The organism is Jiangella asiatica, assembly GCF_004349065.1.
GTDB lineage: Bacteria > Actinomycetota > Actinomycetes > Jiangellales > Jiangellaceae > Jiangella > Jiangella asiatica.
Genome location: NZ_SMKZ01000034.1, coordinates 1 through 55,801, shown reverse-complemented (window position 1 = coordinate 55,801; position 55,801 = coordinate 1). Strand labels below are relative to the sequence as shown.

The 55,801-nt window shown below is 68.2% G+C and carries 60 protein-coding genes and 2 pseudogenes (1 of these 62 cut by a window edge); 39 read left to right on the top strand and 23 right to left on the bottom strand.

Features of this window, described 5'->3' with window-relative positions; all coding sequences use genetic code 11:
- The 14 genes from E1269_RS21305 to E1269_RS21240 form a co-directional block, all read left to right on the top strand.
- On the top strand, positions 1–2,397 hold the 3' portion of the coding sequence (locus tag E1269_RS21305; RefSeq protein WP_131898267.1) for a phage tail tape measure protein. 888 nt of this gene lie to the left of the window's left edge; 2,397 of the gene's 3,285 nt are visible here — the last part of the coding sequence; its start codon lies beyond the left edge, outside the window; the stop codon is at positions 2,395–2,397.
- Positions 2,397–3,188 carry a hypothetical protein gene (locus E1269_RS21300; RefSeq protein ID WP_131898265.1) on the top strand — a complete coding sequence of 264 codons (792 nt, stop codon included), beginning with the start codon at positions 2,397–2,399 and terminating at the stop codon, positions 3,186–3,188. Before E1269_RS21305 ends, E1269_RS21300 begins: the two co-directional genes overlap by 1 nt.
- Positions 3,189–3,304: 116 nt before the next feature.
- Positions 3,305–5,449 (top strand): hypothetical protein, encoded by a 2,145-nt coding sequence (locus E1269_RS21295; RefSeq protein ID WP_131898263.1) that lies wholly within the window; start codon positions 3,305–3,307, stop codon positions 5,447–5,449.
- 1 nt (position 5,450) lies between these two features.
- Positions 5,451–6,011, top strand: a complete 561-nt coding sequence (locus tag E1269_RS21290) for a hypothetical protein (protein ID WP_131898261.1) — start codon at positions 5,451–5,453, stop codon at positions 6,009–6,011.
- Positions 6,011–6,634 carry a hypothetical protein gene (locus E1269_RS21285; protein ID WP_131898259.1) on the top strand — a complete coding sequence of 208 codons (624 nt, stop codon included), beginning with the start codon at positions 6,011–6,013 and terminating at the stop codon, positions 6,632–6,634. The genes E1269_RS21290 and E1269_RS21285 overlap by 1 nt, the downstream gene beginning before the upstream one ends.
- Positions 6,635–6,649: 15 nt before the next feature.
- Positions 6,650–7,594, top strand: a complete 945-nt coding sequence (locus E1269_RS21280) for a peptidoglycan recognition protein family protein (protein ID WP_131898257.1) — start codon at positions 6,650–6,652, stop codon at positions 7,592–7,594.
- Complete coding sequence (locus E1269_RS21275) at positions 7,591–7,791, top strand: hypothetical protein (RefSeq protein ID WP_131898255.1); 201 nt, start codon at positions 7,591–7,593, stop codon at positions 7,789–7,791. Before E1269_RS21280 ends, E1269_RS21275 begins: the two co-directional genes overlap by 4 nt.
- 14 nt (positions 7,792–7,805) lie before the next feature.
- The gene (locus E1269_RS21270) at positions 7,806–8,123 is read left to right on the top strand and encodes a hypothetical protein (protein ID WP_131898253.1); all 318 of its coding nucleotides are present in this window, start codon (positions 7,806–7,808) and stop codon (positions 8,121–8,123) included.
- A 9-nt stretch (positions 8,124–8,132) separates the two neighbouring features.
- Positions 8,133–8,495, top strand: coding sequence for a hypothetical protein (locus E1269_RS21265; RefSeq protein WP_131898251.1), 363 nt, complete (start codon positions 8,133–8,135; stop codon positions 8,493–8,495).
- The gene (locus E1269_RS32430; RefSeq protein ID WP_162606552.1) at positions 8,393–9,424 is read left to right on the top strand and encodes a hypothetical protein; all 1,032 of its coding nucleotides are present in this window, start codon (positions 8,393–8,395) and stop codon (positions 9,422–9,424) included. The genes E1269_RS21265 and E1269_RS32430 overlap by 103 nt, the downstream gene beginning before the upstream one ends.
- Before the next feature lie 13 nt (positions 9,425–9,437).
- Positions 9,438–9,671 carry a hypothetical protein gene (locus E1269_RS21255; RefSeq protein WP_131898247.1) on the top strand — a complete coding sequence of 78 codons (234 nt, stop codon included), beginning with the start codon at positions 9,438–9,440 and terminating at the stop codon, positions 9,669–9,671.
- Positions 9,655–10,818, top strand: a complete 1,164-nt coding sequence (locus E1269_RS21250; RefSeq protein WP_131898245.1) for a hypothetical protein — start codon at positions 9,655–9,657, stop codon at positions 10,816–10,818. Before E1269_RS21255 ends, E1269_RS21250 begins: the two co-directional genes overlap by 17 nt.
- Positions 10,819–10,820: 2 nt before the next feature.
- Positions 10,821–11,162, top strand: coding sequence for a hypothetical protein (locus E1269_RS21245; protein WP_131898243.1), 342 nt, complete (start codon positions 10,821–10,823; stop codon positions 11,160–11,162).
- Positions 11,162–11,395, top strand: coding sequence for a hypothetical protein (locus tag E1269_RS21240; protein WP_131898241.1), 234 nt, complete (start codon positions 11,162–11,164; stop codon positions 11,393–11,395). The genes E1269_RS21245 and E1269_RS21240 overlap by 1 nt, the downstream gene beginning before the upstream one ends.
- A 65-nt stretch (positions 11,396–11,460) precedes the next feature.
- Here E1269_RS21240 and E1269_RS34565 read toward each other — a convergent pair whose 3' ends face one another.
- The 8 genes from E1269_RS34565 to E1269_RS21205 form a co-directional block, all read right to left on the bottom strand.
- A complete protein-coding gene (locus E1269_RS34565) occupies positions 11,461–12,159 on the bottom strand; it encodes an LPXTG cell wall anchor domain-containing protein (protein ID WP_203433949.1) in 699 nt (232 codons plus the stop codon).
- Positions 12,160–12,242: 83 nt separating this feature from the next.
- Positions 12,243–12,365: a hypothetical protein gene (locus E1269_RS33880; RefSeq protein WP_275264616.1), complete on the bottom strand. Its 123-nt coding sequence runs from the start codon at positions 12,363–12,365 to the stop codon at positions 12,243–12,245.
- A gap of 249 nt (positions 12,366–12,614) precedes the next feature.
- Positions 12,615–12,878 (bottom strand): hypothetical protein, encoded by a 264-nt coding sequence (locus E1269_RS21230; RefSeq protein ID WP_131898239.1) that lies wholly within the window; start codon positions 12,876–12,878, stop codon positions 12,615–12,617.
- Between the two features lies 1 nt (position 12,879).
- Positions 12,880–13,062, bottom strand: coding sequence for a hypothetical protein (locus tag E1269_RS21225; protein WP_131898237.1), 183 nt, complete (start codon positions 13,060–13,062; stop codon positions 12,880–12,882).
- 219 nt (positions 13,063–13,281) lie between these two features.
- Entirely contained in the window at positions 13,282–13,836 is a 555-nt protein-coding gene (locus tag E1269_RS21220) for a hypothetical protein (RefSeq protein WP_131898235.1), read from the bottom strand.
- Entirely contained in the window at positions 13,836–14,267 is a 432-nt protein-coding gene (locus E1269_RS21215) for a hypothetical protein (protein WP_131898233.1), read from the bottom strand. The genes E1269_RS21220 and E1269_RS21215 overlap by 1 nt, the downstream gene beginning before the upstream one ends.
- Positions 14,268–15,017: 750 nt before the next feature.
- A complete protein-coding gene (locus tag E1269_RS21210; RefSeq protein WP_131898231.1) occupies positions 15,018–15,395 on the bottom strand; it encodes a hypothetical protein in 378 nt (125 codons plus the stop codon).
- Between the two features lie 22 nt (positions 15,396–15,417).
- Positions 15,418–15,723 carry a hypothetical protein gene (locus E1269_RS21205; protein WP_131898229.1) on the bottom strand — a complete coding sequence of 102 codons (306 nt, stop codon included), beginning with the start codon at positions 15,721–15,723 and terminating at the stop codon, positions 15,418–15,420.
- Between the two features lie 247 nt (positions 15,724–15,970).
- Between E1269_RS21205 and E1269_RS21200 the strand changes: the two genes are divergently transcribed.
- Positions 15,971–16,411, top strand: a complete 441-nt coding sequence (locus tag E1269_RS21200; RefSeq protein WP_131898227.1) for a VOC family protein — start codon at positions 15,971–15,973, stop codon at positions 16,409–16,411.
- 87 nt (positions 16,412–16,498) lie between these two features.
- On the opposite strand, the gene E1269_RS21195 is transcribed toward E1269_RS21200, so the two are convergent.
- Positions 16,499–17,353, bottom strand: coding sequence for an alpha/beta hydrolase (locus E1269_RS21195; RefSeq protein ID WP_203433948.1), 855 nt, complete (start codon positions 17,351–17,353; stop codon positions 16,499–16,501).
- A 205-nt stretch (positions 17,354–17,558) separates the two neighbouring features.
- Between E1269_RS21195 and E1269_RS21190 the strand changes: the two genes are divergently transcribed.
- Together E1269_RS21190 and E1269_RS21185 are read left to right on the top strand one after the other, a co-directional pair.
- The gene (locus tag E1269_RS21190) at positions 17,559–18,044 is read left to right on the top strand and encodes a nucleotidyltransferase domain-containing protein (RefSeq protein WP_131898225.1); all 486 of its coding nucleotides are present in this window, start codon (positions 17,559–17,561) and stop codon (positions 18,042–18,044) included.
- Between the two features lie 107 nt (positions 18,045–18,151).
- Positions 18,152–18,403 (top strand): annotated as a pseudogene (locus E1269_RS21185) (HepT-like ribonuclease domain-containing protein); the annotation flags it as partial.
- A gap of 570 nt (positions 18,404–18,973) precedes the next feature.
- Here the strand turns inward: E1269_RS21185 and E1269_RS21175 are convergent.
- From E1269_RS21175 to E1269_RS21155, 5 genes are all read right to left on the bottom strand, one after another.
- Positions 18,974–19,309 (bottom strand): hypothetical protein, encoded by a 336-nt coding sequence (locus E1269_RS21175; RefSeq protein WP_131898221.1) that lies wholly within the window; start codon positions 19,307–19,309, stop codon positions 18,974–18,976.
- 8 nt (positions 19,310–19,317) lie between these two features.
- Positions 19,318–19,554: an addiction module protein gene (locus E1269_RS21170; protein WP_131898219.1), complete on the bottom strand. Its 237-nt coding sequence runs from the start codon at positions 19,552–19,554 to the stop codon at positions 19,318–19,320.
- Between the two features lie 245 nt (positions 19,555–19,799).
- On the bottom strand, positions 19,800–20,165 hold the full coding sequence (locus tag E1269_RS21165; protein WP_131898217.1) for a hypothetical protein: 366 nt from the start codon (positions 20,163–20,165) through the stop codon (positions 19,800–19,802).
- Between the two features lie 221 nt (positions 20,166–20,386).
- Complete coding sequence (locus E1269_RS21160) at positions 20,387–20,830, bottom strand: hypothetical protein (RefSeq protein ID WP_131898215.1); 444 nt, start codon at positions 20,828–20,830, stop codon at positions 20,387–20,389.
- A gap of 82 nt (positions 20,831–20,912) precedes the next feature.
- Positions 20,913–22,097: a serine hydrolase domain-containing protein gene (locus E1269_RS21155; protein WP_131898213.1), complete on the bottom strand. Its 1,185-nt coding sequence runs from the start codon at positions 22,095–22,097 to the stop codon at positions 20,913–20,915.
- A 159-nt stretch (positions 22,098–22,256) separates the two neighbouring features.
- Here E1269_RS21155 and E1269_RS33020 point away from each other — a divergent pair, with 159 nt between their 5' ends.
- The gene (locus tag E1269_RS33020) at positions 22,257–22,559 is read left to right on the top strand and encodes a hypothetical protein (protein WP_203433947.1); all 303 of its coding nucleotides are present in this window, start codon (positions 22,257–22,259) and stop codon (positions 22,557–22,559) included.
- A 197-nt stretch (positions 22,560–22,756) separates the two neighbouring features.
- A complete protein-coding gene (locus tag E1269_RS21145) occupies positions 22,757–23,557 on the top strand; it encodes an alpha/beta fold hydrolase (protein WP_131898211.1) in 801 nt (266 codons plus the stop codon).
- A gap of 467 nt (positions 23,558–24,024) precedes the next feature.
- Here E1269_RS21145 and E1269_RS21135 read toward each other — a convergent pair whose 3' ends face one another.
- Positions 24,025–24,555 carry a GNAT family N-acetyltransferase gene (locus E1269_RS21135; RefSeq protein WP_131898209.1) on the bottom strand — a complete coding sequence of 177 codons (531 nt, stop codon included), beginning with the start codon at positions 24,553–24,555 and terminating at the stop codon, positions 24,025–24,027.
- 149 nt (positions 24,556–24,704) lie between these two features.
- Here E1269_RS21135 and E1269_RS21130 point away from each other — a divergent pair, with 149 nt between their 5' ends.
- Positions 24,705–25,142 (top strand): AAA family ATPase, encoded by a 438-nt coding sequence (locus tag E1269_RS21130; RefSeq protein ID WP_162606550.1) that lies wholly within the window; start codon positions 24,705–24,707, stop codon positions 25,140–25,142.
- Positions 25,143–25,148: 6 nt separating this feature from the next.
- On the opposite strand, the gene E1269_RS21125 is transcribed toward E1269_RS21130, so the two are convergent.
- A complete protein-coding gene (locus E1269_RS21125) occupies positions 25,149–25,388 on the bottom strand; it encodes a hypothetical protein (RefSeq protein ID WP_131898207.1) in 240 nt (79 codons plus the stop codon).
- A 44-nt stretch (positions 25,389–25,432) separates the two neighbouring features.
- Between E1269_RS21125 and E1269_RS21120 the strand changes: the two genes are divergently transcribed.
- Complete coding sequence (locus E1269_RS21120) at positions 25,433–26,080, top strand: hypothetical protein (protein ID WP_131898205.1); 648 nt, start codon at positions 25,433–25,435, stop codon at positions 26,078–26,080.
- Positions 26,081–26,149: 69 nt separating this feature from the next.
- Here the strand turns inward: E1269_RS21120 and E1269_RS33015 are convergent, their stop codons facing one another.
- A complete protein-coding gene (locus E1269_RS33015) occupies positions 26,150–26,755 on the bottom strand; it encodes a hypothetical protein (protein ID WP_203433946.1) in 606 nt (201 codons plus the stop codon).
- A gap of 444 nt (positions 26,756–27,199) precedes the next feature.
- Between E1269_RS33015 and E1269_RS21110 the strand changes: the two genes are divergently transcribed.
- Positions 27,200–27,688 carry a GNAT family N-acetyltransferase gene (locus E1269_RS21110; RefSeq protein ID WP_203433945.1) on the top strand — a complete coding sequence of 163 codons (489 nt, stop codon included), beginning with the start codon at positions 27,200–27,202 and terminating at the stop codon, positions 27,686–27,688.
- 156 nt (positions 27,689–27,844) lie between these two features.
- Here the strand turns inward: E1269_RS21110 and E1269_RS21105 are convergent, their stop codons facing one another.
- The 3 genes from E1269_RS21105 to E1269_RS21095 all read right to left on the bottom strand — a co-directional run bounded on the left by E1269_RS21105 (position 27,845) and on the right by E1269_RS21095 (position 28,933).
- A complete protein-coding gene (locus E1269_RS21105) occupies positions 27,845–28,219 on the bottom strand; it encodes a nuclear transport factor 2 family protein (RefSeq protein ID WP_131898204.1) in 375 nt (124 codons plus the stop codon).
- Between the two features lie 164 nt (positions 28,220–28,383).
- On the bottom strand, positions 28,384–28,719 hold the full coding sequence (locus tag E1269_RS21100; RefSeq protein WP_131898202.1) for a DUF3140 domain-containing protein: 336 nt from the start codon (positions 28,717–28,719) through the stop codon (positions 28,384–28,386).
- Positions 28,720–28,723: 4 nt separating this feature from the next.
- Positions 28,724–28,933: a hypervirulence associated TUDOR domain-containing protein gene (locus tag E1269_RS21095; RefSeq protein ID WP_131898200.1), complete on the bottom strand. Its 210-nt coding sequence runs from the start codon at positions 28,931–28,933 to the stop codon at positions 28,724–28,726.
- Between the two features lie 622 nt (positions 28,934–29,555).
- Here E1269_RS21095 and E1269_RS21090 point away from each other — a divergent pair.
- From E1269_RS21090 to E1269_RS21080, 3 genes are all read left to right on the top strand, one after another.
- A complete protein-coding gene (locus E1269_RS21090) occupies positions 29,556–30,632 on the top strand; it encodes an NAD-dependent epimerase/dehydratase family protein (protein WP_131898198.1) in 1,077 nt (358 codons plus the stop codon).
- Positions 30,633–31,400: 768 nt separating this feature from the next.
- The gene (locus tag E1269_RS21085; RefSeq protein WP_131898196.1) at positions 31,401–32,966 is read left to right on the top strand and encodes a LuxR family transcriptional regulator; all 1,566 of its coding nucleotides are present in this window, start codon (positions 31,401–31,403) and stop codon (positions 32,964–32,966) included.
- A gap of 147 nt (positions 32,967–33,113) precedes the next feature.
- On the top strand, positions 33,114–33,704 hold the full coding sequence (locus E1269_RS21080; protein WP_131898194.1) for a GNAT family N-acetyltransferase: 591 nt from the start codon (positions 33,114–33,116) through the stop codon (positions 33,702–33,704).
- Positions 33,705–33,789: 85 nt separating this feature from the next.
- Here the strand turns inward: E1269_RS21080 and E1269_RS21075 are convergent, their stop codons facing one another.
- A complete protein-coding gene (locus tag E1269_RS21075; protein WP_162606549.1) occupies positions 33,790–34,893 on the bottom strand; it encodes a LacI family DNA-binding transcriptional regulator in 1,104 nt (367 codons plus the stop codon).
- A gap of 425 nt (positions 34,894–35,318) precedes the next feature.
- Between E1269_RS21075 and E1269_RS21070 the strand changes: the two genes are divergently transcribed.
- From E1269_RS21070 to E1269_RS21030, 9 genes are all read left to right on the top strand, one after another.
- The gene (locus E1269_RS21070; RefSeq protein ID WP_131898190.1) at positions 35,319–37,010 is read left to right on the top strand and encodes a hypothetical protein; all 1,692 of its coding nucleotides are present in this window, start codon (positions 35,319–35,321) and stop codon (positions 37,008–37,010) included.
- Positions 37,011–37,022: 12 nt separating this feature from the next.
- A complete protein-coding gene (locus E1269_RS21065) occupies positions 37,023–37,985 on the top strand; it encodes a hypothetical protein (RefSeq protein ID WP_131898188.1) in 963 nt (320 codons plus the stop codon).
- A gap of 48 nt (positions 37,986–38,033) precedes the next feature.
- On the top strand, positions 38,034–38,957 hold the full coding sequence (locus E1269_RS21060) for a hypothetical protein (protein ID WP_131898186.1): 924 nt from the start codon (positions 38,034–38,036) through the stop codon (positions 38,955–38,957).
- Between the two features lie 17 nt (positions 38,958–38,974).
- Positions 38,975–40,138 (top strand): family 16 glycosylhydrolase, encoded by a 1,164-nt coding sequence (locus tag E1269_RS21055; protein ID WP_131898184.1) that lies wholly within the window; start codon positions 38,975–38,977, stop codon positions 40,136–40,138.
- 35 nt (positions 40,139–40,173) lie between these two features.
- The gene (locus E1269_RS21050) at positions 40,174–40,803 is read left to right on the top strand and encodes a YesL family protein (protein WP_162606548.1); all 630 of its coding nucleotides are present in this window, start codon (positions 40,174–40,176) and stop codon (positions 40,801–40,803) included.
- Positions 40,804–40,808: 5 nt separating this feature from the next.
- A complete protein-coding gene (locus E1269_RS21045; RefSeq protein WP_203433944.1) occupies positions 40,809–41,783 on the top strand; it encodes an ABC transporter permease in 975 nt (324 codons plus the stop codon).
- On the top strand, positions 41,777–42,637 hold the full coding sequence (locus tag E1269_RS21040) for a carbohydrate ABC transporter permease (RefSeq protein WP_131898180.1): 861 nt from the start codon (positions 41,777–41,779) through the stop codon (positions 42,635–42,637). Before E1269_RS21045 ends, E1269_RS21040 begins: the two co-directional genes overlap by 7 nt.
- 41 nt (positions 42,638–42,678) lie before the next feature.
- Positions 42,679–44,184, top strand: coding sequence for an extracellular solute-binding protein (locus tag E1269_RS21035; protein ID WP_131898178.1), 1,506 nt, complete (start codon positions 42,679–42,681; stop codon positions 44,182–44,184).
- Positions 44,185–44,262: 78 nt separating this feature from the next.
- A complete protein-coding gene (locus E1269_RS21030) occupies positions 44,263–46,710 on the top strand; it encodes a polysaccharide lyase 8 family protein (RefSeq protein WP_131898176.1) in 2,448 nt (815 codons plus the stop codon).
- A gap of 131 nt (positions 46,711–46,841) precedes the next feature.
- Here E1269_RS21030 and E1269_RS21025 read toward each other — a convergent pair whose 3' ends face one another.
- Positions 46,842–47,633, bottom strand: a complete 792-nt coding sequence (locus tag E1269_RS21025; RefSeq protein WP_131898303.1) for a FadR/GntR family transcriptional regulator — start codon at positions 47,631–47,633, stop codon at positions 46,842–46,844.
- Between the two features lie 319 nt (positions 47,634–47,952).
- On the opposite strand from E1269_RS21025, the gene E1269_RS21020 reads away from it, so the two are divergent.
- The 5 genes from E1269_RS21020 to E1269_RS21000 all read left to right on the top strand — a co-directional run bounded on the left by E1269_RS21020 (position 47,953) and on the right by E1269_RS21000 (position 55,322).
- On the top strand, positions 47,953–49,278 hold the full coding sequence (locus tag E1269_RS21020) for an ABC transporter substrate-binding protein (protein WP_131898174.1): 1,326 nt from the start codon (positions 47,953–47,955) through the stop codon (positions 49,276–49,278).
- Positions 49,275–50,255, top strand: coding sequence for a carbohydrate ABC transporter permease (locus E1269_RS21015; RefSeq protein WP_131898172.1), 981 nt, complete (start codon positions 49,275–49,277; stop codon positions 50,253–50,255). The genes E1269_RS21020 and E1269_RS21015 overlap by 4 nt, the downstream gene beginning before the upstream one ends.
- Positions 50,255–51,181 (top strand): carbohydrate ABC transporter permease, encoded by a 927-nt coding sequence (locus E1269_RS21010; protein ID WP_131898170.1) that lies wholly within the window; start codon positions 50,255–50,257, stop codon positions 51,179–51,181. The genes E1269_RS21015 and E1269_RS21010 overlap by 1 nt, the downstream gene beginning before the upstream one ends.
- 94 nt (positions 51,182–51,275) lie before the next feature.
- Positions 51,276–52,808, top strand: coding sequence for a sulfatase family protein (locus tag E1269_RS21005; RefSeq protein ID WP_275264615.1), 1,533 nt, complete (start codon positions 51,276–51,278; stop codon positions 52,806–52,808).
- Between the two features lie 30 nt (positions 52,809–52,838).
- The gene (locus tag E1269_RS21000; RefSeq protein ID WP_131898166.1) at positions 52,839–55,322 is read left to right on the top strand and encodes a right-handed parallel beta-helix repeat-containing protein; all 2,484 of its coding nucleotides are present in this window, start codon (positions 52,839–52,841) and stop codon (positions 55,320–55,322) included.
- 261 nt (positions 55,323–55,583) lie between these two features.
- Here E1269_RS21000 and E1269_RS33010 read toward each other — a convergent pair.
- A pseudogene (locus E1269_RS33010) lies at positions 55,584–55,801 on the bottom strand (hypothetical protein); the annotation flags it as partial.

The window sequence follows — 55,801 nt, the reverse complement described above, 5'->3', positions numbered from 1 at the left end:
AGCGACGCCGTCCGCGCGGCGTCGATCCTGTACGAGCAGGGCGAGCCCGGCATCCGGAACTGGATCGCCGCCGTCGACGACCAGGGCTACGCCGCCGAGACCGCGGCCACCCGCATGGACAACCTCAAGGGCGACCTCGAGGAATTCGGGGGCGCCCTGGAGACCGCGCTCATCGGCGCGGGCTCCGGCGCTGACGGTCCGCTACGTGACCTCGTGCAGGGCGCCACGGACGCGGTGAACGCCTTCAATGACCTGCCTCCTGGTGTGCAGTCGGCGACGCTCGCCATCGTCGGCGGTGGCGGCCTGGTCGCTCTCGGCGTGGCCGGGCTCGGCAAGCTGGCCGTCGGCGTCGCCAACACCCGCGAGGCGATCAACGACCTCGGCCTCACGTCCGGGCGAGCGGGCCGGACGCTCCGGTTCGCCGGCGCGGTGGGCGCCATCGGCGCCGTCGGCTTCGCGGTGTGGGAGCTCAACAAGGCGCTCAACCAGACCGAGATCTCCTCGCAGGCTGCGTACGAGGGCGTGCTGGCGCTGAGCCGTGGCGAGAGCAGCGCCGCACTCAACGAGCTGATCGACTCGCAGGTGCGGCTGCGGGAGGCCGCCGAGCCGATCGCTGACACCAGCCTGTGGGGCCGCATCAAGAACGGTGTCAGCAACCTCGCCGGCGGTGACCAGATCGCGAACCTCTACGAGCTGGGCGGCGCCAGCGAGGAGTTCTCCTCAGGTCTGCAACTGATCGACGCCGAGCTGGCGAAACTCGCCTCCGGTGGCGACATCGAGGGCGCTACGGCGGCGTTCGATGAGCTGGCTGACCGGCTGGGGTACCAGGGCGACGAGGTCGACCGGCTGCGGGAGAAGCTGCCTGCCTACCAGGAGGCGCTGCGCGGCACCGCTGAGGACCAGGCGCTAGCCGCACATGAGGCGACGGCGGCCGGCGGCGCCGTGGCCGGGATGGGTGAGGAGTTCGCCGGCGGCACGGCCGAGATCGACGCGCAGACCGAGGCGCTGTCGGCGTGGCTCGACCAAATCAAGATCGCTACCGACCCGGTGTTCGCGCTCAACGACGCCGTCGTCGGCGTCACCGACGCGCAGACCGCCTACAACGAGGCGGTCGCAGAGTTCGGGCCCACCAGCGCCGAGGCGCAGCAGGCCGGGCTGGATCTTGCAGGCGCCGTCGCAAATCTTGAGTCAGCAGCGCTGAGTGGCGACCTGTCCTTCGACGCCTTCGCCAGCAAACTCGACCAGTGGGTCGCGCAGGGAGCGATCACCGCCGACCAGGCCGACACCATCCGGGACCGCGTCGCCGCACTGACTGGTGTCGCCGAGGACTACGAGGACACCTACACGGCGCAGATCGACGAGGACGGCGCGGCCACCGCGCAGGCGAACGCAAACCGCGCACTCGGCGTCGTGGATGCGTTCGGGCGCCGGAACGTGATCGCGCACCTCCGCGCCCAGGCGAACACCAGTAGGGCCGAGGGCGAGCTGAACAGCCTGACCCGTGCCCGCACGGTGAACATCTACCCGAAGGTGGTTGGGGGGCCGCTGCCGAAGGCGCGCGGCGGCCCGGTCCAGATGGGACAGCTGTACACCGTCGGCGAAGAGGGCCCGGAGCTGTTCGTCCCCGAGGGCGACGGAGAGATCATCCCGGCCGGCCGCACGCGGTCCATTCTCTCATCGCTCAACCAGCGGTCCGGGTTGGAGTCGATGGGCGCCCTGACGGCGCTGGGTGTGGCGGAGTACCGACTGGGTGATGGCCTGTGGCGTGCCATCGATTCAGCGACCGACATGGTCGAGGAGGGTGGCGTCGAAGTCGAGGACTCCCTGATCGAGCTCGACTCGGCGATCACCCGAGCAGCACAGGCGTACGACCGGGTCGCTCGCAGTGTCGTCCCGGCGCCCATTGGCATCAAGCCACCGGACCGGCCGAGTGGCAAGGAGCCGCTGAGCCTCACGCCGCTGCAGACGGCCGCGAAGGAGCTCTTGGATCGCATCAGGTCTGGCGGGAAGTTCTACGAGGACTTCTCCTTCGAGGGGATGTCGGACCTGCTGCGGAAGTACAACGACCAGCTCGCGGCAATGTACACCGGCCCGAACGCCGGCAGCGCGATCGAGGCATGGCTGATCCAGTTTCTCGGCGGCAAGAAGGCTAAGGGCGGCGGCTCGCTTTGGATGGGTGAAGGCCGCGCACCCGAGATGCCGAAGTGGTTCACCACACTCCCGCTGCACAGCCAGTCCGATGCTCGCTCCGTTGTTGACGCTGATGCCATCGCGGCAGCCGTGGCTGCCGCGATGCCGACGCTTGACGGGGCGACGCTGCAGCTGCAGATCGGATCAGAGTCGGTACTCGCCCGGGTCGTCGACAAGGGCGCGCGAGTCAACGCGAGGAGGGCCTGATGTCCTCCACGTGGATCGGCCGTCTCGGCGCGCTGCAGGAGATTCGCTGTCCGGCGCCGGTTGAGGCGCCGGTGGAGCGGCCCTCGACGCCACGGCTGAATCTGGCCGGCATGCGTTCGATCCAGCGCGCACCCAGGTCGGCCCGACGGTGGACGCTGTCGCTCGCGTGGGCGACACCGGCAGAGGTGGCCGCGCTGGTGGAGTTGGAGTCCGGTTCGCTGGCGAACCCGTCCGTGCCGACCTACTGGTACGACCCGTACGCCGCGGCAACGAACATGCTTCGGCCCAGCGTGGCCGCGCCCGGCCTGTGGGGTGACGAGCCGTACGAGGCTGTCGGTGGGGGGACGCTGACGTACTCGGTGCTGGGGGGTGCCCTGCCGTTGATCGACGTTCCGCTTGGCGAGGCGGTCGCCCCGGTGGTGCCGGTGCTGGAGGGGCGCACGTACACGGCGTCGACCTTCGCGTCGGCGTCGTCGCACGTAGGTCTGCGCTGGGTGGACGCCGACGGCGTCACGCTGTCGACGACTGCGGGCAGCACGGGCACTGGGCGCCTGTCGGCGACCGGTGCCGCACCTGCTGGCGCCGGGGGCGTGCGCGTGGTCCTCGACCCGGATGTGGCGGGGAACTTCAACCGGGTGCAGCTCACCGAGACGGCCACGGTCATTGACTGGCTGCCCGGGGAAGGAATCCCGCGGGTGTCGGTGAGTGGCATGCAGCGCACGCATCAGGCGGTGTGGGACGACGGAACCGTCCGATCGGATTACACCGCAGAGTTGCTCGAGGTCGGCTGATGCAGCCGACGCCGGCGAACTGGCCGACCGACCTGACCGTCTCTGAGCCTGTCGCTGTTGTTGATGTCGGCGACGTTGCCGGCGCGCGGACGGACGTTGAGCCTGACTCGTGGAGTGTGCGCCGGGAGATCGCGACCTACCTGCCGGCTCAGGTGCGGGGCATCTCCGGGCAGTCGGTGGCGGACGCTCAGGCGGAGATCCCGGCCGCCGACATTGAGACGCAGGTCGCCCGGAACCCGTTCTCCAAGACAGCTTCGCGAGTGGTCGAGTCGGGCTGCTCCATCCGGGCCGGCTTCATCGGCACCGATGGCCGCCCGTCCCTGGTGCCGGTGTTCACGGGCCGGGTCATGGACGCTGGCGGCTCGGCGCTGACCGACGTCATGTCGGTGGACTGCGACGACGACGCCGCCCTACTGCGGCGAGATGTCATCGTCGCGCCGCTGGCGTCGCAGATGCGTTACGTCCCCGACTCTGGCGCTTCGGTGCTGCTGTTCCCGGGGGTGTCTGGGAGCTACGTGATGGACTCTGTGTTGCGGCAGTTGGGGTACTACACGATGCCGGCGGCCGAGCCCTCCACCGCGGTCTCATGCCCGCTCCAGGGAACGGTGTGGCCCGAACAGCTCCCGGCCGGGACGTCGGTGTCCGCGACCGCCTTCTACGGGGAGCTCATCCAGGCGCGCAACGGGGTCACCGAGGACAATCCGACCTTCGTCAGCCAGGCATGGGACACCGGTGAGCGGTTCCTCGCTCTGACCGGAGACTTTGTCTTCCGGGTGCGCCCGGCGCGACTGGTAGAGACCGACTGGGTCCGCATCCATGGATGGGCAAACGGCGAATCGGGGCAGACGGAGATCCTTCTGCAATCGGCCGGACTCGCCTGGACCAGGGTTCGGATCAGGCCCGGTGAGATCGAGGTCGCCATCAACACGTTGGGAACTCCGACCCACACATTCACTGGCTGGCCCGGTGGTCGATTCTCAATCGATGTCGAGCACGACGGCGCCACCAACAACGTAATCCTGTTCTATGAGGGCGGCTCTCAGTCGACGAGTCTCGTAGGAGCTCACAGCAACGGCGTTTCTTACGTTCAGGTGACCAGCGAAGAGGGGATGGCACTGGCCGGCGTGGCGGTCCGGTCCAACCCATCCGGCGCGCATGCCATGATCGGCTTCGTCCCGTCAGCCAGTCTCGACCCGACCATCGGACGGATCGACGCCACGCCCGGGCTGTTCCGCGACAACGGGTGGGACGCCCTTCGAGAGGTCGCCGAGGCCGAGTTGGGCGCCGTCTGGCTGGACGAGCAGGGGACTCCAACCTTTCGGAACCGCCAGTCGCTGCGCGGCATCGGCGAGCCGGTCCACGAGATCACGTCGCGAACGTCGCTGATGGACGTGTCGTGGCGCGAGGCCGTCGAGCAGGTCCGCTCCAGCGTCCAGGTACCCGTACTGCCGGTCACGTCATACCTGTCCGACGACTACGCACACACCGTGTGGAGCGCCCAGGAGACCGGCACGGTGATCTCCGTGGGGGCCAACGCCACCAAGCGCCTGTCGGTGAATCTGAACGGCATCGCCATCGGGATCGACACGACGGCGACGGCCGGCACCGGCTCTACCGGCACGCGGTTCCGCGCCAACACGGCCGCTGACGGCTCAGGTTCGGACGTGTCGACGTCGGTGCAGGTTGAGGTCGACCCCAGCGGGCCGCGGGTCGCGCGAGTCATTGTCACCAACAACCACTCCGGCCGTGTGTGGCTCGTCGCTGGCAACGGTAGCGACGCGCCAGACCTGTTCATCCGGGCGCGGCAGCGGATCATCCAGGCCAGCCAGGCGTCGGAGTACGCCGAGGTCGACAACGAGGGTGTGCGTGCAGAAGAGCTGACCCTGGACGAGTCGCCCTACGTCCAGGACAACTCATCAGCTCTCGACCTGGCGAGTTTCCTCGCCGCCGAGCTGTCCGCGCCGCGGGCGATCCTGCAGAGAGTCCCGGTCCTGTGGGAACCGCGGCGCCAACTCGGCGACATCGTTGAGATCTCCGACCCTGACGTCACCGGGCTCGAGCCGCTGCGGGGTGTCGTTGTCGCCATCGAGCACGGCGGCACCGCGGGCAACATCGACCAGTACATCGACGTCCGACCCCTACTGCCGACCATCGCCGAGTTCAACCAGGCGTGGGACGGCCAGACCATCGCCGACCTTAATGCGCTCTGGGACGGCCAGACCATCGCCGATTTCAACGCCGACCCCCTGAGAGTGAGCTGACGTGGCCGTCAACGACCAAGGCATCTGGACGCCCGACGACACCGAGCTCTTCGGGCCGCCCGGCTCCGGGCTCGACACGTGGCTAAAGCGGATGGGTGACTCGATCACGCGGCCCGAGGGAACCATCACCCAGCCGTGGCGCGTGCACTACAAGACAACGTCTCAGACCATCCCAGACAACACGTTCACGGACATCTCGGGTGCCGGGTGGACAGGTGGGACGGGCGACCCTGGTAGCACGGTCTCCGGGATCACGCACTCCAGCGCCGGCTACACCGTGAGCCAGGACGGCTGGTATCGAGTCGAGCTGGATGTCGCCTTCCTCAACAACTCCATAGGCGGCCGGCAAGCGCAGATCCGCATCAACGGGAATATTGAGCGGACGATCACCGTGGCCGCCGTCAGCGGGTCTGCGACCACTGCGTTGTGCGACACCGAACTCTCGTTGTCTGCCGGCGACGTGGTGTCGTTCTGGACACGGCAGACGTCCGGCGGAGATCTCGGCATGCCCGAAGGCAGCGACGCCGGGCGCAAGTTCATCCGCCGAGTTGCGCTGCTCTGATGGCCAACGAAATCGGGCCGTTCAAGGACGCCACCCATCCCGACATCGAATGGGACATCCGGGCCTGCGTCGTCCGCTTCGAGCCCGGCGTGGTCAACCCTGACGGGTCGTTCCAGTCCGGTGGCCCGTACATCCACGCCAATGAGACCCACGTCGCCGTCGGCGCGCTGGGCGTGCACATTGACTCGTCCGGCCGGCTCGAGGTCATCAACGACGGGGGCGCCCCCATCGGCTCCATCACCTGCACACCCGACGAGTCCCTGGTAGCGCGGGGCATCGACCTCGGGCCGTCCGGCGGCGCACCCGGCACCCGGTTCATCGCCCGCCAGGACGGTGTCGGCCGGCTCTACCTGAACCTGCAGGCCGACTGGGACGCCATCGCCGGGGAGACCTGCAACGTGTGGCTGGCGTGGCTGACGCCACGGGTGCGCAGCACCGGCCGCCCGTCGCCTACCGACCGCATTGCCGAGCTGGAGGAGAAAGTCGCCGACCTCCAGCGCCGCACGCCGGGCAGCGTGGCCCGGTTCAACCAGCACCTGGACGGACAGTCGATCGCCCAACTCAACACCAGCCACGACGGGCAGAACATCGCCCAGTTCAACGAGGCGTACGCCCAAATCTGACCGGGGAGGTCCCGCATGGCCTGGTATCCCGACGCCATCCGCAAGGAGATTCCACCCGGCGGCAACGACCCCCGCATCATCCCCGTGGGCATGGTGTTTCACGTCCGCGCCGGCCTGGGCGACTCGCTGTTCCCGTACTTCAACGGCCCGTCCGGCGGCATCGAGTCGCACCTGTACGTCCGCTTCGACGGCACCGTCGAGCAGTACCGCGACAGCACCCGCGAGGCCGACGCCAACTACAAAGGCAACTCGTGGGTGTCTGGCGGAAAGCGGTACGGGCTGCTGTCCGTCGAGACCGAGGGCCTCGAGTACGGCGAGTGGACGCCGGAGATGATCGTCTCGCTCAAGCGGCTGTACCGGTGGGGCATGGACGTGCACGACTTCCCGGCCCGCGTCTGCCCCGCCTGGAACGCCAGTGGTCTCGGCTATCACGTGCTGTTCGGCGCACCCGGGCCGTGGACCCCGGTCGCCAAGTCCTGCCCCGGCCCCGACCGGGTCGAGCAGTTCAACGAGATCTTCCGGCCGTGGCTCGCGGCCGGCGCACCCCTCGGAGAGGACGACGACATGCCCACTGCGAAGGAGATCGCCGACGCGGTCTGGAGCCACCCGGACTCGATCGAGCAGCCCCACCGTGCGACATGGGAGTCGCCGCTCAACCGGAAGGATGGTCAGCCGTCGTACCTGACGGAGCTGCAGCGGGCCACGCGGCTGTCCGCGACCGTTGGCGGCGAGACCATCGAGGACGGCCGGCGGCTCACGCTCGGCATCGCGATCCAGCGCATGTACAACTGGATCAAGGCGATGTCCGGGGGCGACCAGCTGGACGAGCAGCGTATCGCCGAACTCACCGCCGACATCACCGCCGACCTGATCCTCGCTCGCCTTCCTGAGTGCGGCGACGTCGATAAGGCGACGGTGAAGCAGGCGGTGAAGGAAGCCCTTCGCGAGGGTGTGGCGTGAACGGGGAGGACATCCCCACGTCGGACCACGACCGACTGGTCGAGATCCACACGATGCTGCGGGAGCACCTGGCGCCGAAGGTGCTCGACCACGAGTCCCGCATCCGCCGCCTGGAGCGGGCCATATGGATCGCGGCCGGCGTGGCGGCGGCGGTAGGCAGCGCCGTCGGCAACGCGTTCGCCGGCGGAATCCCCTGAGATCGGAGATCATCATGACCATCGTCCTGCCCAAGTGGCTGTACATCGCCCTGTTCGTCGCCGTCATCCTGGCCTCGTACTTCGTCGGCGTGGTGCCGGCCGAGGGCGGCTTCGACGACCTGACGACTGTCCAGTGGCTCGGCGCGGTCATCGCGCTCGGCGTCGGCCTCGGCGTCAGCGCAGCCACCCGTCCCGCAGACCCGAGTGTCCTGGCGCGCGTGGACGGTGCCGGCAACTTCCGCGCCGGCGAGGCGGCGGCCGCCCCCACTGGTGCCGTCGTCGCCAATGAGGTCACCGTCGAGCGCCTCGTCGAGCCGAAGACGTACGAGTAGGAGAAGGCCATGGCCGCAACCGAAGCCACCCTCAACATCGCCGCGGACGCTGTCGGCGCCGCGGTGGCGCAGCTGTCGCTGCACTCCGCTGACCCGGGCGCGACGGGCGCGAACGAGTTGCCGCTGACGGGCGCGTACACCCGCGAGGTGCCGGACTACTCCGGCGCCGCGGCTGGCGGCGTGGACGACCTGGCCGCGCCGGTCACGTTCGGTGGCCCGGCCGTGGCGACCAACGCCGGGTTCCTCGGGTTCTGGGCGGCCGGCAGCGTGTGGCTGGGCGGCGTCGCGTTGACCGCGGCGAAGCCTGGCTTCATCGACCCGGACACGCTCGAGGTGACGTCGGCGCCGGTGCAGGCGGCAGTCCCTTCCTGATCGGCCCCGGCGAGACGTTCCAGTCCGCCGGGGCACCGTTCCTGGTCATCGTCGAGCCGGGGCCTGCGGTCGAGTCTGGCGGCGACGAATCGCCGGAGCCGTGGCCGACGCTCGACCAAGTCGGCCCTGCTGATGATCCCGCGGAGTACCCGCAGGTCGGCTCGATCACCACGGACCATGACGGCCAAGTCATCGAGAACGTACGGTGCAGCGGACTCATCCGAATTCAGCACAGCGGAGTGATCGTCCGGGATATCCGCATGGACTTTGGCCCGACGACCGAGGGCGCGTACTGGATCAGGACCGAGTTCGGAGGCAACGTCGGCGACATCCTCATCGAGCGGGTCGAGATCGACGCGCCACCGCTGGTGAACGGGATTCGCACTATCGCGATGAACTTCCCCGGCGTGAACTCCGGCGCCATCACGATCAAGGACTGCTACGTGCATGGCGTCGGCTCGGGGCCTCGGTTCTACAACAACAACCACATCCAGGACTCCATCGTCGAGGCCACGTTCTACGCCGGCTCGGATTCACACCGGTCCGGCATCGGCAACAACGGCGGCGCACACTGTTCGGTGAAGCGGTGCCGTATCGAATGCCGCGGCACCCAGTCGTCGGCCGCTATCAGCCTCTACGGCGACAACGCGCTCGCTGACGACCACCTGTTCGAGGACAACCTGTTCGTCACGTCCGATGGGTACATCGCCTACGGGGGATCGGTCTCCTCGAAGGACTTCCCGCAGGGCCAGAACGTGCGCTACCTGCGCAACCACTTCATGTTCCGGCAGCCCTACAGCGGGCCGCTCTACGGCGCCATCACGGCGTTTACGAACGGCACTAACGGGTGTGTGAAGTCGGGCAACGTCTGGGAGACCGGGGCCCAGATGAACGACGGCACCACCGTAAATGCCGGCGATCCGGTATAGGGGGTTGGACTCGATGAGCGCATTCGAGAAGGCCGTCGAAAAGTACGGGCAGACTCTGTCGACAGACGAAGCCATCGACCTTGCCGGTTCGTACGGACGCGAGTTGGATGACCTGATCGAAGAAGGCCTCCCGGTTGACCCGCAACCCCTGTGGGACGACCAGGGCAACGGCAGCATCAACCACGTCATCCTGACGCGGGATCTCTTCGAGGCGCTGGACGAGGCGAGCCGTGGCAGCGTTCACTGAGTCGTTCAATAAGGCCGACGGCGTCGGGCTCGGCCCGGACCTAACGTGGACCGACCCCGACACCCAGTGGCAGACCGCGTCGAACCGCGGCGTCATCGCCGGTACCACCGCGGCGGAGATCACCGCTCGCGCCGAGGCGGACACTGGCTCCGCCGACATGTACGTCCAGCTGGTCATCCCCGACTTCGGCGGCGCGTCCTACGCCGACATCGGCCTGTGCGTCCGCATGAGCGCCGACCGGCAGACGTTCTACTGCTTCAAGCGAATCACCCAAGCAGGCACTGTCGATGCTACGTGGGAGATCCGCAAGTACGTCGGTGGCGAGCTGACGTATCTTGCCGACCCGGGCGTGTCAGTACCGTTCGTGTTCCCCGAGACGTCTCGCATAGAGGTCGAGGGCGACGAGATCCGCGTCTACATCAACGACGTTCTGATCGACTCGGTCACCGACTCCGACATCACGGCTGGCTCGTTCGGCGGCCTGAACGGATTCCGCAACAGCGTCAGCTCTGATCGCCGCGTGATCTTCGACGACTTCGAGGTTGGCGACCTCGGTGGCGGCGGAGACCAGACCACTGGCGACCCGCTCCCCGTAGACGTCGACTTCGGTGCACCCACCGCGCGGGCCGCGCGCTCGACGACAGCCGAGCCGCTGACCGTCGCCGTCGAGTTCGCGCCACCCGGCGCCGCTGCGGCCTACGCCGCCCAGGCCGCCCCGCTCGGGGTCGACGTCGACTACGGACCGCCCGCGGTCAGCGGTGGCAGCCAGACAGAAGCGGACCCGCTCGCCGTGGTCGTCGCATTCGGTGCGCCGGCTGCGGCTGCGGCGTACAGAACCACCGCCGAGCCCCTGGCGGTCGACCTCGAGTTCGGGCCACCGGTCGTAGTCGACGAGGACACCGGCGGCGTCCACGTCGGCGCCGTCACCGGACCGGAACGAGATGCCGAGCCGACACCCGACGGTCCCGCGCTCGCCCGCGACGTCACCGGAGCAGCCCTGCGCCGAGCGGTGACCGGAGCGAACGCGCGCACCGAGGACATCGCCGGGCCCGAACGGGTCACGGACCCGACGCCCGACGGGCCAGCGGTGCGCCGCAAGGTCGATGGGCCCGAGCTCGCACGCACGGTTACTGGAGGGGAGTTCTGACCATGGCCACTCTGCAGGTGGAGTCCACCGAGTACCTGTTCCTCGGCGTGACCGGTGATGCGCCCAGCGTGGGCGCCGAGGTCGCGTTCATGCCTGCCGGCGACAGGCCGCTGGCCGAGGACTGGGACACGGCACTCGTCATTCCCGACGACACCGACCCGCTCTGGCCCGATGCCGTCGCGTCCGGCGTGACCGGCGACTATTTCGTGGCCCGGCTCGTCGGGCCGTTCAATGCCAACCCGGTCACCCTCACGGGCGGCGACTATCAGGTGTGGCTGCGGCTCACCGACACCGACGAGCAGCCCGTGCGCATCGCGCCGCAGGCGCTGGAGGTGTCCGGGTGATGGCCACCAAGGTCGTCGTGCCGTACGAGCACCGCTCCGAAGACCTGCAGACCATCTACCTGGCCATCGCGTCCGGGTCGCGGCCGACGCCGGACAGCTGGAAGCCAGCGCTGCGCGACACCATCGCCGGCAAGCGCGTCGTGTGGGCCCGGTTCCCCGCAGCCGGCCGCCGCGTCTCCGTGTGGCTGCGGGACCGCGACGGAGAGCGGGCAGTTACCAGCACCACCGTGTAGCACGACCCTCGGACAGAACGAAACGGCCCGGCCTCCCTTGTGGAGGCCGGGCCGTTTTTGCGTGCCTACAGTGCGGCGCGTCGGTATAGCGCGTAGCCGCCGGCGAGCAGTGCCACGCCGGCCAGCGCGAGCGCCGTCGTGCCAGCGCCGGTGTCGGGCAGCTCGTCGTCGCCCTCATTGCCGCCGGCATTGCCGTCGTCGTCGCCCGGCTCATCCGTCGGCTCGGTCGTGGGCTCCGTGGTCGGCTCCTGCGTGGGGTCGGCCGTCGGTTCCGTGGTCGGTTCCGTGGTCGGCTCTTCGGTCGGTTCCGTGGTCGGCTCTTCGGTCGGTTCGTCCGTGGGCTCATCCGTCGGCTCGTCAGTCGGCGGCTCTGTGGTCGGCTCCTCTGTGGGTTCAGGCTCCGGCTCGCCACACTGGACGGCGAACGACACCTTGTCGGTGCTCTTGCCGTGCACGGACTCCGTCCAGTAGGTCACCTCGTGCGCGCCCGAATCTGCGCCGCCGAAGAACTCCGGCGTCAGCTCGATCAGCGCGGGCAGCGGCGAGCCGTACTCTTCCCCACCATCGACGGTGAAGAACAGTTGCCAGTCCGCCGCGGTCTCGTGCTCCAGCCACGCCATCAGCGTGACCGCGCACTCCTGCGCGTCGTGCGGGTCGTGGTTGTAGCCCGGCGTCGGGGTGTCACCACCAGTCGCCAGCGCCGGCGCGGAGCCGCCCAGCAGCAGCGCGAACGCTGCCACCAGCACGGCGAATGTCTTTTTCATGTGCCCCTCCGAAATGTACGGTATGTACGGGCCGCAGCGTAGCGGCTCACGGTTGATCTGTCTTGCACCCCACGCCACGACTCTCAGTAGCGGCCGACCAGCCAGAGCGCGAGCGGCAGGGCGACGAACGCGACGAGCAGCCACACCGCGATCCTGATGCGGCGGACGATGCGCTCGAATCCAGGAGGATCGGTAGGGTCGGGCATGGGTCCACACCTGCTCTCATCAGGTAGTGGGTCAAGGGGTCGTCCGGAGTTCCCGCTCCGGGCGGCCCCGCTTACGTGTCTAGGCCTTCAATGGCCTGCTCCCAGGTGTAGACCCGCGACCAGCCGCGGTGATCTGGCATCCAGAGCGACCCGTCGGGACGCTCCCACAGGTCGCCTGGCTCGAACTGCGAGCGGTCTGGCTCGCTCTCGCCTCTGTGCTTGATGCGGTCGCGGTAGTCGCCCACCTCGTCACTCTCCCTCGCTCGCGAATGTCGCCACCCAGCCCGGGTGCTCCCGCCGCTCGAACTGGTGGCCGCAGGGGAGCAGCGTCCATCGGTCATGGTCTGTGACCCGCTCCATCATCCGGTCCGGGTAGGGCCCGGACACCTCGGTCACAGGCGTCACGATCTCGACGCCACGCGGAGTCGCCACCGCATACGCTGCGGTCATCGTGAACCGCTCGACCTCGGCACCGCACAGCGGGCACGGGAGCAGGCGGGAAGGGGTAGGCATGTCAGCCATCCTCTCGCGAGCGGGCCCGCGCCACCATGTTCCGCAGCGGCTCCAGCGTCGACAGGTCCAGCCCGACGCGCATCCACGCTACGATCTTCCGCTCGTATGCGGTCTGCGGCGCCAGCAGCGACCACAGCTCAGCGTGGACCGCGTCCACGCGTTCGACGTAGTCAGGCGGTGCCATGATCACTCCTCCTTCGGGTCGGTCACCACGCCGGGGTCGGCGGTGGAGGGAAGGTCGTCAGAGTCCCAGTCGGGGTCATCATCCTCGACGACATCGGGCGGTAGCGGCTCGGTCATCGCATGTCCTCCAGACGGACCGGCTCGTCGCCGGCAACGATGACCGCCACCACGAGCAGCACGAGGATGATCAGGGCGACCGCCCAGCTGAGCTGCCGGTCGCTCACAGTTCCCCCATCCACATGTCCCACCCCACCCACAGGTTCACGTTCTTGCCATACATCTCCAGCGAGTACGCCGGGATCTTCACGCCGTCGCGATAGCAACGGATGCGGGTCGTTGTGCCGCCGCCAGACGGTCCGCACTGGATGTCCCGAGCCGCGAGCGACTCGTCCTCCTCGACCGTCACCGACACGACCGCGCCGGGTCCGCCAGTGTTGTTGAGGATCAGGTCGCCGCGGCTGGAGCCCGACGACCAGTCCACCGACAGGGACGTCACGCCGACGCAGGCGTGAGTCTCGTTCGCATGGATGCGCGGAACGACCGAGGCGCCCGACCTCGAGAGCGTGTCGAAGCGGATGACGCAGCCACGGCTCGCGATCGGGTTATCTACGTCGGCCTCGCGCAGGTAGCCGCCGCCGGCCGTGGCCGTCGCCACGCCACCGACGAACGCCACGGCAAGAGCCAGCAGCGGGATCAGGAAGCGTAGTCCGCGGGGCCGGCGAGCGCTGCGGCGCGCGTGGCGCGGCCGGCTGCGAGGTGCACGGTGGGCGGCCATCACTCGGCGCTCCTGCACTCAGCTGCCCGAGTGTCGTACTCGGCACGCGCGTCGCGCACCACCGGCGTCTGCTCATCCAGCCAGGCAGTCAACTCGTCGAGGCCACTGATGTCGAAGGAGGCTGCAGCCTCGAAGCCCTCACCCATCCGCCCGATCGCGGTCTGCGCGTGAGAGATCACGGCCTCGGCGGCATCGAGCGCGTTCAGGCAGGCGTCCGGCGTGACGGCCACTTCCTCGGTGACCGTCTCGGTCACCGTCTCAGTGACGACCTGCGGCTCCGGCATCGCGGTCGTCCCGGTCTCGCCGGACGCAGAGCCGATGCCGACGCCAGCGAACAGCGCCAGGACGATGGCAGCGATCCACGGCCAGCGGCGGCGCTTCGTGGCCGGCGGCTGCGGGACGGGCGGAATGGTGGGTGTCTGGTTGGACATCGGAGGCTCCCTGGCTCTGCCTGGCCGTTACCTTGGTAACGACCGATTGGAAAAGTGCTGGCAGAACGCGGATACCTCCGCGTTACCTCCGGGCCTCCCCCTGTGCCATACTGGCTGGTGAGAAGCCGTTTGGCCTCAGACAGTGTGGGGGTTCAAGTCCCCCCTCGGACACTCACCACAACCCCACGCTCCGGGGTGGAGTGTGGTCTCGGCTCGGAATCGGCAACGACGGCATCGGCGTCGTCAGTCGTGCTCGGCTGGTTGTCCTGCGCCTCATAGAGCTAGGTCGATCGTCGTCTCGAAACGCGTTCGCGTGCAGGCCAGACGGAGGTGTCCCGCGAAGGGTCGCGATCACCTCATCCGCGTAACCGGCGGCGGTGTCCAGCTCACCGTCGGCCACTTCGAGTCTCGCGAGGTTAATCAAGGACTGTATACCTCGGTGCCTCGCCCAGACTCACGCCTCACCTGCAAAGCCGCCTCGAAGCTCCGTCGAGCACCCGACAGATCGTTGACCTTCTGCGTGCGAGCCCGATGTCGTCGAGTATCCGGCAGCGGACCGTCCGGGCGTAACCGTCGTCTGCGAGCAGCAGGGTGAGCGCGTGTTCAAGCCGTCCGATGGCGTCGTTGTGGCGACCCTGGGCGCTAAGCACCCTGGCTTGAGCGGAGAAGGCGTCCGCGGCGAGCGTTGAGTAGAGACTGCCCCCTTCGACGAAGTACCTAATCGCCTTTGCGTGGAGACGTACGCGCCGTTCAGGTCGCCGTCCCGGCGGAGGAGCCTCGCGTATGCCAAGAGCTCGATCGGGCCGCCCAGAGCCGCAGCCTCCTCCAGCGCCGCGCGCCCAGCGTCGGGCTGCCCGAGGTCGACGAGCTTCTCGCCCCGTAGTCGTTGGTTCGCGGCCCGCAGCACATCTTCCCGGAAGACGACAGCAGATCAACGTGTCTGGGGATCTTGGTGCCTGCAAGCGTCTCCCACGACTCGAGGCGTACGGCCAGCTTCTGCTTCAGATCTCCCACGTCAACGATTGACTCAAACATCACCGAATGTCGCTCCACGATCTGCTGGCGCAGTTCGACGATCCGTTCGTTCGGGTTCGGATCCTCGATGAACGCGACCCGAATGTCCCGCATCGGCTGCTCAGCTTGCCCCAGCTCAAGCAGGCCCGTGAAGAGCCTCGGTGCCGGAGGTGTATCCCCATGGGCTGCCCGGCTCGCTGCCCCAGGCACTCTTGAACAGCACGATCATGAAGTGACTTTCGGCGATCAACTCATTGATCGCCTCCTGCGCCCGTCGCGCGGTGCCACGCACGCGATCCCACTCGATCACTTCGTAGGTCACGTTGCTGACGCCATCGCGGCGGACCCCGTGCTCGCTAGCACATGCGCGCGCTGCAGCGCGTTCATCCTCAAGGCCGCCCGGGGAGGCTAGGAAGATCCGGAGCGGCAGGGCGTCAACCATGAGCCGGACGATAGCCGAGATCGCCGCGCCGTTGAGGCTCGCCGCCTCCGCATCGCGTGGCGTCGGGGCTACCGCTTACAGTGCGGCCCTTCGCAATGTGTCTTACCGCCGCGAGAGCAATATGCCGTCCCAGACGACTTCTCAAGATCGGGGTGATCACAAGGTTGCGGCTGGAACATGTCGAGATCCCGGACCCGGCTCCGTCCCAGCATCGAAGCGACCAGATCACCAGCGGAGGATGGATCACATGGCACACGTACAACGTTTCGACCACATCGGCATCACCGTCGCGGACTTGGACTCGGTGACGGCGTTCTTCGTCGGGCTGGGTTTCGAGGTCGAGGGCACCGGATCGGTGGAGGGCGAGTTCGTGGAGACCGTCTGCGGCATCCCTGGCGCGCACTGTGAGATCGCGATGCTGCGGCTGCCCGCCGGTGGAACCCGGCTGGAGCTCTCGAGCTTCGTCACGCCCGACCACGTGCCTGGATCGCCCGCGGCGATGGCCAACGAGCTGGGTCTGCGCAACGTGTCCTTCGAGGTCGGCGACCTCGAGGCGGCCGTCGATGCGGTGGCTGCGGACGGGTACGGGCTGGTGGGTGGTGTCGGCGAGTACGAGGGCAGTGTCCGTATGGCCTACGTCCGCGGGCCCGAGGGGATCATCGTGTCCCTGTTCGAGCAGATCGGCTGACGCGCGTCACTCCGCCGCGGGCACACTTCCTGGCCTCGGTCGCCGAGCGGCCGGGGATGGTGGAGCCGCGCCGACTGCTAGCGAAGCTCAGCCGACCTTGTCGGCCAAACGTGCCACCGCCGCCGCCACTCGAGGCCCGAACATCACGGCGTCGTTGTGGTCCGCTCCCGCGATCACCACCCGCTCGGATAGCGCTGGCGCCTCGTCAGCCACCCGTGCGCTGAGGTCTGGGGGCACGACCGAGTCCCGGTCGCCGTACACCACGGTTACCGGCACCTCGCTGCCTGCGAGGTGCTCCACCACGCGGAACCGGTCGCGCAGCAACAGCCGCACCGGCAGCCATGGGTAGTGTCGGGACCCGACATCCGCGAGCTCGGGGAACGGCGACCGCAGCACCACCCCGGCGGGCGGCCGCAGCGCCTGCAGCGCCGCCACGACGCCGCTGCCCAGCGACTCCCCGAAGTAGATCGTGCGCTCGGCCGGGTAGCCCAGGTCCTCCAGCGCCTCCACGGCGGCCGTCGCGTCGCGCGCCAGGCCCTCCTCGCTCGGGCTGCCCGGGTTGCCGCCGTACCCGCGATAATCCATCAGAAGTACGGCGAGCCCGCGCCGCCGCAGCTCCTCCGCCAGACCGGCCCGGCCAACTCGGTTCCCGCCGTTGCCCGGCACGACCAGAACCGCCATCCGATAGTCAGTCGCCGCCGGCCCGGACGCTGCGGACGCGGGCGCCGCCGGTGCGAACCACGCACCCAGCTCGAGCCCATCGTCGGTGTACAGCGTGACATCGCGCGCTCCTTCGATCACCTCACCGGCCGTCGGCACGGACGACGCGTCAGGGAAGTAGATCAGCTCCCGCTGCAGCCACCACAACATCCCGACCACCACTCCGCCGATCAGCAGAACGACCACGAGCACCCACAGCATCCGACCGCGGTGCAGCGCCATTGTGGCCATCCCTCATGGTGGCCACCGCGACCTACCCCGGCGCAAGCTCAGCCCGTCATGACCGGCTCGGTACGAGATGCGAGATCGTAGGCGCGAGACCGTCCCCATCTTCCGCGATCCGCGCGTGCGCCCGGAGTGCGTCATATCGCCGCGAAGCGGCAGCTGCTGAACGAGGGTGCGTGACGAAGCCTGATAAGCCTGCCTTATGGCACTGCTGGCCGAGTATCGCGACGCCAGGCGCGAAGAGGAGCTCGCGCGGCTTCGGCGCGTGCTCGCCCTGCGCGCGATGGTGGCGACCGGGATGAGCCAGCGACAGATCGCCGGTGCACTCCGCATCACGCAGCCGGCCGTCAGCCAGCAACTCACGTTCGCGCCCGAGCTCGACGACGTGCACCCCGAGGTGCTGCTGGATGCTGCTGCGCCGATCCTCAAGGCGATAGCAACCGAACACGGCTACTCACGACTCGCGGTGTTCGGCTCCGTCGCGCGCCACGAAGCGCGCACAGACTCCGACATCGACCTACTGGTCGAGGCACCTGGGGGCACGTCGTCGTTCGGGTTCGTCCGCTTCAAGCAGCTCCTCGAGCAGGTTCTCGGCCGCGAGATCGACCTCGTGTCTTACCTCGTGTCTTACGGCAGCTTGAAGCCGAAACTCGATGACGACATTCGCCGCGAGGCGGTCCTCCTCTGATGGACCGCAAGGCAGCCAAGGAGCTTCTCCACATCGAGGGCTGGCTCGAACGCGTCGACGAGATCATCCACCGCGGGTAGGACGCCTACTTCGCCGATGACCTCCTTCAGGAGGCCGGTGACTCGCTGATGATGAAACTTGGCGAGGCCGCCAACCGGCTGTCCCGACTCGGCGTGTTGGCGCCCGACGGCGTGGAGTGGGCGCTGGCGGTAGTGAACCGCAACTTCATCATCCATCAGTACGACGAGATCAATTGCGAGCTGACCTGGCTCACGCTCTCGCGAGATCTCCCTTCCTGGCGATCGTCGCTGGCACAGTTGTTCTCGGAAGCCGCATCGACGATCGACGGTCCCGACTGAGCAGGGCCGAGGCCCAGTGGGCGGACACGCGCTCGAGTCGTGGTTTGGGCTCAGGGCGCGAAGGGGCCCCGCGACCTGCGTCGTTCCGGCTCCGAAGGACGCAAGGTGCGCCAAGACTTCCACCCAGATCAGGTGCCCGATGTACTCCCTGCCGCTCCGAACGAAACATCAGCGCATCTCGTCGGAAGCTCGATGGAGGCGGAGGCTGGCGGCGGCGGTCTATCAGCCGATCCTTCAGCTGCTCGTCGGCGACGAGGTTAAGGGTTCCGCCGAGGCGGAGACCTAGCGGTCGATAACGTCTCGGGTTGAGACGTCGCCCTTCTCGATCTGCGACACCCTGGACACCGAGGTGCCCATCTGCTCGGCGACCTGGGCCTACGCCAGCCCTCGACGCTTGCGTTGCTCCGCGAGCCGCCAGCCGCGCGCCTGGTCGCGTAGCTGCCGAACCTCGTCGCCGAAGATCTCCGGACCACCAGCGGTCTCCACAGCGCGTTCGAGGTGGTCGGTGTCGCGCCACTTGCGGTAGCGGCTCGTCGCCCCAGCTCCTTCCGACGCACTTGCAGGTACGTGCTACATGCGGAAGCCGCTATCGTCCGCCCGTTCGGCTATGCCAGTAGTTCGGCTTGCGTCGCTCGTAGGCGAAGGCGAGGATCCGGTCGTGTCATCGAGAACCAGGTAGACGACGCCGTACGGGAATCGCTGAACTGGCGCTCGGCTGACCGCGATTTCAGCGGCAACGTGAAGCATGGCCGGAGCGCTGTCCGGCCACCTGTCGACATGGGCGATGGTCGCATCCACCGCGCCGAGAAAGTCTGCACCGAGGCCAGCGTGCTGTTTGTCGTACCAGCGGATGGCGTCCTCGAGCTCGGCAGAGGCTTCCGGCTCGATCCGTACCTGATGCTCCAACGGTGGAGTCAGGCGTTCGGCGTGAGTCGTGCGCGGACGTCCCCCCACGGCTCGCCGGCAGACTCGCCGGCCAGGACACGACGTGCACGGCGCTCGATCTCGTGTGCCCATGCCTCTTCGACAGCCTGCCGATCGGCATCGGCTGGCTCGTCGAGGCTGGCAAGCAGCTCGGCCGCGACGTCAGCACGGTCGTTGACCGGCAGCGCGAGCGCGGCGCGAAGAAGTTCCTGAGCCTGGCTGGTCATATGCCCACTGTAGGCGTCAGCGGTGCCTCACCGCAGTTCCAGCTCGGTCCGCCTCGGCTCGGACGAGCCGCTCCCCGTCCGAGTACGCCAGCCGCACAAGCAGCCTGACCGCGGTTCGCTGGCCGTTGAGTACCCCACATGTGAGGCGCGAGGTCGTGGTGCAGAGCCGACGCCGGGTGCCCGGCCTTGGGCGGTCGCCACGAGCGACAGGAACGTATCGCGGGCGAGGGTTGCCGGTCGCGCAGTCAACGTTCGGTCCATCGGCGCCGCTGTGGCGCCGCACCCAGGCACTCGGGCGCCAGCAGCGTCCCACAGCGCCGGCACTGGCCAATCGCCTTCAGCTGCTTCTCATCCTCCGCCGTGCCCGGCATCGTGTCGACCATGCTGTCGGCGGGCACGCCGTGGTGCCGCACCCGCCGCTCGACTCGTCCGCCGGTCCAGCCGACATAGTGGGTGGTCGGCTGTACATGCCGGCGATCACCATCGGTCACGTAGGTCGGTTGGTCGAAGTGGAGAACGTACACGGTGCCCGGCCGGTCGGTGGGGATGTGTCGACCCAGGTGGGCCACGTTGCAGGACCACGCTTCGGGGTCATCGGCGTCGAACTGCACGCCACAGACCTGGCATCGCTTCATGGCCGCCGCCCGCTCCCTTCAAGGATGATCGATTCAAGCCCCGCGCGGACACCACACCCCGGCGCGAACACAAACTACGTGGGCTCGTAGGCCAGTCTCTCTCGGCTGGCTCGTCCCCGGCTGGCCAGCACGGCAGCTCCGACGTGACACCGAGCGCCGGTGCCAGCGCTCGCGACCGGCCGACGATCGATAGCGCTTCAGTTGGCCTCCTCGACGGCAGGTGCGTCAACAAGCGCGTCGGCGATCACGGTCGCCGCGTCCGCTCGGGAGATCTGCAGGCGCCAATCCAAGCCGTGTTGGCTGCTGAGGTCGATGTTGCCGTAGAGCATGATCGGCAGGACCGGATTGTTCGAGAAGCGCCGGTCAGGGCCGCCCTTGACGTTGACGTACTGCGAGGTTTGATCGATTTGGCGCGCATCCCTCGGGATCCGGCCGGGGTTCTCGATGAAGCGCTGCTGGTATCCGTGAGTACGAAGGTGGCGATAGTCGATGTCGGTGTAGTGCTTACCGTCGCGGAGCAGTACGCGATCGGGAAGAAGATGAAGGCTCGATTTTCCGGCCGTCAGGGACGGGACAGCAACGTTCGTGGCCAGATGTCGAGGGTCGATCAGCACACCTGGTGCTCGGGCCGCGTCGTACACGCCAGTTGGACGACCCCTGGCACGGGCTCGGCATGGCGCCGATGTGCCAGGGCTCGTAGGCAAGATGTTCAGGCGATGCGCCCTAGCCCTCCGTGCTCGCGCCGCGGGTGAGGAGGTCGGCGACTCGGGCGACCATCTGGCTCTCCTCGCCGGTGCGGGCGGTCGTCGGGTTGTACGCGAGCACGAAGCGGCGCCGCTGGTCGCGGGTTGAGAACGCGGCGTTCTTGTAGCCGTACTTCTCGCCGGTCTTGCCCCAGAGGGTGATGCCGTTGACGGCTGCCTGTTGCAGGCCGGTGCTGTAGCGGGCCGGTGAGCCGTCCAACATCCGCACCTCCTCCGGCGGCAACGTGAACATCATCTCCAGCAGGTCCGGCGGCAGCAGGTCGCCGGAGAACAGCGTGGTGAGCATCCGGTCCAGATCGCTCGTGGTGGAGATCATGTCGCCCTCGCCCCGACAGGACGACTGGTCGTACGCGGTGATGTCCCGCAGACTGCCATCGGCCATCCCCAGGTACCCGTGCACGTATCGGCCATGGATGTACGGGTCGTCGCCGGGCACGAGAGTATGCGCCAGGCCGAGTGGGCGCAGGATGCGAGCCTCGACAGCCTCCCCGTACGGACGGCCGGTCACCTTGTCGATGATCAATGCGGCCAGCACATAGTTGATGCCGCGGTACTCCTGCCTGGTGCCCGGGGCGAACTTGAGCGGCCCGTGGGTCGCCGTCGCGACCCACTCCTGCGGAGTCCACCGATCGAACCGGTGCTCGAACACCTCTTCCGGGGTGTCCGGCTCGGGGATGCCGACGTGGTCAGGCAGGCCGCTGGTGTGGTTCAGCAGGTGCGCCACTGAGACCCGAGCGAACCGGGCCGGCAGCAGCTCTGGCAGGAACCGCCGCGCCGGCGCGTCCAGGTCGACCCGCCTCTCGGCGACCAGCTGCAGCACGACGGTGGCGACGAAAACCTTGGTGATGCTGCCGATCCGGAACTTGTCGTGCTTCGTCGGCGGCCGCCGCGTCTCGAGGTCGGCCACCCCCGAGGTGCCGTACCAGGAGCCGGCCGTGCCGCCGACGCGCAGCTGAGCCGCGGTCGACGGCGGGTGCTCCAGGTCGTCGATCGCCGCCTGCAAAGCATCCGGGTCCAGCGACGGAAGCGGCGCGGGCGAGGCGCCGGCCAGGCGCGGGGGCAGCGCCGCGGCCGCGGCCAGCGCGGCCACCCCCGACAGAGCAGCTCCGGCGAACGCCCTTCGTGACAACTGCGTCGAGATCATTCCCTCATGCTGTCAACCAGCATCCGCCAGGGCATCGGGGTTCCCCCGCATCGATCCCCGAGAACACCCCGACCCGTCCCGGACGGATGACCTTTCTGACGCGGACGCCGATCGCGGGACTCATGTCGAGCGGACGTCGTCACCCCCGGCTCCGTCCCGATGGGCCGGCAGAACGGCCTCGTCCGCCGGCATGCCGGCCGGGGCCGTCACCTCGACCGCCCGCCGCACCGGCAGGTTCTGCGCGAGGATGCCAGGGGCCTGCCGCGGACCGGCACGACGGCCACACCGTCGTACGCCGAGGTGCTGGAGGTCCGGGCCGGTCGCGTCGCGCTGGTGCGTGACCTGCTCGCTACCGTCACGCCCGACACGCCGGCCTCGACACGTCCGAACCCACACAACCCCGCATCACCGCTACGCCGTAACCGACCCCTCGACGCGATCGAGGCGACGCCCGACGAATGAGCCGGTGACCTCGACCGTCGCGCGCCCCGACCCAACGACAGTGACCTACGGAAGTCGCGTCACTTCGGCGACTACCGGCGGCGTCCGGATCTGCCGACGAGCGCGCGTTGCCGAACAGCACGTGGTGTAGCCGGGCCGGGCATGACCTCGGCGGGTGCAAGAAGGGACTCCGAGCGCGACCCGAGTAGGCTGCGACGGTGGAGGTCATCGAGGCGAGAGGGCTCGAGATCGCCTACGAGCGGGCCGGGGAGGGGCCGCCCGTGGTCTTTGTCCACGGTGCGGCCGAGGACGGCCGCATTTGGCAACCGCAGGTTGCTGGCCTGGCCGACGAGTTGACGGTTGTCGTCTGGGACGAGCCGGGGGCTGGCCGGTCCTCCGATCTGCCTGAGGGCTTCGGCCTCACGGATTTTGCCGACTCCCTCGCAACGCTGATCGAGACGCTTGATCTCGGGCCCGCGCACATCGCCGGCCTCTCCTGGGGCGGCACCGTGGTGCTTGAGCTCTACCGCGGTCATCCCGAGCTGGTTGCGACCCTGATCATGATCGACACCTACGCCGGCTGGAAGGGCTCCCTGCCCGCAGACGAGGTGCGAAAGCGGGTCGCCGGCACCCGCCAGATGCTCGCCGCGCCGCCTGAGGACTTCGATCCCACACTTCCCGGCCTCTTCGCCAGCGACCCGCCTACGAGGTTCGTCCCGCTGCTCACCGCCATCGCCGCCGACGTCCGCCCCGCGACCCTCGGGCACCAGCTAACCATCATGGCTGAGGCCGACCAGCGCGACCTGCTGCCTCGCATCGCCGTCCCGACCCTGCTGATCTGGGGGGAGCTGGACGTGCGCTCGCCGCTGAGCGTCGCGCACCAGTTCGAGGAGGCGATTCCCGGCGCCGAGCTCGTCGTGATCGAGGGCGCCGGCCACCTCAGCAACCTCGAGCGGCCCGAGCAGGTGAATGAGGCCGTGCGGATGTTCTGCCGCGCCCACCCGCCGCGTTCGAGTTGACCGGACTGGCGAGAACCGGTTCGACGCGATCTTCCGTCGCATCCGCGAACGCGGCCTGATCCACTGCTTCCCCGACCTCCGGCACCCACAGGCGCACGCCATAGTGGGTGAGCACCGGGAACGTGAGAGCGAACTCGGCGGGTGCGACGCAGGCGCGACAAGGCCGCGCGCCGACAGCCGGCCAGGCCCGGGGCCGGCAGGCCCTCTATTGGCGGAGCGGGAGTATTCGATAAGGGCGAATTGGTCCTTGCCGATCCTGGGCCAGTCGGCGCGTTCGACGGCTGGCGCTGTCTTGGACGCGAGATGCGGTGACCAGCGCACGGTCGTGGGCGAGCAGCGGGATCTTGGACGTGGGGGATAACGTGCGGGAATGGGCTTTCGGCTGGCGGCCTATGCCGTGTGCATCGAGGACGGCCGGGTGCCGAACGGGCTCAGTCCTTTCCCGAGTGCGTATCTACCAGGCACGTTCAGAACTCTCGTACCGTTAGCAGGCTGTGGCCGTGGGCAGAGATGGGCTCCACCCGGCCCGTTTCGCGAAACCCGAGCCTCTCCAGGACTCGTCGCGACGCGACATTCCAGTTCCAGACCCCTGCCCACAGTCGCCGGTAGCCCACCTCGTTCGCCCAGGTAACCACAGCCCGACCCGCCTCGGTGGCGTAGCCGCAGCCGTGAGCCGCACGCAGCAACTCGTAGGCCAACTCAGGCTCGTCGGGCGATCCGTTCCCATACGGGGTCAGCCCGCAATACCCGATGACGTCGGCCGTGTCCTTCCGCTCCACCGTCAGAATCCCTAGCCTCGACTCCTCACACGCCGCACGTATCTGCGCGGCGATGTCTTCCACGGTCGGTCGGCCCTCGGGATCTATCTGCCGATGCGGCGGCACCCGCGGATCCCGCTCGGTCCACATCTGGCGATAGATGGCGGCGTCGCCCACGCTGCTACGCCGAAGGATGAGGCGATCGGTCTCCAAGGTGTCCAGAATGCGCACTAGCGACATGCCGGCATTGTGTCAGCGTCAGCTGGTGGCCCGCCGATACCTGGCACGAGCAGCGGGGCCCACAACAGCCCATGACGATTCGAGCGGGTCGTGGCCCCGGTCGGCGATGGAGCGGTCTGGGTCAGTTGTCGGCGTTTTAGGCTTCTGGGGTGCCTCGCATCCTGGTCACCGGCATGTCCGGAGCGGGAAAGTCGACCCTGCTGAAGGAGTTGGAGCGGCGTGGACGTCGCACGGTCGACACCGACTACGGCGGCTGGGTGCGCGCCGATGGCGGCTGGGACGAGCTCCGGATGGAGGAGCTCCTGGCGACGCACCGCGACGTCGTCGTGTCCGGCGCGGTCGAGAACCAGGGCCGCTTCTATGACCGGTTCGATCATGTGGTGCTGCTCAGCGCGCCCGTCGAGGTCCTGATCGATCGTGTCGCACGACGCTCGAACAACCCATACGGACGGACATCGGAGCAGCAGGCCGAGATCCGTCGATATGCCGCCGAGGTCGAGCCGTTGCTGCGTGCGGGAGCAAGTCTCGAGCTCGACGGCCGGCGTCGCGTTGAGGAGCTCGCCGACGCCGTCGACCACTTGACGTGAGAGCCGTCAGCGAGCTCGTTCGGCGAGGTAGCCGCTCCAGTCGCGGGCTGCGAGGGTGGCCCAGGCGACGGCGGGGGTGGTGTGGATGCCGAGCAGGTCGGCCAGGATCGGGGTGGGCACCTCGGCGGCGAGCTGGAACAGCGCGGCCTTGCGTGAGTCGTGGGTTTTGATGCCGCGCGCGACGAGCTGGCTACGGATGTTCTCTGTGGGTCCGGGTTGCCGGGGATACCGCCGGGGAACAGCCATCGACCGTTCCGGCTGACGTAGGAGACCTGGCGTCGCCGGGTCAGGTGGTCGCGGATGAGCGCGTCGAGCGGTGCGGGCATCTGCAGGGGCGTGGCGTTGAACCGGGCCAGCACCTCACCGCCGTCGGTGACGGTGATCTGGTCGGTGCGCATGCGGCAGATGGTGGCCAGCGGCTGGGCGAACAGCAGCATGAACAGCCCGCCGATGCGGGTGTAGAGGCGGATCGTGTCGTCGTGCAGGAGCAGGTCGACGTGGGCCCATCGTTCCTGCTCGGACATGGTGACCTCCGGCAGGGCCTGCGGTCGCGGCGTGGTCGCCAGGCTGGTGTTGATGCCGCTGCCGCGCAGCCAGGCGATGAAGCCGTGCAGGGTGGCGCCGGTAGTGCGGGCCTGGCCGGCGAGGTAGCGGTCGAGGTCGGCCTGCGTCGCCTCGTTGATCGGGATTGCCTGTTCGGCGGTCCAGGTCAGGAACCGGATCGCGGCGAGGATCCGGTTGCGGGCGTTCACGACCTGGGTGTTGGTGAGCTCGGCCCGTTCGGCGGCGAGGCGCAGTTTGCGGATCACCTGCCAGCGGGCGAACCGGCCGACGAGGTCGGCGTGCTCGGCCGGCAGCTCGGCAAGGTGCTGGTGCAGCCACGGGAGCATCCGCTCGATCCGGGCGTGATACGCCGGCAGCACGCCGACCGCGGCTAGCAGGTTCCGCAGGTAGTTGTGGCCTTGTCTGCCGGCAGCTGCTCGAACGTGGTGCGGCTGATCTCCAGCTCACCGGACGCCATCGCAGCGAGTACCCATGGTCCGTGTCCGGGTGGGCGGCTGAGCCAGTAGAGCGCGGTCTGCGGGCGATCGGAGGTCAGCGTCGCGTCGAACACCGGCGTCAGCTGTTCCTGGATACGCCCGGTGGCCGGGGTAGTGAGCAGGACAGTGGCGCGGTCGCGCAGAGTGCATGGGCCGCAGCTGGCGCCGTAGCAGTTGTCCTCGCGTCCGCACCGCCGGCATCGGCAGGTCGGTCCGGGTCGCGCACTCGCGCAGCCAGCCGTAGCGGGCGTCGGTGAGATAGTCGCAGAACATCCGCAGCGTCATTTGATAGCCGCGGATCGTCGAGGGCGCCAGCCGCTGAGCGCCGGACATCAGCGACACGGTGAAGTCCTCCACGTCGCCCGGCTTCCATGCCCACGGCCGCGCCTCGCAGAACTCGGTGAACCGGCGCACCAGCGCCGTCCGCGCTGTGATCGTCGACTCGCCCAGCAGACGCGCGTGCTGCTGCCGCTCCCACCCGGACAGCATCGCCTCGAAGACCGCCGTCTCCTCGTCCAAATGCACCACGCCATCGACCAGCACCAGCCGCGCCGACCCCGGAACCTCGCGCAACACCCACCCCGAGACGTAAACGTAAAGGCGACACTGTCGCCCGCACGTTGCCATCGCCGAGACACCCGCGACGCCACCTCACCGGAACCGGGAGCGAATAATCCGCTTGCTCAACGCCGGGATGTCAACGTCACGGCTATTCGCACGGTTAGTCGGGCAAGTGCAAGACGTGCAGGGCATGTGCGTCGTGGACGGATCCGTGACGGACTCAGATCGTTGACGCGCTTTGGCAGCCTGACGGTCTGACGCCGACCTGGGGCTGGCAGCAGCCATAGGCTGGTCGCACGACCAGCGGCAGATCAGGACGTTAGCGGGAACCATATTGTCGGTGGTCGATGAAATAGTTAAGCCCGTCGAGGTGGTGGGTGCCTGGCGGTAGTCGGTCTCGGGCGCCCGCTCACTCACGGTGGTCGACACCAGGACCGAGACGAGGAGCGACCGGACATGACCGAGGTCCACGACGTGACACCCGCAGTGCGTCTCAGGAGTGTCGAAGACCGGGATCTCGACGTGTTCTTTGACCACCAGGCGGATCCGCAGGCTATCGAGATGGCGGCGTTCCCGGCTCGCGACAAGGATCAGTTCGCGGCGCACTGGGCGAAGGTCCGCGCCGACGACACAAAAATTGTGCGCACCATCGTTGCGGATGGCATGGTGGCGGGCAACATCGGCAGCTGGCAGGAGAACGGGCAACAACTACTCGGCTACTGGGTCGGACGCGAGTATTGGGGCCGCGGCGTCGCGACACAGGCGCTCGCCCTGTTTGTGGACGAGGTGTCGATTCGGCCGCTGTACGCCCATGTCGCGGTACACAACGTGGGCTCGATCCGCGTCCTGGACAAGTGTGGCTTTCGGCGCGATCGCGTGCAGGAGGCAAAGGCGCCTGCGCCCGACGACGGCATCGAGGAGTTCATCTTCGTGCTGAACGCCTAGAGTCTGCGCAACATGGCGCCCGGCGAGCCTCGGTCGGCGCCAGCACGCTGGCATCGGCGGCGGCTGACATCGGAGACGACAGCACGCGGACACGAAGCCGGAGCGGACCCGGCCGACTTCACCACAACCGTTTGACTGACAAACCCCCAGTCACTGCTAAGCAGGAAGGAACGCAGCGGTATCGAAGTAGGTGGCGAACCGGCGAACCTTGGCCTGGTCGTCGAAGGTCAGCACCGAGACACCGTCGTAGTCGATCGACCGGCCGGCGTCCAGCCGAGCACGGGTGTGCCACTCGAGGACTGCGAGGTCGCCGCCTTCCTGGATCGTCGTGAACTCGGTGCGCACCTGTGAGAACTGGTCGCGGTAGCTGTTCCAGAACTCGGCCACGTCCTGTGGGGTGGACCTGTTGCTTTCGGATCGGACCAGCTCGGGCGACTCGGCGAAGCAACCGACGAGCTGGCCCCCGTCGCCGCTCTCCTCGAACTGTCGCAAGGCGTCCGCGAACGTCTGGGCGCGGCCATCTGTGCTCATGCACGAACCGGTGCCCGAGTCACAGCTTTCTAAACAGTCTCTGCTGTTTCCAACCCCGGTTCAGTCAGACCTGCACCCTTGGGCTCCCGGGACCGGGACGCCGGGAAGGTTTTCGATCGTTCCCGACCCGGCACACGCGCGTTCGCAAGGGCTGACACGCACGCTCACCTCTTGAGCGGGTCGTGGCCCCAGTTCATCAGAGAATGACGCCACGGGGTCCGAGTCACGTCACCAGACGGCTTCTGCGCCAAGTGGCGGTGCACGTAGCCGACTACTCTCCGCATGTGCGCCGCGTCGTCCTCGTCGAGGTCGTCCTTACGGGTGCGCAGGATCTCGACGATCCGGCGCCCTGACTCGTGCCCGGTGGACTCGCCGTCGCCGCTCTTGTCGCCGACCGCTGTGGACTCCGGGGTCTGGAGCCAGTCGGACAGCTCCTTCGCGGTCATGTTGACCGCGTCCCTCCAGTCGTCCCAGATCTGGTCGATCTCGTCACTGGCCACGACGTCACTCCTTCTTCGTCAGCGCCGTCGGTCTGTGGACGGCCGTACCACCGGTCTTCTCGCTGCGGACCAGGTACTGCGGGTCGTCCTTGCCAGCTCGGACGGTACGGCCGCCGGCCTCGGTGTCTTCGGTGATCTCGCGCTCCACGGTGCCCTCGGCCGTGCCACCGTGGCTGTTCCACGTGACCTCGTCACCCTTCTCGATCGCCGCCATCTCCATCACCCCTTCCTCGACGACACCTGGCCGTACCCGGGGCGGCGGTCTTCATCCCCGGCCCGAGCCGATCCGGTCGGCTGATACCGATCGATACATCTACCCCCGTCAGAGAATTCCTCGACGACGCCTCCCGTGAACAGGCCGGGTCACCGGCATCTCGGGGAAGACACAGCGTGTGTGCCCGAAACAGTTGGGTACGGAAAGGCCCCATCTCCACTGGTTCGTCATGCACACCGCTGACTACGCCAGCGAGCTGGCAGAACCTGAACAGCCGACCCATCCGGAGCCGTCATCGCAACAACTCGACCGCGCGAACGGCGAAGTGAAGGAACCGCACGATGACACACGACAGAGCCCTCCGGCGCCATCGGCGCCACGAGTGTCGTCCGTGGGATCGGCAAGGTCGCTATCGGCCTGGCGACGGGACGGGAAGAACGGGACCGGCAGGCGACACCCTGACCACACTCGGTGACCCACCGCCGGGTCGCTGCTGTTGGAGTGCGTCGTCTGCAGCGCCTCGTCCGGCGACATGGTCGGGCCGGCCACGCGTGCCGCGTGCTGCCAGGCTCGCCGGAAGGGACCGCTGGCGTGCGTCGGCGGCACGGCACGGAGGCTCGCCATGAGGATCGTCATCACCGGCGCGACCGGCAACATCGGCACGGCGCTGCTGCGTCGGCTCATGCGCGCCGGCGGGCACCAGATCGTCGGTCTGGCCCGTCGGCTGCCGGACGACCCCGAGGTCGTGCCGGGCGGCGAGGCGGTCGAGTGGCGCGCGGTCGACCTCAGCCTCGACGAGGCCGTGCACACACTCATCGAGGCATTCCGCGGGGCCGACGCCGTCGTCCACCTTGCGTGGGGCTTCCAACCCTCCCATGACCTGAAGTACCTCGAGGAGCTCGGTGTCGGGGGCACCCGGCGGGTCCTCGAGGCAGTCACCGCATCCGCCGTACCGCACCTCGTGCACATGTCCTCGGTCGGCGCCTACTCCCCCAAGTCCGACGACGTGCGCGTCGACGAGTCCTGGCCGACCGGCGGGGTGCGCAGCTCGCGCTACAGCGTCCACAAGGCCGCGGCCGAGCGGCTCCTCGACCGCCACGAGGCGACGGGCCACAGCACCTTGATCAGCCGGATGCGGCCCGGCATCGTCGGGCAGAAGACGGCGGGGAGCGCGCTGCTGCGGTACGGCGTACCTGCGATCGTCCCCGCGAAGGTGCTCGACCACATCCCGGTCGTCCCGCTCGACCGAGGCCTCCGTTTCCCGGTGGTTCACGCCGACGACGTGGCCGACGCGGTCGTCCGCGAGCTGGACCGGATGGTCGGCGGGGCGTTCAACCTGTCAGCCGAGCCGCCGATCACGACCGACCGGATCGCCGAGGTGCTCGGGGCGCGCCCTATCCATGTGCCGTCGCTCGTCGTGCGCACGGTGATGTCCGCGGCCTGGCACGCCCGGCTTCAGCAGGTGGACACCGGGTGGCTGGACATGGGGTTCGCGCTGCCGCTGCTCGACTGTTCGCGGGCTACTCGTGAGCTCGGCTGGTCGCCCAGCGTCGACGCCGTGACGGTGTTGCGCGAGATCATCGATGGAATGCGTGAGACCGCCGCGGCCCCAACCCCCGCGTTGCGGCGCCGCAGCGTCTCGCGTGCCCTGCGCGACTTCGTCCGCCGGGGGTCAGTGGGCCAGCGAAACCGGCCCTGACCACCGCCCACCGAGCGGCGCTGGCCGCCCCGACGCGGCTGGTACCCGACCTGGTCGGCATCGAGGCCTCCGTCGGCGTGGGCCGGGACGGCCTGCGCCGAGGAGGTACCAGCGGCGCCCGCGAGAACAGCGGGCCCAGCCCACGAACGGCGGCGAGGCCGAGCCCATCCCAGCTCGGAGATACCTGATCGCCGCGCTGGAGAGGCTGCCGCGGGGCGCCACCCCTGGTCGCAGCCCTCGATGGCCGAGCGCAGCCGACTGTTCACGTCCGCGATCGGCCGGATCTGGCGACGGATGGGTCCACTCAAACTTCATCTACAGGACGCCTGAAGCGCACAGCCCCATGAGGCTCTTCTGCTGCGTGGGTGTTAGCCGCCATCGGTGGTGACGATGTGGGCGTGGTTGGGCGTGCGGATGGCGGCGTGGTGGCGGGGTCGAGCATGGGTCGTCATGCTGGCGGCTTCGTCGGCACTCGCCTGGACGGCACCTCACCCCGCCCGAGGACAGTGACGCAGACCCGTAGGCGCGACGTGTGGCCCTGAGGCCCGTGAGGTGCGCGTCGCCAGTGGAGTCGTGTCCGGTGATCATCAACGGTTGGCGACGTCATGGTGTCGCCCACCGTTGATGATCATGGAGGGCGTCCCGGTCGCTTTTACGACCGACGGGAAGGCCATGCGGTGCGGCACCACTGCCTGATCACCCTCGGCAGTGGCAGGATCGTGGTCCACGACGCCGACCAGCCTTCTCCATCGGGTGCACAATGGCCTCATGGAGACGGTAGTGGCCTCGTCCTCCAGTGCCCTATCGGCCTCCCCGGAGGCATTCGAGGCCCTGAGCTGGGAAGCCTGGTGGCGCAACGACGTCGAGGCCCTCTTCGAGGCCCGTGAACTCGCCTACCGGGCCTACCGCGCTGCCGGTGACGACCTCGGCGCGGCGCGGATGGCGTGCTGGCTCGGCACCGACTCCGTCGACTTCCGGGGCCAGACGGCGGTCGCCAGCGGGTGGCTGGCCCGGGCCCGTCGGCTGCTGGAGGGGCGGGAGGAGACCCTCGAGTACGGCCTGCTACTGATCCACGAGGCCGAGAAACTGATGTACGTCGGCGACACCGATACCGCGATCGCGCACGGCTCGGAGGCGCTGGCCCTGGCACGCCGTCTCGGCCACTTCGACCTCGAGTCGCTGGCGACCTCCACGATCGGGCTGGCGCAGGTCTTCGCCGGGTATGTCGACGAGGGCAGCCGGAGGCTCGAGGAGGCCGCCTCGGCCGCGCTCGCGGACGAGCTGGACCAAACGTGGGCGGCCGGCTGGTGCTGCTGCTACCTCATCTACGGCTGTGAGCAGGTCCGTGACTACGAGCGAGCGGTCCAGTGGTGCCGGAGCATCGAGGAGTGGGCCACGCGGAGGCTCGGCGCGCTCCAGCACACCTGTCGTGCGCGCTACGCCAGCGTGCTGGTTTGGCAGGGTGCCTGGGATGCGGCCGAGGCCGAGCTGACCGAGGCGATGCGAGCGCTCGTCGAGCTGAGGCCCCCGGCGGTTTCGGACGCCGGTGCCCGGTTGGGCGAGCTGCGACGTCGTCAGGCGCGGGCCGAGGAAGCGCTGCGGCTCTTCGAGGAGGCGCCGGCACACCCGCTCTCGATCCTGGGCATGGGCGAGCTCCACCTGGACGCCGGGGAAGTCCGGGCCGCTCGGGACCGAGCCGAGGAGTACCTCCGCGACGGCGCCTCCGGGCCGGCGACCCCGCGGGCCGCCGGGCTGGAGCTTCTGGCCCGGGCGGCCGCGGCGGAGGGGGATCTGGTGACCGCGCGGGCCGCGCTGGCCGAGCTGACCGCGGTCGCCGAGCGCCTCGGCACGGTTCCCAGCCGGGCCTCGGTCGCATGGGCGGCCGGCTTCGTGGCGGAGGCGGCCGCGGACCTCGGCGAGGCGCGGGTCGCGTTCGAGGACGCGGCCCGGCTCTTCCACCGGGTCGGCGCACCGTGGGACGAGGCCCGCGCCCTCATCGCACTGGCCCGGGTGCTCGACAGGGACGGGCGGCCGGCGGACGCGGACCATCACCAGGCGCGGGCCGACGCGCTGTTGGGCGGCTTGCACGGCCGCGCGTCCGAGCCTGCCGGGTCCGAACCGTCCGGGGCTCGGTCACCGCTGACGTCCCGCGAGCGTGAAGTGCTCGGCCTGATCGCCCGTGGCCTGACCAACCGCGACGTCGCCCGGGCGCTGGTGGTCAGCGAGCACACGGTGAACCGCCACATGACGAACATCCTCGGCAAGCTCGAGGTCGGGTCGCGGTCGGCCGCGGTCGCCCTGGCGCTGCGCGACGGACTGATCGACAACGTGTGAGCCGCGGCGGACGGAGTCAGCTGGCGGGAATCCGCCATCTGTTCCGGACCCGGAGATTGGTGTCATCCTGCGACGCGGCCGCCCCGCCTGACGGCGCAGCCTGGAGTCGAGCTCCCATTCGGGAGCACCGACGAGGAGATGACAACGATGAGCATCCAAACCATCACGGTGCGCGGCGCCGCCCCGGCCGACACCGACACTCTCGCGGCCACCCTGGCCGAGGCTTTCCAGTCCGATCCGGTTCTCTCGTGGTGCTACCCGGACGTGGCGGCGCGGGCACGGATCCTGCCGACGGCGTTCCGCGTCATTCTCGAGGCGGCGATCCCCCACGGCGGGGTGGAGACCGCGCTCGGAGGCGTGGCGGCCTCCGTCTGGGTCCCGCCGACCGCCGAGATCGACGACGAACGGATGGTGGGCGACCTCGCCACGGCGTCCGAGCAGTACGCCGACCGCATGTTCACCGCGATGGGCCTGCTCGACGAGCACCACCCGACCCACAGGGAGCACCAGTACCTCTTCATCCTCGGCACCCGGGACGCCTGGCAGTCCCAGGGCCTGGGCACGGCGCTGCTGCGTTCGGTCCTGAGCGGGTGTGACCGCGACGGCGTACCCGCCTATCTGGAGGCCACCTCGGAGCGCAACCGTTCCCTGTACGAGCGGCACGGCTTCGAGACCACCAAGGTGATCCGGCTCCCCGACGGCCCCCCGCTGTGGTGCATGTGGCGCGAGCCGGCCTGACCTGCCCCGGTAGCTGTTACGGGCTCGGTACAGGCAACTGCGCGGCGGCGCCACCAGAGTCGGGACATGCCACGTCGCCACTACATCACCCGGAGCTCGCGGTGCGAGGGGCGGCCGTGGAGCCGCGGAGCACCAGGCGCGGTTGTGCGACGACGCGTCGGACCGGGGCGTCGTCGCCGTCGGCGATGAGTTCCAGCAGCGTGCGCACCGCGGTTCGACCGATCCACGCCTTCGGTGGCGACACCGCCGTCAGCGGCGGGTCGGCCATCTCGGCGGACTCGTCGTCGTAGGCCACGATGGAGAGGTCGTCGGGAACCGACCAACCGCGCAAACGGGCCCGCCGGGCCAGCGGCAACGCGATCTGGTCGGAGTGGCAGATCAGGCCGGTGACTCCGGATTCGGCCAGCTGGTCCAGAATCGCCTCGATGCCCTCATCGGTCGCCCAGCCTGCTGTGGCGTCGGCAGCGATGTACATGGGGGAACGCCTGCCGGCCACCCCGAGCCGTTCAACGGCCGCCCGCCAACCGTTGATGACCCGGGTTCCGCTCTGCGACCGGCCGTGGGTGACCAATGCGACGCCGCGGTGACCCAGCTCCGTGAGATGCCGTACCGCCTGTTCACAACCCCACTCGTGATCGGAGCGCACGCACGACAGCGCTCGGCCGGCGTCGGTGACCTCCCGTTCCACCAGGACCACCGGCACCGGCAGCCCGAGCAGCCAGTCAGCGTAGTCCGGGTCGGGTCGGTCCAGCTCGATGCTCGGAGACAGCAGTAGCCCGGTCGGGTCGGCACCGACCATTTCGTCGACGAGCTTCCGCTCGTCGTTCGGGGCCCGCGCCGAACGGGCCAGCGATCGCCGGACCGCCGCGTCGTCGAGCGCCTCCCGGATGCCCGCCACGATGCTGGAGAAGTAATAGTCGTCGGCTGGAACGACGATCGCCACGTGGGGGTGCGGCGCACGCCCGTCCGGTGCGGCGGATGCGGTATCCGCCGGCAGCCCTGTGGCCGAGGTGCGCAGGGCACCGCCGCCGTGAAACTTGTCGATCACCCCCTGCTCGGCCAACGCCTCCAGGTCACGGCGGATCGTCATGGACGATACGCCCAGCTCGGCAACCAGCTCAGCGGTGCGGACCATGCCCCGGCTCCGCACCAGATTGAGGATGTGCGCTTGCCGCTGGAGCGCCAGCACCCGAGTCCTCCTTCGCCGACGGTCAACGCCCATAGTGTGACGATAGCTGTTCGATATTGCAACTTCTCAACCACGAGACTCTCGCCATCGCGCACGCTGCCCGGTCAGATAGGCGAAACGTGGCCTTGACCGTCCAGCAATCACGCAATAGGTTGTCGCAGATCGAACAGAATTGAACACCGCGATCAGGTGAGCGCGGCCGGAGAACTCCGCGAGCACCGCATGCCGGTGGGCGGCCACGTTCCTCAGCAGGCAGGAGCGGGGCGCCACCGCCAAGACCTTCTCGGCCGCGTCCGGGACGTAGTCGCCGCACGGAAAGCGCTATCCGAGCCATCGCTGTTCGAACGGGTCGGCGGCTGACGAATGGCCGACACGGTGACCAGACCTCCACACGGTATGCCGCGCAACACGACCGAGGAGCCACGATGACCCCACCGAGATCATCGCCGAGCCCGCGCGCCTTCGATCCCCGCCACCGTCACCCGCCGGGCATCAACCGGCGGGACCTGCTCCGGATCACCGGGCTCAGCGTCGCAGGGGCGTTCGCCGTGCCGTTGCTGTCGACGGCCGAGCCGGCGCGCGCCGAACCGCTGACCGGAGCGCCGCGCGGCACCCGGTACCAGTTCGCGTCCACGAGGCTGCGGGTGCCCGATCGGCTGTCCACCCTCGCCTCGGCCGGCGCCGCCGGGCTGTGGCGGGTGTCCGCGGGCTCGCCGCCCTATCCGATCCGCAACCCACGGGTACTGGTGCCCGGGTTCTTCTGCACGAGTGCCGGCAGCGGAGAGACCGAACGGCTGGCGCCGGACCACTTCGACGTCGCGTACGCCCTCGAGGTCGAGGGAGTCCGGCACCGCGCCAGGTTCCGCGGCAAGCAGTGGACCCAACGCGGCGGGTCCGGCTCCTCCCACCGCTACGACACTCCCTACGACTGGGGCATGTGGAGCGACCCGATCCCGGTCGAGATCCCGGCCAACAGTCAGCTCTTCCACTGCTCGATGGTCCGCATCGGAGCCGGGCTACGCTTCCCGGCGAGCGCGCGCCGCAGTCCGCTGATCGGGGACCGGTGGCGGATCGGCGACCCGGCGGCGCTGGAACCGTTGTTGTCCGGCGGCGAGATCGTCACCGCCGGCAGCAGCCCAGGCGTTGTGTACGCCCCGATGTTCATGGTGGCCGAGAGCGAGTCCGCCGACCCGGTGGTGCTGATCGTCGGAGACAGCCGCTCGTACTTCGACCACGACCTGTCGTGGGCCAACACCGAGCCACGTTCGCCGCTGGCCGCGGTGGAACGCGGGCTGGACAGCATCGGCGGCGGGCGTGTCGCCACCGGCCACGTCGGCATGTCGGGCTCGGCACCGGCCCACACCATGATCGGGCCCGGGCTCACCCACCGGGTGCGGCCGCTGCTCGAGCTGCGCCGGCAGTACGGGCACCTGCCGTTCAGCCACATCCTCGACCAGCACGGCAACAACGGCCTGCTGGACTGGCCGACGCTGACGTCGCACGTCACCACCGTCAAGGAGTTCTTCCCCGGCGTGCCGTACGTCAAGACCACAATCCCGCCGCGGGTCAGGAACTCGACGGACGCGTACCGCACGTTGGCCGGCCAGGCGCCGGTCGCGTTCGACAGCTACCCGAACGGCGCCCGCGCCCTGTTCAACAACGACGTCCTCGCCAACCGGGACGATCTGTTCGACGCGGTCTTCCATGCCGGCCGATACGGGATGGCCGGGGACGACGACTTCCACCGTTCCCGGTTTCCGGAGTTCAACGACCTCTCCGGCGTGCTCACTCGCGACTGGGACGGCGTATCGAGTACCTGCTTCCTGAGCTTCGAGCCGCGGTACGGAGACAGGCTCAACTTCGACGCCGCGAACCGCGCTCGGGGCGGCCACGTCGGCAGGGTCACTCCGCGCGGCGATGAGTTCGAGGTGTCGCTGGAGATCGGGTTCGCCAGCGGCGGCGCCCATCCGGCCGGTGCTTCCTTCGCGTGTACCCCCACCGGCGACGGCACCCACGAGAGCCCTCGGATGCACATGATCGAGGGCGCTGCGTACGAGGACATGAAGCTGGCCGGCCTGTTCGGCCCCATCACCGCAACGGCTCGCCCACCCGCCTGAGGAGGCCGCACGATGACCGGAATCACTCGCAGACAAGCCCTGGGCGTCCTGCGTGCAGCGGGAACGCTCGCGGGCGCGACCGCCATGACGGGCCTGGTGTCCGCATCGGGGGTGGCGTCGGTCTCGGGCGGAGCTCGGACCGAGCTCACCTGGAAGCCACCGCCGCTGGTCGATCCGGAGGTCATCGAGGTGGGCACCACGGCGGACTCCCAGCCGGGAGAGCTCGACGTCACCCGCGACTTCGTCATCAAACTCCCGCCGACAGTGCGCACCGGCAAGCTCGTCATCCACGGCGGACGGAACGTGGTGCTCGTGGGCGGGCACATCCGGCTGCCACCGGTCTCCGGACGTGACACGTCGGCGAGCGCCATCCTCGTCACCCGGAACGTCGGCGTCGTGCACATCGAGGGCGTCCTCATCGAGGGCGGGCTGATCGACACCACGGTGAGCGGGCAGGGCGACGGCATAGCGATCCAGTCGCGCGCCTCGATCGTCCAGGTGCAGAACTGCCGCATCGTGGACCTCGTCGGCTCCGGCCCCGACACCCACAGCGACGTGATCCAACCGTGGGGTGGCGTCAAGCAACTGCGTATCGACCGGCTCACCGGCAGCAGCAACTACCAGGGGTTCTTCGTTCCTCAGGACCTCGCCCCGATCGGCCACATCAAGATCAAGCGCACCAACCTGATCGCCGGTCCCGAGTGGTTCGCCGGCGCCGGCGGCGGCTACATGCTCTGGATGGGGAGGGACCCGAAGTACACGATGTCCGACTTCTACATCCAGCCGCGCTCCGGGCGGCTGCTGGGGAACTCGGTATGGCCCGACCACAACCACGCCGAACTCCCCGTCTCCGTGGTCGACGGCGTGGCCACCTGGCCGGCCATGACCAACGTCAAGGGCAGCGTCCGGCTCGGCCCACCTCCTGGCGGCGACTTCTGCCCCGCCGGCGTGGCCGGCGTGGGTTACGCCCGCTGAACACCCCCGTTGTCCAGCCGTACGTGCGAACCACTGGAGGTTCTCGACATGACAGGCATCAATCGCAGACAAGCCCTCGGTGTCCTGGGAGCGGCGGCGGTGGGCGGACTGGCGTCCCCACCGTTGTCGGCGGCCACGGTGACCACGCAAGCCGCGCTCAACTGGCCACCGCCGCCGCTCGACAACCCGGAGACCATCACGCTGGAAACCAGTTCAGAGCAACCGCCAAGGCCCCTCGACGTCAACCGGGACTACATCATCAAGCTCGCCCCGACAATCCGCACCGCCGGGGTCATCATCGAGGGCGGCAACAACGTGGTGATCATCGGCGGGCACATCCGGCTGCCCGTGTACGCAGGCCCCACCGGCCCCAGCCCGCGAGGCATCTACGTCATCGGCAACCAAGGCGTGGTCCACATCGAAGGCGTCCTCATCGACACCGCCTCGGGCGACAGCCTCGGGGACGGGATCGCGATCGACGCCGACAACGCCATCGTGCAGGTCCAGAAGTGCCGCATCATGAACATCAAAGGCCGCCAGAACAGCCTCCATGGCGACGTGATGCAGCCCTGGGGCGGCGTCAAGGAACTGCGCATCGACCAGCTCACCGCGTCCAGCACCTTCCAGGGGCTGTTCTGCCCGGTCGACAGGGGTCCCATCGGCCGGGTGATCGTCAAGCGCACCAACATCACCGCCCTCCCCGAGCTCGAACCAGGCGGCGGCTACATGTGGTGGATGGGCACGCAGCCGATCTTCATCTTCTCCGAGTTCTACGTCCAGCCGCGGTCCGGGCGGTTGCTCGAGAACTCGGTGTGGCCCGACCACAACCACGCCACCCACCCCGCCACCGTGGTCAACGGCGTGGCGACCTGGCCGACCATGAGCAACGTCACCGGTGGCATCCGCGGAGGCCAGCCAGCGGGCGGCGACTTCTGTCCCGCAGGTGTGCCCGGCATCGGCTATACCCCCTGACACCCGGAAGGACACCGATGAGCACCGTCTCTACGCCGCAGGCACTGGCCGGACCGCCGTCCCCCCTCTATGAGCTCGTGTGGGCCGACGAGTTCGACGGCACCGCCGTCGACACCAGCAAATGGCACCACCGCACGGATGTGAAGGGCTGGAGCTCACAACGCCCCGAGAACGTCACGATCGGCGACGGCCTGATGACTGTCCATCTGAGGAAGGAACGGCACCGGGGCATGGACTACACAGGCGGCGGCCTGGTCAGCACCGTGCCGTTCCGCTACGGCTACTACGAGACTCGCATGAAGGCCAACGCAGGCTCCGGCTGGCACCCGGCGTTCTGGACCGGCGCCAGCGACGGCACGACGACGTTCCCGGACTACAGCCGCACGGAGATCGACGGGTTCGAGATCGACACCCATCAGACGCACAGAACCCGGCACAACATCTGGCTGTGGCTGCCGGGGCAGGACCCCGACGGGCCGGAGGAGGCCGGCGGGCGCGCCCATGCGCCGGTCATCACCAGCGGCGTGTACGACCTCGGGTTCGACACCGCGGCCGAGTTCCACACGTACGGCTTCGAGTGGACCGAGGACCAGGTGAAGTACTACGTGGACAGCGTGCTCATGTACACGGCGAGCTACCCGCCGCTGCGGTACACGCAGCACGACTACGCCAATGTGTGGTTGTCGGTTCTCGCCATCGGCTTCCAGGGCAGCCCTGGCGTCGACGACACCGCGCTACCCGCTCAGGTGCAGTGGGAGTACTTCCGCTACTACGCCAAGGACTCCTACACCGACAACGACGGTCCTTCGGCCACCCGCTACGGCGAGACCGGCACGTGGCACACCGGTTCCTTGCCGGGTCACACCCTGGAGAACACGTCGCGCTACAGCGAGGATCCCGGTGCCACGGCGACCTGGCGGGGCTGGCTGCCCGCGGCCGGCACCTATGACGTGTACGCGTACACGATCGCGCATCCCGACGGTGACACGAACGCCCGCTACGACGTCGATCACGGGGACGGGACGGCCACGGCGCTCGTGAACACCCGCACCGGCCCGACCGGCTGGCGGCGGCTCGGCGGCCCATGGCCGTTCGCCGCCGGCGACAACGGCCTCGTCACGCTCACCCGCGGCGACGGTATCGCCTGGGCCGATGCGGTGAAGTTCGTCCGCGTCTCCTGATCACCATTGCGTCTCGTCCCGGAGGGAGCGTTGTCATGGCAGCAGAACGTCGACCGTGGGTGGACGGCAGGGTCTACACCCAGCTGGTGCGGTTCAGCGGCGTGGTGTCGCTGGGTGTGCTGTGGGTCGTGGCGTCGTTGCCCGTGGTGACACTGTTCCCGGCCACCGCGGCGATGTTCGGCGTCGTCAGGGAGTGGTCACTGGAACGCGAGCCGGCGCTGGTGAGGACCTTCTGGCGGCTGTTCCGCGAGAACCTGCGCCAGGCACTGGCGCTGGAGGCGATCGCCTTGGCGGCGATCACAGGCGGCGTCGGCAGCATGCGGATCGCGGAACTGCTGCCGCCACCGCTCGGCGCCGCGACGCAGGCCGCGGCGTTGCTCGCCGGCATCGTGCTCGTAGCGGGCCTGATCTTCGCATTCCCGATCATGGTCGGGTACCGGATGGCGTTGGCCCGGTTGCTGCGCGCGGCCGTCCTCATCGCGTTGGGGCGTCCGGTGACCACGCTGGCGTGCGTTGGCCTGCTCGCGGGAGCGTGCCTCGTCAGCTACGTCTTTCCGCCGGCGCCCCTGCTGCTGGGTGGGCTCACGGCCAGCGCGGTCTACGGCTGGTGCAGCCGGGCTATCGACGGCGTCGGGATCTCTGGCCGGCGGGCGGTGACGGTGTGACCGGCGTGGGCGCCCCGCCGGCACCGGCGCAGACGCCGGCCCAAGCGGTCGCGGCGGCTCCCCCGGCGCCGCGCAGGGCCAGGTGGGCGCGGGCGTGGCGGTTTCGGTCGCTGTACCTGATGCTCCTGCCCGGGCTGATCTACTTCGCCGTCTACAAGTACGCGCCGATGTACGGCGTGATCATCGCGTTCAAGGACTACAACCTGGGCCTCGGTATCGTCGCCAGCCCGTGGGCCGACCCCTGGTTCAAGTACTTCGACCAGTTCTTCAGCTCGCCCTACTTCGGCCAGTTGATGGTCAACACCTTCCTGATCTCGGCCTACAAGCTGTTCTGGGGCACGGTTCCGTGCTTGGTCCTCGCGCTGCTCTTCAATGAGTGCCGCGTGACCTGGTTGCGGCGCTGGGTGCAGACGATCAGCTACATGCCCCACTTCCTCTCGTGGGTGATCGTGTTCGGCATCACCGTCGCCTTCGTCTCGCAGAGCACCGGCCTGATCAACCGAGGGCTGGAAGGCCTCGGTGCCGAGCCCATCGGCTTCTTGACGTCCACCGATTGGTTCCGGACGATCCTCGTCGGCGCCGACACGTGGAAGGACCTGGGTTGGGGCGCGATCATCTATCTGGCGGCGATGGTGGGCATCGACCCGGAGCGCTACGAAGCCGCTCGGGTCGACGGCGCCGGCCGGTTGAGGCAGATCTGGCACATCACCCTGCCGGGTATCCGCAACGTCATCATCCTGCTGTTCGTGTTGCGACTCGGGAACATCCTCGATGCCGGGTTCGAGCAGGTCTACGTCTTCTACAACGTCCAGGTGTATTCCGTCGCCGACATCATCGACACCTGGGTGTATCGGGTCGGTCTCGAGCAACTCAACTTCTCCCTGGCCGCCGCCGTCGGCTTGTTCAAAGCGGTCACCGGGCTGGTACTGATCATCCTGGCCAACCGGCTCGCGAAGCGATGGGACGGACAGCTATGGTGACCGGCCGCGAGGACCGCATCGTCAATGGCGTCGTCTACGCACTTCTGCTGCTGGTGGCGGTCGTCTCCGTGTTCCCGCTGCTGTTCGTCCTGTCGGCGTCGCTGACGCCGTACAGCGAGGTCCTGCGCAATGGCGGGTACGTGGTGCTCCCGAGCGAGTTCACGCTCGATGCCTACCGGGCGCTGCTCGCCGAGCCGGCGATACCCCGCGCACTTGGCGTGACGGTGTTCATCACCGTTGTCGGGACCGCCATCAACATGGTGCTGACCACGCTGATGGCCTATCCCCTGTCCCGGCGGGAGCTGCCGGGAAGGTCGGCCGTTCTGTTCATGCTGCTGTTCACGATGATGTTCAGCGCGGGGTTGATCCCGACGTATCTGATCGTGAAGGCGACCGGGCTGGTCGACACCATCTGGGCAATGATCATCCCCAGCGCGGTCGGAGTGTTCAACGTCCTGATCATGAAGACGTTCTTCGACCACCTGCCCCAGGAATTGATCGAGTCTGCTCGGATCGATGGTGCCGGCGAGTTCCGCATCCTGGTCCGGATCGTGCTGCCGCTCGCGAGGCCGGTGATGCTGACCCTCGGGCTGTTCTATGCCGTGGGGCATTGGAACGAGATCTTCCACGCCATCCTCTACATCCGCGACCAGGATCTCTATCCGTTGCAGATCGTCGTGCGCAACATCTTCCTGCGCTCCCAGTCGATCGAGAACGTCGATGCCGCCGCGTTGCCGACGGTCACGATGCAGATGGCCGCGGTCGTCATCGCCGCAGTTCCCATGATCGTCATCTATCCGTTCATTCAGAAGCACTTCCAAAAAGGGGTGCTGTTGGGCTCCGTCAAGAGCTGAGCGTTCATCGCGCCCCCCGCGGTGCACAAGGAGGAACTGCAATGAGGAAGTTCATCCGTATCCTTTCGGCGCTGACAGTCGGGAGTGTGCTGCTCGCCGCGTGCGGCGGCGGCGACGAACCCGAAGAGGGCGAGGGCGGTACGGTGCAGCTGACCGTCGCCGAGTTCAGCTACGGGACGGAGCTGCCGGACAACGATCCGGTCAAGGCGCAGCTCGCCGAGGAACTCGGCGTCGACGTCGAGCTCTCCCTGGGCGTCGATCCCGACGAGTACTGGGGCCAGCTCGCCACGACGTTGGCCAGTGGCGACGCCCCGGACCTGTTCTTCGTCGACCGGATCCACCTGCATCAGATGGCGAACCAAGGTCTCCTGCTGGACCTCACCGACTACATCGACGAGGACCTCGGCACGTTCGACGAGTTCGTCGGCGAGGACTCGTACCTGCAGACCACGATCAACGACAAGGTGTACGCGCTGCCGAAGCGCGGATCCGGTTACAACCCCAACACGTACTGGATCCGCAAGGACTGGCTCGACAACCTGAACCTCGAGATCCCCGAGAGCGTCGATGACCTGATGACGGTGGCGAAGGCGTTCACCGAGCAGGATCCCGACGGGAACGGCCAGAGCGATACCTACGGCCTGACCGGTGCCACGCTCGGGAGTGCCGCCAACAACCAGGCGTGGTACCCGATCTGGGGGGCGTTCGGCTCCGGCGGGCCGGGGGTGTTCTACGAGAAGAACGGCGAGATCGTCAACGGTTTCGACGACCCGGCCACCAAGGACGCACTCGAGTACATCAACAGCCTCGTCGGAGCCGGCGTCGTCGATCCCGACTACGCGACCAACACGCTTCCGCTGGATCACGAGCGTGCGATGCAGGGAATGGCGGGGATCATCAACATCGAGTGGCCCCGCATGCAGAAGCCGGAGTTCATCGATCAGTTCGAGGAGTTGCAGCCGGACGCCGAATGGGTGCAGATCGCCCCCATGGCCGGCCCCGGCGGGTCCGGTGCGATGCCGCTCGACCTCTACACCTCGGGTGGTTATGCCGTTCCGGCGTCGCTGGCCGAAGACGAGGAGAAGCTGAACAAGATCTTCGAGCTGATGAACTACATCTCCACCGAGGACGGCAACCGGCTGGTGTCCTACGGCATCGAGGGCAGCCACTTCGAACTGGCCGGCGACCAGGTCACGATGACCGAGCAGGGCGTGGCCGAGAGCGAGCCGTTCTGGCTGTATCAGTTCAGCGGCAGGGACGAGGCCTCGTATCTGAAAACGAAGTTCGACTACGCCTCAGCCGCGATCGACTTCGCCTGGAACCAGCCGACGATGGAGGTCCACAGGAGTCTCGTCACGCCGCCGGAGGGCTACAACGACACCGACGCGGCGACGTACGCCGCCCAGCAGGTCGCCCAGTTCATCAACGGCTCGAGGTCGCTCGACGAATGGGACGCGTTCGTGGATGAGTTGAAGACCCAGTTCGGCTACCAGCAGTACATCGACGCCGGGACCCAGCAACTCGAGGACCTCGGCGTGGCTGGGTAGCACACTTCGGTTCCCTCACCACGTCTGATTCACCCGGCTGGCGATGCTGGGCATCGACCCGGAGACGAAAGGAACGCGATGTCTGCGTATGGAACGGATCATGGCATTTCCCGCCGGCACCTGCTCTACGGACTGGGCGGCGCAGCCGGTCTCGCGGCGTTGGGTTCGAGCGACCCCTTCGCGCTGCCGTCCAACACCGCCTGGGCGGCCCCGGACGGCACCGGCGACAACTTCGACCAGATGCGCGCCACCTGGCGTGACATCCTGACGGGTGGGGATTTCGACCCGGCCGATCCGGATATCCTCGCCGTGGTTTCCAACGGCGACGACGTGGTCGCGTCGCTGCTCGACCTCGTCGACAGGTCGGAGAACCGGGACCGGGTCTTCGTGGACGCTCCTCTCGTGGAGGAGGAGACCGCCGAGGCGGCGAACAGGGTGGCGCGTACGTTCGACCGGCTCCATTCGATGGCGATCGCGTACCGCACCCCGGGGTCGAGATTCGTGAATGATGACGGCGTCCTCGCAGATGTCCTCGCCGGTCTCGAAATCGCCAACCAGCGGGTGTACAACGAGGGCCAGGAAGAGTTCGGCAGCTATTGGAGCAGCTGGTACAACTGGGAGATCGCCGTTCCGAGAACTCTCACTGGCATCTGCACCCTGGTGTACGACGACCTTCCCGCCGACGCGTTGGCCCGGTACCTCGCCGCGATCGACCATTTCGTTCCTGACCCTCGCTTCATCTACCCACCCGACGACCCGGTTCGTCGTCGATTGTCCACCGGCGCGAACCGGGTCGACCTGTCCCTCAACATTGCGGTGCGTGGCGTGCTCGGGCGAAGCAACGAGCGGATCCAGGACTCCAGGGCCGCCATCGCGGACGTGTTCCGGTATTCCGTCGAGGGCGACGGTTTCTACCGTGATGGCTCGTTCATTCAGCACGAGTCCGTGGCATACACGGGCGGCTACGGCATCGCGCTGCTGGGCGGCTTCGCGCGGATGCTCGCCCTCGTAGCCGCGTCGCCCTGGGAGATCACGGGGCCGGAGGCAGAATTCGTGTTCGGCACCGTCGAGCGTTCGTTCAGCCCGGTCATCTACGACAACCAGATGATGGATCTCATTCGCGGACGTTTCGTTTCCCGATGGAACGAGCGGGACCACCATCGCGCTCGCGCCACCATCGAGCAGGTGCTTCGCCTTGCCCAGGCCGCAGATCAACCAACCGCCGCCCGGTGGCGCGCGACCTGCAAGGGCTGGTTGGAGCGGGACACCTACGAGAACATCCTGACCGCTGCGCCGGTGACCCGGGTGGCGCTGTTCAAGGAACTACTGGCCGACTCGACCGTTCATGCCGAACCCGAACCGGTGAATCACACCATCTTCGCGAACATGGACCGTGCGGTGCATCGACGGCCGGGGTGGGCGTACGCCATCGCCATGTGCAGCAAGCGGATCTCCTATTACGAAGAACTCACCAACAGTGAGAACTGGAGGGGCTTCCACACCGGTGACGGGATGACATACCTGTACACCTCCGACAATTCCCAGTTCGCCGACGAGTTCTGGCCCACGGTCGATCCGTATCGGCTGCCCGGCATCACGGTGGACACGACCCGCCTCCCGGACGGTGCGGGAGACGGCGAACGCCCGCTCCCAGCACGCGCGACCTGGGTGGGCGGTGCGACAGACGGGGAGTTCGCGGCGGTGGGCATGGAGCTCGAGCCGCTCCTCTCCTCCCTGCGCGCGAAGAAATCGTGGTTCTGTCTCGACGAGTACGTTGTGGCGCTCGGCGCCGGAATATCTGCAGACACTCAGGTCGAGACGGTGGTCGAGAACCGCAACCTCCACGCGTCTGGCGGGAACACGCTACTCGTGGAAGGCACGGCGCAGCCGGTGACACCGGGTTGGAACGCACAGTTCCATAATCCCGCGTGGGCCCACCTGGAGGGCGTCGGCGGCTATGTGTTCCCCGCCGGGGGTTCGTTGAATGTCGTGCGGGAGGAGCGGACCGGAGCCTGGCGCGACATCAACATCAGGGGGCCCGAAGATCCGATCACCAGACACTACGCGACGATGTGGTTCGACCACGGGACCGCGCCGGTCGATGAGTCGTACGCGTACCTACTCGTGCCCGGCGCGACGCCCACGCGCACAGCCGAGCTGGCCGCTGACCCGGGGAGGGTGCAGATCCTGGTCAACACCGACAGGGTCCAAGCCGTTCGGGTACCGCGTCTGGGCGTCACCGCCGTGAACTTCTGGACGGCGGGGTCGGTGGATGGCATCACCGTCGACGCTCCATGTTCGCTGACGATCCGTCATGGGCGTGGTCCACGCCTCTCCGTCGCGGTCGCCGACCCGACGCACGAGCAGGCATCGCTCTCGGTAACACTTGATCGGGCCGGATACCGGTCCTGGACCGAAGACGCCACCATCAGCGTCAAGGAGCTCCACCCCCACGTGGCGTTCACCGTCGACACGGAGGACGCCGACGGACGCACGCACACCGTCACCTTTCATCACCGACGATGACCCGCCAGACCAGTCGGTCGTGCTCGGCTGCGTGGGCCAACCGGCGATCGCCGCGCCGGCGAGATAGCGAGCAAGGAACCCGGTGAGATGGGTCTGCCGACCGCCGTGATCGAGGAGCGGTGTTCGACGCCTCAGGCTGACGCGGAGCGATCGTTGTCGGCCGCGAGCCCTCGCATCCACCGCTGCAGCAACCGTCGATAGTGATCGAGTGTGGTGTCGATGTGCTCCACCATTGCCGCGACCGCGCCGTCGGCCTCGCCCGCTGCGATCAGCTCGGCTACTGCTGCGTGTTCCTTGGCCGCGACGAGAAGCGATCCGGGCTTGTCCCCCCGCATGCCGATGGTGACCACCTGGCGACGCAGCTGCGTGATGGCTACGACGGTTGACTCGAAGAACGGGTTGTTCGAGGCCGCCGCCACCGCCTGGTGAAAGTCGTCGTCAGCGTCGCGGAAGGTTGCGAAGTCGTCGACGGCGGCGGCCTCGTCCGTGCGGTTGGCGGCGTCGCGGACCGCGAGCACCTGCTGTGGGGTGGCCCGGCTCGCCGCGAGTCGGCTGGTCTCGCCCTCGATAGCGCGGCGAAACGCGAACAGCAGACCGACCTGATCCGGATCGGCGGGCAGGAACAGGTTCCACGACTGCTGCGCCGCCAGACCGCTGGGTTCGGCGACGTAGATGCCAGCACCCTTGCGGACGGTGACGCGCCCCAGCGCGGCCAGCACCTTCAACGCTTCCCTGGTAACCGTGCGGCTGACGTTCAGACGCTCCGAGAGCTCCCGCTCCGTGGGCATGCGATCGCCTGGACGCAGCTGTCGCCCGGCGATGTAGCTCAGGATGTGCTCGGCGGCGATCTCGTAGCCGGGGCGGTACGCGCTCTGGCGCTCCGGCTCCGATGAGCCGCCCGCACGTTCTGGGGTCGCGGTCATGTCCGGCATCCCTTCTGGCCGCCATCGCGTCGGCGACCTTCCGTCAACGCCGAGGATACATACGATCTATCTCAGGAGATAGACATGTTCAACTAGGATTTACTTCTCCACATCAGGCCGTTGCCTTCCCCGTGTCAGGCACCTGCGCTGTCTTGACGGCTGATAAATCGGACCTATACGGTGGCCAGCACCGAGCTTACGGGGTTTGGGCGGCCAGCAAGCTCCGACCCCGACGCGCCGACAGGTCACTAGATCCTCTGACAGCCAACCACATATAGGACTTATCTGCTCAGTCGAACAGCTCACCGAGGAGTGCTCGATGACAACCACAGGCTGGCGGCAACGCGCACAGCGCGCTCGGATCTCGACCGGCTGCGCCATCGCCGGGCTCTTCATCGCGGGGTGCACCGCTCCGGGGGCCAGCACGGGTGGCGATGATGACGGGGCGACGTCGCTGACCGTCTGGGTCGACTCCACGAGGACGCCGGGTGTCGAGCGCTACCTGGAGGAGCACCCCGACGTCGACATCCGGATGACCACCATTCCCAGTGACCCAGGTTATGTCCTCACCCAGATCTCGCTGGCCAACCAGGCCGATGACGGGTGGCCGGACGTCGTCTTCCTCAACACGCCCGAGGACGTCGCTTCGCTGGCCGCACCACCGTTCGACTTCGCCGCGCCACTGGACGAGCTGGTCGATGACGAGATCACCGACGGTTTCGTCGAGGGTTCCCTCTCCGGATGCACGTTCGGCGACACTCTCTACTGCCTGCGCAACGACATCGGCCAGACAGTGCTCTGGTACAACCAGGCGCTGATGCAGGAGTTCGGCTACGAAGTCCCGCAGACCTGGTCCGACTACGGCGCATTGGGTGAGCGCGTCGCGGCCGAGCATCCCGGCTACATCATCGGCGGTCTCAACGGCAAGTGGGGCGCCGGCGTGTACTTCGAGTCCAGCGGCTGTCCAACGCGTGACGTCATCGATCTCACAACCGTGCGCATCGACACCTCCGATCCCGGCTGCGTCCGCGCTGCCGAGCTGCTGGACCCGCTGCTGGCGAACGGCTCGGTGTCCGCCCTGTCGCCGTCGGATCCGGCGTTCGCGCAGATCGGGCAGGAGAACCGGATCCTGATGCTGCCGGCGGCGTCCTGGTATGGCGAGCACAGGTTCAAGGCCGCCTACGAGAGCCCGGCCGGCGAGATGGCGGCGGCGCCGATGCCGACGTGGGACGGTGAGGACGTGCCGTACAGCGGCTCGGTCGGCGGCGGAGCCTTCGTGGTATCCAGGCACGCCGAGGACATGGACGCGGCCGTCGACTTCGCCACGTGGATGACCACCAACGTCGACCATCAGAGCGAGCAGCCCACTTATCCGGCGTTCGCCGAGGCGGCGGAAGCCTGGGGCGCGGCGAGGGCGGCGGATCCCTTCTACGCCGAGGACCCGTTCCCGGTCATGAAGGACCAGGCGCCGCTCATCCGGGACACCTTCGGCTGGGTGCGCTACGCCAACGAGTGGAACAACATCTTCAACGAGACGGTGGTCGCGGCGGCCGAGTCACCCGAACCGCTCCTCGAGGCCGTCGAGGAATGGGGTAGCCGGCTCACCCAGGCGGCCGAGGCCACCGACTACGAGGTCGCCCGGTGACCGATACCGAAACCGCCGGTCGCCGTCCCGCCAGGGCAGACAGACAGGGACGGCGACCGGCATCCGGCGCCGAGTCGACGGTCGAGCCGCCGTCCAAGCGCCGCCGGCGGCTCGCGCCGTATTTCTTCGTGGCGCCGTACGCCCTGTTCCTCGTCGGCTTCGGCATCGCGCCGGCCCTCTACGGCCTCTACACATCCCTGTTCACCGACAGCCTCGGCGCGGGCACCGAGTTCGCGCCGTTGGGGAACTGGGGCGAGGTCCTCACCGACTATCGGCTGGTCGACTCGGCCCGCAACGTGGCAACGTACGTGGCTCTCTGGCTGCCGTCCATGCTGATGCTGATCTTCGCGATCGCGCTGGTTCTTCACGCCCGACCGGGACGATTCGCCGCCGCGATGCGCTTCGTGTACTACATCCCCGGGGCCATCACGGGTTCAGCGGCGGCCTTGTTGTGGCTGTTCATGGTCAGCCCCCAGGTCAGCCCGTTCTCTCCGCTGCTGGACCTGCTGGGCGTGGAGAACGCCACGGAGGCCGTCTCCGCCAACACGCCGCTGATCCTCGCGTTGATGGGCATCGCGATCCATGCCGGCGGATGGATCCTGATCGTCTACGCGGCGCTCGCCGCGCTGCCGCGGGACGTGCTCGAGGCGGCGGTCATCGACGGCGCGTCGTCGTGGCAGGTCGCCATGCGTGTCAAGCTGCCGATGGTCAGCCGGTACGCAGCGCTGATCCTGATCGCCACGTTCGCCGCCGGGACACAGGTGTTCGTCGAACCCACCGTGCTGGCCACCGGCGTTCCCGGTCAGATCAGCTCGACCTGGTCGATCAACCAGCTGGCGTACTACTACGCGACCCAACAGGGCGACTTCGGCAAGGCCGCGGCGCTGTCGCTGGCGCTGCTGCTGGTCGGACTCGTGGTCGCCCTGCTCGTCATCTATCGCACGAAGTTCTACCGGATCGACAGAGGACTGAGCTGATGGCCGTTCCGGCGACCCGGCACGACCACCCGCCGTCGCGCCGTGCGGCCGAAAGCGCGCGACGGGCGGCCGGACGGTCTCTCCGCCTCGGCTTCCTCCTGGCTTGTGCGATCTTCTTCGGCCTGCCGGTGACGTGGTTGCTGCTGGCCGCGACGAAAACGCAGACGTCCATCTTCAGCGATCATCCCCTCTCGGTCGGTTCGTTCGGCAACATCGCGCAGGGCTGGAGCAACCTGCTGACGTTCAACGACGGCGAGCTGGTCGGCTGGATCTGGAATTCGCTGTACTACGCCGGCTCGAGTGTCGTGATCGCCGTGTTCCTCAGCGTCCCTGCCGGCTATGCGCTCGCCAAGTACGACTTCGCCGGGCGCAAGGCGCTGCTGGTGCTCACCCTCATCGGCATGATCATCCCGACGGCGGCCCTGGTGCTGCCGTTGTACTTGCAGATGAACGCGCTCGGACTGCTCGGCACACCGGCCTCGGTGATCCTGCCGCTCGCCTTCTATCCGTTCGCGGTCTACCTCTGCTACGTGTACTGCACGACCAGCTTGCCCGACAGTCTGCTCGAGGCGGCGCGCGTCGACGGCGCAAGCGAGGCGACCCTGTTCTTCCGCATCGTCCTGCCCCTGTCCAAGCCGGTCATCGGGATGATCTTCTTCTTCAGTTTCGTGCACGCGTGGACCAACTTCTTCCTGCCGTTCGTCATGCTCTCCGACGACCGCACCTTCAACCTCCAGGTCGGTCTGATGATGCTTCTCCAGTCGACGGACGCCATCAACGCCGAGGGCGGGTTCTCCGCGCTCCCCATCCATCAGCCGGAGGCGGCGCTCGCCGCACTGGTCGCCGTCGCGCCCGTCCTGGTCGCGTTCGTGTTCGCCCAGCGCTACCTCACCGCCAGCGACGTCTCCGGCGCCGAGAAGGGCTAGGCTCCGACGCCGACCGCGAGGTCCCAGGCGGCGGCGCGTCCCACAAGGGATAAGGAGACCAGCCGGCACCCAACGACCCCCAGGGAGGCATAGCTTGTCGCGTCCGCCGAATGTCCTGTTCATCATGTCGGACCAACACAACGCGCGGTGCATGTCGCACGCCGGTCACCCCGACGTCACCACGCCGGCACTGGACCGCCTCGCCAGACGTGGGATCCGGTTCACCCGTGCCTTCGCGCAGAACCCCATCTGCACCCCCAGCAGGGTGTCGTTCCTGTCCGGGCAGTACTGCCACAACCACGGCTACTACGGCCTGTCCGATCCGCGCCGGCCCGGCCCAGCCGGCCCGAGAACGCTGCCATCGCTCTTCGGACACGCCAAGGCCGCCGGCTACCACACCGGGGTGATCGGCAAGACGCACACTCCGCGGGACTGGATCGAGCCGCACGTCGACACGTTGCGCGACTGCATCGGCTTCCTCGCCCCGGATGCCTACGGCGAGTACCTGGACGCATTCGGCTTGTCGAGCCGGCGCGACGACCGCATCCTGCCCGAGCACTTCGCGCGCCGTGGCAACAGCGACGGGCAGGGCCTGGACGCCCGGCTCTCCACGCTTCCGCTGGAGCACAGCGTCGAGCAGTGGTGTGCCGACGAGGCCGCCCGATTCATCACCGCGGCCGGCGATCAGCCATGGCTGGCCTGGGTGAGCTTTCCGCGGCCGCACCAGGTCTGGACGCCGTCCGAGCCGTTCTGGAGTGCCTACTCCGAGGACACCGTCACGCTGCCGCCCAACGCCGACGACCCCTTCGACGGAAAACCGCCTCACCAGCGCGCCAGCTGGCGGGCCAAGGGACCGGACGGCGACTGGTACTTCGAGCCGGCCACGTACGAGGCGGGCCGCCGGCGGGTCCTGCGCGCATATTTCGCGCTGGTCAGCCAGACCGACCATGCCATCGGGCAGCTGCTGGACCTGCTCGACCAGCGGGGCATCTCACAGGACACCATCGTCGTCTACACCGCCGACCACGGTGACTTCGCTGGCGAGCACGGCCTGATCGAGAAGGCGCCGGGCATCAGTTACGACGCGATCACCAGGGTGCCCTACATCTGGAGCTGGCCGGGTCACCTGCCGCAGGGCGCGACCCGCGACGACCTGGTCGAGTCCGTGGACCTCTTCCCGACCGTCTCGGCCTTGGCCGGACTCCCGGATCTGACCAGCTGGGACGGCCACGACCTCGGGCCCGCGCTGCGCGGTGAAGGCGGACCGGAGCGGGACGCCGTCTTCACCGAGTGCCCATGGTCCAAGGCCGTACGCACCCCCGACTGGAAGCTGGTGACCTACCCGGACGGCTTCTTCCCGCCCGAGGACGGCGACGTCGGTGAGCTCTACGACCTGGCCGCCGACCCTTGGGAGCTGACGAACCTCTACCACAGCCCCGAGCACCGCGACATCGTGGAGCGGCTGCGCCGGCGGCTGCTGGACTGGCTGGTCACCACCCAGCGCATCCAGAACACCCTCCCCGCCGCACACGGCGACTGGCAGGACACCCGCCGCTTCGACGACGGTCTCGTCCCGCCCGCCGCCATCCGCGACCTAGCGGACAAGGGCTTGCGCGACTACCTGTGAACCGCACCTTCGACCGAAGGAGTACCAGGGATGTGGAGCGTCAGATCAGCACTCGGGATCGCACTCGCACCGGTCGTGGTCATCGGCGCCTTCGGCGTCGGCGCCGCCGCCCGGCCCGCCGTGTCGGCAGCGCAGGACGGTCCCCACGTCTACGTCTCCCCGGACGGTGACGACGCAGCGCCCGGCACGCGGGATCAGCCGTTCCGGACCCTCGAGCGGGCCCGCGACGCGGTGCGGGAGCTGATCGCCGACGGGATGACGGCGGACGTCACGGTCGTGCTGCGAGAGGGCACGTACTACCTCGACGAATCACTTCGTCTCAACGAGAACGACTCCGGCCGCGACGGTCACCAGGTCGTGTACACCAACGAACCGGGAGAGAACGCCGTCGTCGCCGGCGGCCGCCCCATCACGGGGTGGGAACAGGTCGAGGGCACTGAGGTCTTCCGGGCGCCCGTGCCGGACCTGAACGGCGAGCCGTGGACATTCAACCAGCTCTTCGCCAGCTCCGAGCGCCAGACCTTGGCCCGCGAGCCGGACACCGGGTTCTTCCAGACCGGCTGGATCACCGACGACGTCATCCCCGAGGCGGACCGGCGCAGAAAGCTGCTCTACACCCAGGCCGAGGCCGGTCTGATGGGCAGCATCGCGGACCCACAGTCGGTGCAGGTGTACGTCTACGGCACCCGCGACTGGTTCTCCAACACGATCCGGCTGGAATCGATCGACCTGGAAGACCGGATCATCACCATGACCGCGGAAGCGCTGCAGGGCATCAACCGCGGGAGCCACTACTTCGTGCAGGGCTTCGCCGAGGCGCTGGACCAGCCCGGCGAATGGTACCTGGACCGCGGCGCGGGCTACGTCTACTACTGGCCGGCCGACACGACCGTTCCGTTGGACCAGCAGAGCATCGTCGCCCCCACCGTCCAGGACATCTTCGACCTGCGCGGCACCCACCCGGAGAACCGGCTGCGCGACATCGTCGTCGACGGTCTGACCTTCGACGTCTCCGCCTTCACCGACTACTTCATGGAGACCGAGGAGGCGTCGTCGGACGAGACCGCGACCGGGCGCGGGCGGGTCTGGAACCGCCCGGCCGAGCGCAACCGGCACGGCAGCATCCGGCTGGAGAACACCCGCAACATCGAGCTGCGCGACCTCGAGGTGCGCAACGCCGGGTTCAGTGGGATCTCCATCGACGAATACTCGCGCAACGTCACTGTCAGCGGTAGCGAGATCCACGAGGCCGGATACCACGGCATCATCATGACCGGCACGCGTCCGGGGACACTCACTGGCAGCGGAATCCAGGTCTACGACAACCGCGAGCACACCATCGTCGACAACCACATTCATCACGACGGCATCCTCGTCGGACACGGCAGCGGCATCTTCATCAACCAGAGTGGCGACAACCTCATCAGCCACAATCACGTGCACGACCAGGCCCGCTACGGCATCGGTGGGAAGGGCCTGATCGGCAGCGAGATGCCCGACCACCTCCCGGACACCTACGACGGCCCGGAAATCACCTGGGAGAACCACTTCGACCTGCTCACCTCACGCAACAACGTCATCTCCTTCAACCACATCCACAACGTGCTGCAGCAGACCGAGGACGGCGGCGCCATCTCGTTCAAGGGCGTCGGCACGGGAACGGTGATCGACAACAACTACGTGCACGACGTCCAAGGCGTCCCCGGCGTGCACGCCTCGCTGCTGTACGAAGGGATCTACCTCGACGACGACACCAGCTACGCGCTGGTCAGCAACAACGTCGTCCACGATGTCAACGGCCCGGGATCCAACCTGACCATCTATGCCAAGGGCTTCGGCAACCGGATCACCAACAACATCCTCGTGACGTCGACCACCGGCAGCAGCACCGTCGGCATCATCTCCGGCCAGTGGCTGAACGTCCCGGTGCGGGAACACCAGTGGGATCACAACATCATCTACGCGACACGTGGGCCGCTGAACCTGTACCAGTTCGCCAGCGAATGGATCGCCTGGGAGGAGTCGCCATGGGTGCAGGCCTCGGACCACAACCTGTTCTACTCACCGACCGGCGAGTACGTCGTCACCAACATCCCCGGCGACGACACCTTGGCGAGCTGGCGGACCCTGCTCGGCGGGCGCTACGACCAGAACTCCGTCACCGCCGACCCGCTGTTCGTCGACCCTGACAACCACGACTACCGGTTGCAGCCGGACTCCCCCGCACTCGATCTCGGCTTCCAGCCCATCGATCTGAGCACCGTGGGGCCTCGGGAGACTCCGGTTCCGTCGTGCGAGGGCACGATCGACATCGGTGGGGCGGACACCGGGGTCGCGGATTTCGCCGTCGGGTCCGCCTGCGCCGGGGAGTCACTGCGGGCCGACGACGGGCCGGACCACGGCTCTTACGTCCGCCGCGTCGGTGCCATGACGGACGCGTGGGCCAGCGACGGACTCATCACCGTCCGCGACCGCGCGTCGATCATCTCCGCGGCCGCGGCCGCGCGACCCTGACCCCTGCGTGCCAGCACAGACGCGCCGTTCGAGCCAAGGAGGACGACACATGACGAACGGACCGAGCCGGCCGAGCCACTCACCAGGTCCACTGAGCAGACGCCGGGCGCCGTTGCGTGCGCCGTCGCCGAACGTGATGCCCGTGCCCGGCCGATCCGCGCCGCGATCGCCAGGTGCCCGCACGTGGTGAACCTCGGTTTACGCGTCAGGCCGCCCGCGACGGTGTCGTCGGTGGATGCCGTGCACGGTCGGCACGCGTCGTCAGGCCGCGCGGACATGGTCGGGTGGGTCGGTCGGCGGGTCAGGGCGCGGCGGCCAGGCGGTTTCGCCGGAGCCCAGGGGCGGTCCGTGACTGCCGAGTGCGTCGATGAGGCGATGGTAGGTGTTGCGGCGGGGCTGTTGGCCGGGGTCGATCCAGGGTGGTGGGACGAACTCGGGATGACGGTCGCCGCCGATGCGGACTGCCCAGCCGCGGTGGT

Excerpts from the sequence above, each read along its gene's own strand:
- E1269_RS21300 (WP_131898265.1), top strand. The coding sequence starts at position 2,397 with ATGTCCTCCACGTGGATCGGCCGTCTCGGCGCGCTGCAGGAGATTCGC.
- E1269_RS21280 (WP_131898257.1), top strand. The coding sequence starts at position 6,650 with ATGGCCTGGTATCCCGACGCCATCCGCAAGGAGATTCCACCCGGCGGC.
- E1269_RS34565 (WP_203433949.1), bottom strand. The coding sequence starts at position 12,159 with ATGAAAAAGACATTCGCCGTGCTGGTGGCAGCGTTCGCGCTGCTGCTG.
- E1269_RS21240 (WP_131898241.1), top strand. The coding sequence starts at position 11,162 with ATGGCCACCAAGGTCGTCGTGCCGTACGAGCACCGCTCCGAAGACCTG.
- E1269_RS21080 (WP_131898194.1), top strand. The coding sequence starts at position 33,114 with ATGAGCATCCAAACCATCACGGTGCGCGGCGCCGCCCCGGCCGACACC.
- E1269_RS21105 (WP_131898204.1), bottom strand. The coding sequence starts at position 28,219 with ATGAGCACAGATGGCCGCGCCCAGACGTTCGCGGACGCCTTGCGACAG.
- E1269_RS21155 (WP_131898213.1), bottom strand. The coding sequence starts at position 22,097 with ATGATCTCGACGCAGTTGTCACGAAGGGCGTTCGCCGGAGCTGCTCTG.
- E1269_RS21125 (WP_131898207.1), bottom strand. The coding sequence starts at position 25,388 with ATGGCTGTTCCCCGGCGGTATCCCCGGCAACCCGGACCCACAGAGAAC.
- E1269_RS21190 (WP_131898225.1), top strand. The coding sequence starts at position 17,559 with ATGGCACTGCTGGCCGAGTATCGCGACGCCAGGCGCGAAGAGGAGCTC.
- E1269_RS21265 (WP_131898251.1), top strand. The coding sequence starts at position 8,133 with ATGGCCGCAACCGAAGCCACCCTCAACATCGCCGCGGACGCTGTCGGC.
- E1269_RS21000 (WP_131898166.1), top strand. The coding sequence starts at position 52,839 with ATGTGGAGCGTCAGATCAGCACTCGGGATCGCACTCGCACCGGTCGTG.
- E1269_RS21050 (WP_162606548.1), top strand. The coding sequence starts at position 40,174 with ATGGCAGCAGAACGTCGACCGTGGGTGGACGGCAGGGTCTACACCCAG.
- E1269_RS21025 (WP_131898303.1), bottom strand. The coding sequence starts at position 47,633 with ATGACCGCGACCCCAGAACGTGCGGGCGGCTCATCGGAGCCGGAGCGC.
- E1269_RS21220 (WP_131898235.1), bottom strand. The coding sequence starts at position 13,836 with ATGGCCGCCCACCGTGCACCTCGCAGCCGGCCGCGCCACGCGCGCCGC.
- E1269_RS21285 (WP_131898259.1), top strand. The coding sequence starts at position 6,011 with ATGGCCAACGAAATCGGGCCGTTCAAGGACGCCACCCATCCCGACATC.
- E1269_RS21065 (WP_131898188.1), top strand. The coding sequence starts at position 37,023 with ATGACCGGAATCACTCGCAGACAAGCCCTGGGCGTCCTGCGTGCAGCG.
- E1269_RS33020 (WP_203433947.1), top strand. The coding sequence starts at position 22,257 with ATGGGCCGGCAGAACGGCCTCGTCCGCCGGCATGCCGGCCGGGGCCGT.
- E1269_RS21040 (WP_131898180.1), top strand. The coding sequence starts at position 41,777 with ATGGTGACCGGCCGCGAGGACCGCATCGTCAATGGCGTCGTCTACGCA.
- E1269_RS21170 (WP_131898219.1), bottom strand. The coding sequence starts at position 19,554 with ATGACCAGCCAGGCTCAGGAACTTCTTCGCGCCGCGCTCGCGCTGCCG.
- E1269_RS21225 (WP_131898237.1), bottom strand. The coding sequence starts at position 13,062 with ATGGCACCGCCTGACTACGTCGAACGCGTGGACGCGGTCCACGCTGAG.
- E1269_RS21195 (WP_203433948.1), bottom strand. The coding sequence starts at position 17,353 with ATGGCGCTGCACCGCGGTCGGATGCTGTGGGTGCTCGTGGTCGTTCTG.
- E1269_RS33880 (WP_275264616.1), bottom strand. The coding sequence starts at position 12,365 with ATGCCCGACCCTACCGATCCTCCTGGATTCGAGCGCATCGTCCGCCGC.
- E1269_RS21030 (WP_131898176.1), top strand. The coding sequence starts at position 44,263 with ATGTCTGCGTATGGAACGGATCATGGCATTTCCCGCCGGCACCTGCTC.
- E1269_RS21035 (WP_131898178.1), top strand. The coding sequence starts at position 42,679 with ATGAGGAAGTTCATCCGTATCCTTTCGGCGCTGACAGTCGGGAGTGTG.
- E1269_RS21135 (WP_131898209.1), bottom strand. The coding sequence starts at position 24,555 with ATGTCGCTAGTGCGCATTCTGGACACCTTGGAGACCGATCGCCTCATC.
- E1269_RS21200 (WP_131898227.1), top strand. The coding sequence starts at position 15,971 with ATGGCACACGTACAACGTTTCGACCACATCGGCATCACCGTCGCGGAC.
- E1269_RS21205 (WP_131898229.1), bottom strand. The coding sequence starts at position 15,723 with ATGGTTGACGCCCTGCCGCTCCGGATCTTCCTAGCCTCCCCGGGCGGC.
- E1269_RS21245 (WP_131898243.1), top strand. The coding sequence starts at position 10,821 with ATGGCCACTCTGCAGGTGGAGTCCACCGAGTACCTGTTCCTCGGCGTG.
- E1269_RS21230 (WP_131898239.1), bottom strand. The coding sequence starts at position 12,878 with ATGCCTACCCCTTCCCGCCTGCTCCCGTGCCCGCTGTGCGGTGCCGAG.
- E1269_RS21270 (WP_131898253.1), top strand. The coding sequence starts at position 7,806 with ATGACCATCGTCCTGCCCAAGTGGCTGTACATCGCCCTGTTCGTCGCC.
- E1269_RS21010 (WP_131898170.1), top strand. The coding sequence starts at position 50,255 with ATGGCCGTTCCGGCGACCCGGCACGACCACCCGCCGTCGCGCCGTGCG.
- E1269_RS21070 (WP_131898190.1), top strand. The coding sequence starts at position 35,319 with ATGACCCCACCGAGATCATCGCCGAGCCCGCGCGCCTTCGATCCCCGC.
- E1269_RS21255 (WP_131898247.1), top strand. The coding sequence starts at position 9,438 with ATGAGCGCATTCGAGAAGGCCGTCGAAAAGTACGGGCAGACTCTGTCG.
- E1269_RS21215 (WP_131898233.1), bottom strand. The coding sequence starts at position 14,267 with ATGTCCAACCAGACACCCACCATTCCGCCCGTCCCGCAGCCGCCGGCC.
- E1269_RS21060 (WP_131898186.1), top strand. The coding sequence starts at position 38,034 with ATGACAGGCATCAATCGCAGACAAGCCCTCGGTGTCCTGGGAGCGGCG.
- E1269_RS21210 (WP_131898231.1), bottom strand. The coding sequence starts at position 15,395 with ATGCGGGACATTCGGGTCGCGTTCATCGAGGATCCGAACCCGAACGAA.
- E1269_RS21090 (WP_131898198.1), top strand. The coding sequence starts at position 29,556 with ATGAGGATCGTCATCACCGGCGCGACCGGCAACATCGGCACGGCGCTG.
- E1269_RS21055 (WP_131898184.1), top strand. The coding sequence starts at position 38,975 with ATGAGCACCGTCTCTACGCCGCAGGCACTGGCCGGACCGCCGTCCCCC.
- E1269_RS21085 (WP_131898196.1), top strand. The coding sequence starts at position 31,401 with ATGGAGACGGTAGTGGCCTCGTCCTCCAGTGCCCTATCGGCCTCCCCG.
- E1269_RS21095 (WP_131898200.1), bottom strand. The coding sequence starts at position 28,933 with ATGGCGGCGATCGAGAAGGGTGACGAGGTCACGTGGAACAGCCACGGT.
- E1269_RS21020 (WP_131898174.1), top strand. The coding sequence starts at position 47,953 with ATGACAACCACAGGCTGGCGGCAACGCGCACAGCGCGCTCGGATCTCG.
- E1269_RS21110 (WP_203433945.1), top strand. The coding sequence starts at position 27,200 with ATGACCGAGGTCCACGACGTGACACCCGCAGTGCGTCTCAGGAGTGTC.